We start from the raw sequence: 57,671 nt of genomic DNA on the forward strand, positions 1-57,671 counted from the left end.
CATGTAGTATTGTAATGTCGCGCATGGTGTTGTTCTAGTTTGTTTTTGGCGAAATTGATTAGATCAAACAGCACCATGCGTGTCTACTAATTGATTGTACAAGGAATTATCTGGGGATTCCCTAGATGCGGGCGTTACATGCCCTAAGCATCGGAGCCATTAGAGGGAATTATGAAAGTAATCGATAGAATTGAATTGCTAGAAAAAATAGGACTTGAGCTTCAATCGAGGATGACTTTCGATGAAATAGATATGTTCTTTGCTGCGCACGGAATTGATTGCAAAGATATTCAGCCTAGTGCAAACAGCAAGAGAATCTACGCCAAAGAGGTATTGGCACAAAAGCCCGAAGATCTAATATTCAAGATAGCTGAAGAACTCAATGTGCCTCATGGTTATTCAACAATCTCAACTAAAGAGGCTACCTTCTGGAAGGCGGGCTACTTTAGGTTGTTTTTGAGCCATCTTGCCTCATTCAAAGTTCAAACATCTCACCTTCAGTCAGTTCTAAGCAACTACGCTATTTCAGCCTTCGTGGCGCATGAAGACATTGAGCCATCTAAAGAGTGGCAATTGGAAATTGAGGCAGGGCTTCATTCAATGGATGCTCTGGCTGCAATATTGATGAATGGTTTCAAGGAAAGTAATTGGTGCGACCAAGAAGTGGGGGTTGCTGTTGGCCGAGGTGTGCTTATAATTCCGGTGCGGAGAGGCTTAGATCCATACGGATTTATAGGGAAATATCAAGGTATACAAGCTCTCAATAAAACTGTTGGTGAGGTTGCCGAGCAAATTTTCCTAACGATAGTAAAGTCACCTAAAACAAGAGAAAAAATGCTTAACTCACTTGTTAATGCAATCGCGCAGTCAACGGATATCGAAGAGGCAATTAATCGGGTTAATATTCTTAAATCTCTTGAGTCTGTGCCAGAAGAAACACTGGAAAGTCTGAAGGCTAGAGTCAGTGATAATTCTATCCTCATAGAATCGCAAGGTTTTTTGTCCGTAGCCAACGTGCTGTTATCAAAGTTTGGTGTACAGAGAATTCTTCCTCAGGCACAAGTACAACAAGAGGAATGGGATGATATACCGTTCTAAAAAGCATGTAACAAGTGACTGTGGTGTTCAGTCAAGATAACCTGCCTTCACGCAGCATGGCTCCTTGTTTTTAAATGCGGTATTGAGGAGTAGAATGGCGCTAGCGTTTTACAACCAATGGAGATGGAAATGGAGTATCCGGTGAAAGGGGCGTGTCAGTGTGGCGGTGTGACTTATGAGCTGCATTCGGCACCTTTGATGGTGGTGGCCTGTCATTGTAAGGAGTGTCAGAAGCTCTCAACCAGCGCCTTTAGTATCACGGCCGTGGTGAATGCCGACAGCATAGAATTTCAGGGCGAGATGGCCGAGTGGAGTCGCGTGGCCGATAGCGGCAATGTCAATGGTGCTAAGTTTTGTCCCACTTGCGGCAACCGCATCTATCATTTCGACCCAAAAGATCCCAGTAAAATTAAACTTAAGCCGTCGAATCTGTCAGATACCAGCCTTATTGCGCCTACCGCTCATGTCTGGGTCAGCGAGAAGCAAAGCTGGTTTACCATCCCCGAAGGCGTCGCCGTTTACGATAAGCAGCCTTAACCCAATATAACCAATAGGATTTCTCGGCATTTGCTGCACCCATGCTCTGCACCTGCCGTAGGCAGTTCAAAACAATGCGGGCTAATGCTGGCGTTCGTTACGTAATACCAATCGTAATAAATAATTGATCATTCTAGCTTGTTAAAATGCTCGATAACTGTATTAGTATTTTTAATTGTAGAATAACTACTTATCTAAAAATCCTGCTTTGTTCTCAAGCGTTTTTCCTGCGTTATTTCTGATCACATATTTACTGTGATTGGTATAAGACATTTACCGTCGAATGCGGCACCGACGCAGCATTTGTTTGCCAACAAAAAAGGCGTCTCGTTAGACGCCTTTCTCATCGATAACCTAGTTACGCTATCTATTATGCTTTTTCTGGAATACGTTCCAGCACGGCGAGGAGCAGCTTCCAGTATTGCTCGACGGTCTCGATTAACACCATCTCGTCTGGGCTGTGTGGGAAGCGGATGGTGGGGCCAATAGAGACCATATCCATCTCTGGGTAGGGCTTCTTGAACAGACCACACTCCAGACCCGCGTGGATCACCATGATAACCGGTTCCTTGTTGTAGATAGACTCGTAGGTGTCTTTCACAATCGCCATCACAGGAGAGCTGCTGTCTGGCTTCCAGCCTGGGTATGCGCCGCTGAACTCCACCTCGGCACCGGCCAGGTTGCTCAGGGCGGTGAGGTAGCCTTCGACCTCTTCGCGGCCCGAGTCGATCAGCGAGCGGATGAGGCAGAGGATGCTTACCGATTCGGCTTCTGTGGTGATCACGCCAACGTTGAGCGAGGTCTCGGTGACGCCTTGGATCTCATCGCTCATGCGCATCACGCCGTTAGGGCAAGCGTTTAGCAGGTCGATCAGTGTCTGCTGAGTGGCTTCGCTCATCACCTGGGTGGCGGCTGGGATCTCGCTGAGGGTCAGCAGCATGTCAGGGTCGGCGATGGCCAGTTCCTGACGGACCAGATCGGTATATTCCTGGATCAGGGTTTCCAGGCGTGGCAGGTTTTCGTTCGGCAGCATGAAGCTGACGCTAGCCTCACGAGGGATGGCGTTACGCAGCGAGCCGCCGCTGAAGTTGGTCAGTTCCAGTGCCAGCTCGTCGGCGTGGTTAAACAGGAAGCGGGCCAACAGCTTGTTGGCGTTGCCGCGGCCCAGGTGAATGTTCACCCCTGAGTGACCGCCTTTAAGTCCTGAGAGTGTTAGGGTGTAGGTCGACAGACTCGGCTCGGCCGCCTGCCATACCATAGGCACAGTGATCTGGGCATCGACGCCGCCGGCGCAGCCCATGTAGATCTCGCCTTCCTGCTCTGAGTCTGTGTTGATCAGGATCTCGGCGTCAAGGTAACCGGCTTCCAGACCGAAGGCACCTGTCATGCCTGCTTCCTCATCTATGGTCAGCAGCACTTCCAGCGGGCCGTGTGGGATGTCGTCACTGCCGAGGATAGCCAGCGCAGAGGCCATGCCGATACCGTTGTCTGAGCCCAGGGTGGTGCCCTTGGCCTTAACCCACTCGCCGTCTACATAGGCTTCGATAGGATCTTTCTCGAAGTCATGCACCTTGTCGGCATTTTTCTGCGGCACCATGTCGATATGCGCCTGCAGGGCCACGATCTTGCGGTTTTCCATGCCAGGGGTTGCCGGCTTCTTGATGATCAGGTTACCGACCTTATCTTCGACAACGCTGAGTTGTTTGTCTTTGGCCCAGTTTTGGATGTATTGGCTTAGTGCCTGCTCATGCTTGGAAGGGTGGGGAATGGCGCAGATCTGTTCAAACCACTGCCAAAGTACCTGAGGTTGCAATTGACTTAATGTGCTCACGGACAAACTCCTCTGTAATAAAGGTCTTTGAGGTCTAATTTGGCGATAGTCTATCATAGACTCTAGTGGTGCGGGGGCATGAAAGCGGGTAGGTATCCCTCAAGTGTCATACTAAGTTGCCACCCGCCAAAAGCCGCCTTAGGGGGCGGCATCATTATTTTCATTTGGCATTGGCGCCAGATAGGAGAATAATGCCAACACTCACGGCGATTTAACCTTGCTGGACATGGCCTTAACCCAACCCTCAAACCTTGGGTAAGCGGCCTTACAGAGATGGCAGGGGTTAGTATTGTCTTTAGTGAGAGGTTGATATTCACAATAGGCAGGCAAAGATCTGTCAAAGCTCAGGGCGCCTGTATCAGTTATATAGGCGTCAGTTGATTCGGCTAAGACCGAAAAACCGCTAGATGAAAAGGATGAGGCATGACCGGGGTTCAATTTATAGATGTAACAGATTCAGAAGCCATTTTTGACGATAACCAGTGGGATGCCGTGGTACTGGTAACCCATGGCCTAGACGCCATTGCCCAGGAGGAGCTGGCCATGCTCGCCAGCCATGGCGCCCAGGTGGATGCCAGGGTAGGGCGCTCCACCACGCTGTTGTTTGCCCCCGGGCTGGCCGGTGGTCGCCTGATTGTGGCACCGGTGGCCGATGGCGATAGCGATATTCAGGATGTGCGCGGCTATAGCGACGCCGCTCGCCAGGGCATAAAAGTGGCCTTCGATGCCGGCGCCAGACGTCCGCTGCTGATCGTCACGCCATCGACTCAGGCGAGATATGCACAGTCCATGGGAGTTGCCGCGCTGGGTTGTGCCCAGGCGTTATGGCAGTCGCTGGAGCGCCGCGAGGCACTGGGTGAGATGGACAATATCTCACAGATCGGCCTGCTGGTGGACGATAAGGCAGCTGAGCTGCTCAGCGCCATCGAGGCGGGTAAACACCTGGCGCGCGACCTTTGCGGCACAGAGCCAGAGCGCATGTCGGCGCCCGCCTTTGCCCAGTACTGTGTCGATGCGCTTAAGGGGCTGGACTTGACCATGTCGGTTGTCGAAGACAGAGACGTGCTGGAGCGTGACTATCCGCTGCTAAGCGCCGTGGGCCGCGCCTCTTTTGCGGTCTCAAGGCATCAGCCTAGAGTGGTCAAGCTGGAATATAAGGCCGAGGGGCCTATCGAGCGCAGCTACTTCTTTGCCGGTAAGGGCGTTGTGTATGACACGGGCGGGGCCGACCTTAAGGTTGGCGGTGCCATGGCCGGGATGAGCCGCGACAAGGGCGGCGCGGCCGCGGTTGCCGGCTTGATGAAGACCCTGGCCTTGCTGAAACCTAAAGGCGTTCGTGTGGTGGCCGAGCTTGGCCTGGTGCGTAACAGCATAGGCAGCGAGGCCTTCGTGACCGACGAGATCATCACCAGCCACGCAGGCGTGCGGGTGCGTATCGGTAACACTGACGCCGAGGGGCGTTTGGTGCTGGCGGATCTGCTGTCGCACCTCAGACTCAAGGCGCAGGACGCCGTGGCGCCGCAGCTCTTCTCGGTGGCGACTCTGACCGGCCATGTGGTGCGCGCTTACGGCGGCTATACGGCAGTGGTAGAAAATGCCGTGGCGCGGGAGCAGAAGGTGGGTGACAGCCTGCAGGCGATCAGCGAGGCCTGGGGCGAGCCTATAGAGGTGTCACGCATGCGACGTGACGATTATCAGAAGATAGTCGATCCTTCTGGTGCGGCGGATGTGCTGTCGTCCAACAATGCGCCTTCCTCCGTGACGGCCAGGGGACACCAGTATCCGGCGGTCTTCCTGCTGAAGGCTTCTGGCCTAGAGGCCCATGGCCTGTCGAGCGACACGCCGATGGCCTATACCCATGTGGATATTGCGGGTAGTGCGACCGAGGGTGATCCCCTGTATGGCACGCCTACCGCGGCGCCACTTGTTAGTTTGTGTCAGCTGATCCGTGGCTGAACCAAGCAGACCCTAGCCTAGCTGGGCGCAAAATTTGACCGGGGCAAGCATAGGCTTGCCCCTTTTTGTTGCCGGATCACAATAGGGTGAAAAAGCGTGATCTCGACCCGCCTCGCAACGGGCTTTTGATGTAGTAAAATTACAGTTTGAAGGGTTTTTTAAAAAAAATAGAAAAAAAGCTTGTAATAAAACTACATTTAAATATAATGGCTCTCGTTGGTTAGACACAGTGTCTTCCACCTCAAAGTCTATCCAGGATGGATAACTCTCCAAGGAACCGAGCGACAAGTTGACTGCGGCATGGCCCCGGAAATGAAAGGCCTGCCAAGTTTCACTAGAGATTATTTTTTCAACTTTGTTAGGAGTTAATGACTATGTCTTATACAGGAATTCAGCACGTTTATTGGCAGAATACTTGGTTTTGTACCGATGCCCTTCGCGGTGGTCTGTACGCTATGCCTTTTAAGGGCTAACTACCCCTGAGATCATTTGAACCTAGTTCACTCGATTAAAGTAGTTGCATCATCCATCAACCTTACCCCGTTTGGGGATTTTTAGACTCAAGTTGTCTATTGCTCATTGAGCGGTAGGCCAGTGTAACCCGCTAGCGCGGTAACTCTTTCCTTTCGGAACACTTGAAACATGTCTCGCCTGCTCTTTGAGCAGGCTTTTTTTTGCCTGAAATTTGCCATCTCTGTCTCGCATCCCCGGCGATAAATCTGGCGTAGATCACCTTTATGCAATCGTCTCGAGTCATGACTCTAATCTGGCTCGCGTTTGCGCAATTATTGCGTATATAATCCTCGCTTGTTATCAAGTCGTTAACTTGGTTTCAACTTTTACCCTACCTAAATAAACCATAATTAAATCAAGGAACCTCGTTCCATGTTAGAAAAAGTATTTAAGTTAACCGAGCACCAAACAACGTTAAAACAAGAGGTGGTGGCCGGATTGACCACCTTTTTAACCATGGCCTATATCATCTTCGTCAATCCCATGATGTTGGCCGATGCGGGCATGGACCATGGCGCCGTGTTCGTCGCCACCTGTCTGGCCGCGGCCGTGGGTTGCCTGGTGATGGGCATAGTGGCGAACTATCCTATCGCCCTGGCACCGGGTATGGGGCTCAACGCCTTCTTTACCTATACCGTAGTGGGCGAGATGGGCTACAGCTGGGAGACGGCGCTGGGGGCGGTATTCCTCTCAGGGATCTGTTTCCTCATCCTCTCTCTGGTGAAGATCCGTGAATGGATAGTTAACAGTATCCCTATGTCGCTACGTCTGGGGATCGCCGCCGGTATCGGCCTGTTTCTGGCGCTGATCGGTCTCAAGAGTGCCGGCATAGTGGTGGCCAGCCCCGCAACTCTGGTGACCATGGGGGATGTTACCGCCTTGCCAGCCGTGATGTCTGTACTGGGCTTCTTCATCATTATCGCCTTGGTACACAGAGGCTATCAGTCTGCGGTGATCATCAGCATTTTGGGGATCACCGCGCTGGGGCTTCTCTTGGGAGACGTGCAATACAACGGCATGATCTCGACGCCGCCGTCGATTGCGCCGACCTTCATGAAGATGGATCTCTCCAGCGTGCTTGAGATAAGCATGCTCTCCGTGGTGTTCGCCTTCCTGTTTGTGGACTTGTTTGACACCTCTGGCACCCTGGTGGCCGTGGCCCAGCGCGGCGGTTTCCTTGACGACAGGGGCAGACTACCGCGTCTCGGCCGCGCCCTGACCGCCGACAGCAGCGCCACCATAGCCGGGGCCATGCTAGGCACCTCGACGACTACGAGTTATATCGAGAGTACCGCCGGGGTTAGCGCCGGTGGCCGCACCGGACTCACCGCCGTGGTGGTGGGGATCATGTTCCTGCTATCGCTGTTTATCTCGCCGCTGGCGGGCATGGTTCCGGCCTACGCCACCGCAGGCACGCTCTTCTATGTCGCCATCTTGATGATGTCTGGCCTGGTGCATGTGGACTGGGAAGATCTTACCGAGGCGGCGCCTGTGGTGGTGGTCTGTATTCTGATGCCGCTGACCTTCTCCATCGCCACAGGTATCGCCATGGGCTTTATCGCCTATGCGGCTATTAAGCTCTTCAGCGGTCGCTACAGGGATCTCACTGTCGGTGTCTTGGTGTTGGCGGCGCTCTTCCTCGCCAAGTTCATCTATGGCTAGGTGAAGTTAGGGCTAAGTTCTTAGCTTAAGTCGAGTGACAGCCAGTTTAGATTAAAGGTCATACAATGTATGGCCTTTTTTTATGACTTTTATTGAAGGAAAGTTGACTGGCTCTAATCTTTTATCTTCCCAGCTACCATTTGCCCTAGGGATTGGGTATAACTTGAGGTTCGGTTTTTTTCTGTCGAAATGTCAATGAACTTAAGTGAGATAGGCTACCGCCGTGTGGTGGTAAAGTTGGGCACCAGTGTGCTCACCTCGGGCTCGCGTCAGCTGGATAAGGCGCATATGGTTGAGCTGGCCAGGCAAATGGCCAAGCTGATGAAGTCGGGTGTCGAAGTGGTGCTGTGCACCTCGGGCGCCATCGCGGCCGGGCGCGAGCACTTAGGTTATCCCACACTGCCAGATACGGTCGCCAACAAGCAGCTGCTGGCGGCCGTGGGCCAGAGTCAGCTGATCCTCGCCTGGTCGCAGCTGTTTAGCATCTACGGGCTGCATGTGGGCCAGCTGCTGCTGACCCGTGCCGATTTGCATGACAGGGAACGCTACCTCAACGCCAGGGACTCTCTTAATGCCCTGCTGGCCAACGGCATCATACCTATCATCAACGAGAACGATGCGGTGGCAACCAATGAGATCAAGGTGGGCGACAACGACAACCTGTCGGCCAGGGCGGCGCTGTTGTGTGATGCCGATCTGCTGGTCCTGCTGACGGATCAGAAGGGCCTGTTCGATGCCGACCCAAGGGCGAATCCGGATGCTAAGCTGATCAAGCAGGTGGTCAACATCGACGATAGCCTGCGCAGCCTGGCGGGCGGTGCGGTTTCCGGCCTGGGCACTGGCGGCATGGCGACTAAGCTGCAGGCGGCGGACATTGCCCGGCGCGCAGGGGTCGAGGTGGTGATCGCCTCGGGCCATCATCCTAAGGTGATCTTAGATGCCGTGTGTAAGCTGCCGGTGGGTACCCATTTCACCGCACTGGAAAATCCGCTGGAGAGCCGTAAGCAGTGGATCTTGGCGGGCCCGGCGACCAAGGGGCGCCTGATACTGGATAGCGGTGCCATCAACGCCGTGACCCTGAAGGGGCGCAGCCTGCTCTCTAAGGGGATCCTATCTGTGAGCGGTGTGTTCGACCGCGGTGCCACCCTGCAGCTGGTGGACGAACAGGGGAGGGAACATGCCAGAGGCATGAGTCGCTACAGCGCCAAAGATCTGCAGAGGATTGCCGGTAAACATTCGAATGAAATCGAGTCGCTGCTGGGTTACGACTACGGCGATGCCATAGTGCATCGCAACGACATGGTGGTCCTGTAAGGTTTTCGGCAGAGTCAATCTGTGCAGATTAAAGATGAGTGGATTAGAAACGATGGACGATAAACAGCAGTATTTAAACACACTCGGCGAGCAGGCCAAGGCCGCCAGCTACGCCATGGCGAGCCTCTCGGGTCAGCAGAAGCGCGACTTGCTTAGGGCGATCGCCGCTAAGCTGAGCGAAAAGCGTGAGCAGATAGTCGAAGCCAATCAACAGGATGTGGCTAAGGCGCGGGAAAATGGCCTGAATGATGCCATGATAGACAGGCTGCTGCTGGACGATACGCGGCTATCGGGTGTGATTGCCGACATAGAAAATGTGGTGGCCCTGGCCGATCCTATCGGCAGCGAGCTGGAGAGCCAGCTGCTGGACAATGGCCTGCGCCTGTCCCGTCGCCGCGTACCGCTGGGCGTGCTGGGGGTTATCTATGAGGCGCGCCCCAATGTGACCGTGGATATTGCCGTGCTGGCGCTGAAGACGGGCAATGCGGTGATCCTGCGCGGTGGCAAGGAGACCCTGGCGTCTAATCTGGCATTAAGTGAGGCGATCAGGGAAGCCATTAGCGAGCAGGGGCTGCCGAGCGATGCGGTGCAGCTTATTCAAGACCCAGACCGTGCCCTGGTCTCGGGTCTGCTCAAGCTCGACAAGTATGTGGACATGATAGTGCCTCGTGGCGGGCAGAACCTGCAGCGCCTGTGCGCCGAGCAGGCGACCATTCCTGTGATCTTAGGCGGTATCGGCATCTGTCATCTCTACGTCGATGGCGAGGTGGATCAGGACAAGGCCATAGAGGTGATCGCTAATGCCAAGGTGCAGCGCCCGACCGTGTGTAATGCCCTGGATACTGTGCTAATCAATCAATCTATCGCCGAGTCCTTCTTGCCTAAGCTCTACGCCCACCTAGACGCACTCGGCGTGAGTTTTCATGCCTGTGAGCAGGCCCAGACCATAGGCATAGATGCCGGCGTGACGACTCACGAGGCTAGTGATGAGACCTTTGGCACAGAGTGGCTGTCGCTGAACCTGGGCGTCAGGGTGGTGGAGGATATGGATATGGCGATCGCCCATATCCGCCGCTTCTCCAGTGGCCACTCCGAGGGGATCCTGAGCGATAATATTCATGCCACGGCCCACTTCATCAATCAGGTGGATGCGGCGGCCGTGTATGTCAACGCCAGTACACGTTTCACCGACGGTGGCCAGTTTGGCCTGGGCGCCGAGGTGGCGGTTTCGACCCAGAAGCTGCATGCCAGAGGCCCAATGGGGCTCGAGGCGCTGACCACCTATAAGTGGATCGGTGTCGGTGACTATACCGCCCGTGGTTAAAGTGACATAACAGCTATTCAGATTAAAAGGAGCCATTGGGCTCCTTTTCTTTTTTTAGCTTCTTCAAACTTTTTCTCAGTAGCTTTTTCTTAGTAGCTAAGTCTCAGTAGCTATATCTCAGTAGCTTTATCTCATGATCTCTAGTGATGAAATTGACCAGATCCCTTGGTGAGTTTCGCAACTTGTTCGGGGGAATCATCAAAGTGAGAAAACGAATTTGAATTAAAAGCGTTTAATTACAATGTCTTACGGTTTTGGCATCTTGCTTGCTATACCTTAATCAATCTCACAGGGAGTCGGTTACGGAGCATAAGATGAAAAACAACATGGTTAACAAGGCATTGGTAAGTTTGAGTCTGGTAGTAGGTTTGATGAGCGTGGGCGCACAGGCGGCCTCCAGCATCACACTCAACGATGAGTTCGACTATCGTGGCCAGAAGGTGGCGTTAGACATGGATGTGGGCCAGGCGGAGCTGATCGCCAGCGATCAAGACAAGGTGCGGGTCGAGGTGGTGGTGAAGGCCAACGATTCGAAATGGTTTGGTTTCTGGCAGAACAGTGATGTGAGCTCGGCCAAGTTCGATATCCTCGACGATGGCAATAAGCTGGTATTAAGACTGGCGGATCAGGACGATGTGAATCAGAAGTGGCGTGTCTATCTGCCTCGCAATGCCGAGCTCGAAGTGGACGCCGGTGTGGGTGAGGTGACGGTGGATGGCCTGAGTGCCAGCATCGATGTCGAGCTTGGAGTGGGCCGCGCCGAGATCACCCATGATGCCAATTTTGGTGATGTGTCGCTCGAGTCTGGTGTGGGTGAGGTGAGCATTCGTGACGGCGGTAAGCGTCTGAAGGTAAACCAGAACCTGGTGAGCCAGAGTTATCATCAGCGAGGTGTATCCGGTGACGACCATCTGTATGTGTCGGTGGGCGTAGGAGAGATCGACGTGCGCAACTAGCCACTGAAAATCAATAAGCGATAAGCGTAAAAAAACCGACCCTAGGGTCGGTTTTTTTATGCAAGGGCGTCTATCTTTGACAGCTTATGTTAGCCGATGATTTTAGTTCTCAGGCGTCAGCGCAGGGCCTGTTTTGGCTCGCAGGCGCTTAAGCTGAGGCAATAGCTGCTGCAGCGCCAGCGCGGTCAGGATAAGTCCCAGGCCGATGAAAGTCGATGGTGTAATAGTCTCTTGTAGGATCCAGGCGATGAAGCCTACCGAGAGGACCGGGGTGATAAAGACCAGGGTACTCATGCTGGCGGTGCGATCCGCCTTCTTGAGGGCGACCAGCCAGAGCACGAAGGTGACCCCCATCTCAAACAGGCCTACATAGATGCCTGCGCCAAAGGCCTTGAGATCCCAGCTCGGCAGCGACTGGGTCAGCAGCAGGGTTACCAAGATAAAGGGGAGTCCTACCATGAAGCTCAGCAGCAGGCTGACCACAGGGTCGCCCTGATCCTTGGTGTTGACTATCCAGTAGAGCGACCAAAGTAGGGTGCTGGTGAGCGCCAGTAGCACCCCTGTGGCACTCTCGAAGCGTACGCTGGTGATTTCGCCATTGGTGGCGATGACAAATACGCCGAGGTAGGCAATCAGCGCCGCGGTGAGATCGCTCTTGCGCAGTTTCTGTTTCAGTAGCGGCACAGCCAGAAGGGGTAGCAAGATTGCCCAGGTGTAGTTGAGCGACAGTGCCTGTTGGGCGGGAAGCAGGGCGTAAGCCTTAAACAGCACCAGATAGTAGAGAAACGGATTGAGTAGCCCGGTCTGCAGATAAAACCAGGGACGGCTGTTAAATTGGCGCTTAATGAGGTGCAGCTTACCGGTCGCGGCGAGTATGACGCCTAGGGCGAGGATAGAGGTCGAGACGGCGACAAACACTAGCTGTAGGGGCGTAAAATGGCTCAGGGCCAACTTGAAGGCGGTGGCGACGGTCGACCAGAGTAAGATGGCCGCTAAGGCATAGAGATAAGCTTGGTTGGATGATTTCACTGAACCTTCTCACTAAACGAGACAACTAAAAAAGTCCCACGCGCCTGGGGCACAGAGGGAGTTTTACTTCGATTGCATGCATTATACGCTTCTTGTTAGCCGCCCGGCAGCTTTTAAGATCAAAAAAATACTCAATTAAGTTAATTTTTATCTTTCTTGCCCTTGTATTCCCAATTGCTGTCCCAATATAGGGTGTTAAGGAAAGATATTGGCTCGGAAAATTAGGCTTGAAAACGAATTCGCCTATCCCCATATCTGAATCAGATAACAAAGTTAGCGTAAGTTAAAAGTTTTTTGGAGGACTCCATGGGTAAAATTATTGGTATCGATTTAGGTACAACTAACTCTTGTGTAGCTGTACTTGATGGCGATAAAGCACGCGTAATTGAAAACGCGGAAGGCGATCGCACCACACCGTCGATCATCGCATATACTGGCGAAGAAGTATTAGTTGGTCAGCCTGCGAAGCGCCAAGCTGTAACAAACCCAAAGAATACCTTCTTTGCTATTAAGCGTCTTATCGGTCGTCGTTTCAAAGATGACGAAGTACAGCGTGACGTAGACATCATGCCATTTAAGATCATCGGCGCAGACAACGGTGATGCATGGGTTGAAGCGCACGACAAGAAGATGGCACCGCCACAAGTTTCTGCAGAGATTCTGAAGAAGATGAAGAAGACTGCCGAAGACTACCTGGGCGAGCCAGTAACCGAAGCGGTAATTACCGTTCCGGCTTACTTTAACGATTCACAACGTCAGGCGACAAAAGACGCCGGTCGTATCGCTGGTCTGGAAGTTAAGCGTATCATCAACGAGCCTACCGCTGCGGCACTGGCTTACGGTATCGACAAGAAGCAAGGCGATAACATCGTTGCGGTATACGACTTAGGTGGTGGTACCTTCGATATCTCTATCATCGAGATCGATAGCGTAGAAGGCGAGCAGACCTTCGAAGTATTGGCAACCAATGGTGACACTCACCTGGGTGGTGAAGACTTCGATAACCGCCTGATCAACTACCTGGCCGACGAGTTTAAGAAAGAACAATCTCTGGATCTGCGTAACGATCCATTGGCGATGCAGCGTCTGAAAGAAGCTGCCGAGAAGGCAAAGATCGAGCTGTCTAGCACGACTCAGACTGAAGTTAACCTGCCATACATCACGGCAGATGCGACAGGTCCTAAGCACTTAGTGGTTAAGATCACTCGCGCTAAGCTTGAGTCTCTGGTTGAAGATCTGATCCAACGTTCACTCGAGCCGCTAAAGGTGGCACTGGCTGACGCAGACCTGTCTGTATCAGACATCAACGAAGTGATTCTGGTGGGTGGTCAAACCCGTATGCCTAAGGTACGTGAAGAAGTTTCTAGCTTCTTCGGTAAAGAGCTGCGTCAAGACGTTAACCCAGACGAAGCGGTTGCTATCGGTGCTGCGGTTCAGGCGGGTGTACTTGCCGGTGACGTGAAAGACGTACTGCTGCTTGACGTAACGCCTCTGTCTCTGGGTATCGAAACCATGGGCAGTGTGATGACTAAGCTTATCGAGAAGAACACCACTATCCCGACTAAGGCTAGCCAGACCTTCTCGACTGCCGATGACAACCAGAGTGCGGTAACCATTCACGTACTACAGGGTGAGCGTAAGCAATCTAGCGCCAACAAATCGCTGGGTCAGTTCAACCTGGAAGGTATCGAGCCTGCACCACGTGGCATGCCACAGATTGAAGTGGCCTTCGATATCGACGCCGATGGTATCTTGCATGTGTCTGCGACCGACAAGAAGACAGGCAAGGCACAGAACATCACCATCAAGGCCTCTTCTGGTCTGAGCGATGAAGAAGTTGAAGCTATGGTACGTGACGCCGAGGCGCACGCCGATGAAGACGCTAAGTTCGAAGAGCTCGTGACTGCACGCAACCAGGCTGATGGCATGGTTCACGCGACTAAGAAGCAGATCGAAGAAGCGGGCGAAGCACTGCCAAGCGAAGACAAAGAGAAGATCGAAGCGGCGATGGCCGAAGTTGAAACTGCCACTAAAGGCAACGACAAAGAAGCTATCGAAAAAGCAACGCAAGCCCTGATGGAAGCGTCTGCCAAGCTGATGGAGATCGCTCAGGCTAAGGCGCAAGCTGGCCAAGGCGAGCAGGCTCAGCAGTCTGACGAAGCTCCTGCTGACGATGTTGTCGATGCCGAGTTTGAAGAAGTTAAAGACGACAAAAAATAATTCAGGCCCAGCCTAAATTATTTCCAGCGGGCGTTATGGGGTAACTCTAACGCCCGTTCGTATAACTTAAGGGGCAGTTGGTCTTTTTAGATTGAACAAAAAGTAAACCTAAAAGGTCAACAGACCCTAGCGCAGAAAGTATGAGACTATGTCAAAGCGAGATTATTACGAAGTATTAGGCCTAGGTCGCGACGCCAGCGAGCGTGAGATTAAGAAGGCTTATAAGCGCCTGGCCATGAAGTTTCACCCGGATCGCAACCCAGGTGACAAGGCGGCCGAAGCCAGCTTCAAAGAGGTAAAAGAAGCCTACGAAATTCTAACCGACAGCGACAAGAAGGCGGCCTATGATCAGTTTGGTCATGCGGGCGTCGATCCTAACCGTGGTGGCGGTGGATTTGGCGGCGGTGCCGACTTCGGTGATGTATTCGGTGACGTGTTTGGCGACATCTTCGGCGGTGGACGCCGTGGTGGCCAGCGTCAGGCGGCGCGCGGCTCGGATCTGCGTTACAACCTGGAACTGTCACTGGAAGAAGCGGTTCGCGGCCTGACCAAAGAGCTGCGCATTCCTACTTTAACCACCTGTGATCTCTGTGACGGTAGCGGTGCCAAGAAAGGCAGCTCGCCAACCACATGTGGTACCTGTCATGGCCAAGGCCAGGTGCAGATGCGCCAAGGCTTCTTCGCGGTGCAGCAAGCCTGTCCTACCTGTCATGGCCGCGGCAAGATCATCAAAGATCCTTGCGGCAAGTGTCATGGCGAAGGTCGCGTAGAGAAGAGCAAGACACTGTCGGTGAAGATCCCTGCGGGTGTAGATACCGGCGATCGCATTCGTCTGTCGGGCGAAGGGGAAGCGGGCGAGTTTGGTGCACCTCCAGGAGATCTCTATGTGCAGGTCACCGTACGTGAGCATGCCATCTTCGTGCGTGACGGCAACAACCTCTACTGCGAAGTGCCTATCTCATTTAGTACGGCGGCACTGGGCGGCGAGATCGAAGTGCCGACACTCGATGGCAAGGTCAACCTGAAGATACCTTCGGAAACTCAGACGGGTCGCATGTTCCGTCTGCGTGGCAAGGGGGTCAAGTCGGTGCGCAGCCATGCGGTCGGCGACCTGCTGTGTAAGGTGGTGATGGAAACGCCGGTGAACTTGAGTGACAAGCAGAAAGAACTGCTACGTGAGTTCGATAAGACCCTGACGGGTTCATCAAAGAAGCACAGCCCTAAGGCGGAAGGTTTCTTCGATGGCGTGAAGAAGTTCTTCCAGGACTTGAACAGCTAAGCCCTGCTGATACACAATAAAAACCTCGCAATGCGAGGTTTTTTTATTGCCATATATTTTGGCTATTCTTTAATGATCACTTGTTAATAGCCAACTATTTATAACCAACTATTTATAATCAAGAATGAAGTTTCATAATGAGAAGGGATGAGAGATGAAACAGTTAACCGCTGCGCTGGTGATACTCTTATTAGCCGGCTGTGCCACCACACAATCGCCCACCGGGCGTAAGCAGACCCTGCTGTTTTCAGCGCAGCAGATGGATCAGATGGGGGCCGAATCTTTTGCCGAGATGAAGAAACAGCAGAAGGTAAGTCAGGATAAGCAGGCCAATCAGTATGTGACTTGTGTGGCCAACCGCATCACCTCAGTGTTGCCAGATCGCCAGCCAAACTGGGAGGTGGTGGTATTCGAGTCGGATCAGGTTAACGCCTTCGCCTTGCCCGGGGGGCACATAGGTGTCTATACCGGCCTCTTGAAGGTGGCCAAGAATCAGGATCAGCTGGCGACCGTTATCGGTCACGAGGTGGCCCACGTGCTGGCTAACCACAGCAACGAGCAGGTGTCACGGGCGCAGATGACGGGGGTTGGGATGCAGATTGCCGGCGCAGCCATCGACGTTAGTGGTTTGAGTAATAAGGATCTCTATATGTCGGCTCTGGGCTTAGGTGCCCAGTATGGCTTTATTCTGCCCTATGGCCGTGCCCAGGAGAGTGAGGCCGATGTCATGGGGGTCGAGCTGATGGCCAGAGCCGGGTTCGATCCCAGCCAGAGCATCAGTCTGTGGCAGAACATGGCCAAGGCGGGAGGCAGTCAGGGTCCTGAGCTATTGTCGACCCATCCGTCCCACGATCATCGTATCGCCGACCTGCAGCAGATGTTGCCTCAGGTGACGCCTCTGTACCGCAGTGCAAGTGCCAGTGGAAAAAAACGCTGTGACTAGGGTTTTTTATCACAGTCTGTGATAAAATCCGCCGCGAAATTAATTGAATAAATGAGAGTACAATCATTATGTCTGATAAGTTCACCACAATTGAACAGCACGCCAGCTATGGTGTTGGCCGCCAATTAGGCGAGCAACTCGCAGCTAACTCATTCGAAGGTCTCGATATTTCAGCTGTTCAGGTTGGTCTGTCAGATGCGTTTGAAGGTAAAGAGAGTGCTGTCTCTATGCAAGAGCTTCAAACTGCATTCACTGAGATTAGTCAGCGTATTCAAAAGGTTCAGGAAGCTGCTGCTGCGGCAGCCTCTGCAGAAGGCGAAGCCTTCCTAGCTGAAAACCAACAGCGTGACGGCGTAGTAACCCTAGAGTCTGGTCTACAATACGAGATCATCACCGAAGGTACAGGCGACAAGCCTAACTATGATTCGACCGTTCGTACTCACTATCATGGTACTTTCATCAGCGGTGACGTATTTGACAGCTCAGTTCTACGCGACCAGCCTGCCGAGTTCCCTGTTTCTGGTGTGATCGCCGGTTGGACCGAGGCACTACAACTGATGCCTGTGGGTTCTAAGTGGAAGCTGTATGTACCGCATCACCTTGCCTACGGCGAGCGTGGCGCAGGTGCCTCAATTCCTCCTTATTCGGCCCTAGTGTTCGAAGTGGAATTGCTCGACATTCTCTAATCGAAAAAGCCTAAGCGTTTGCTTAGGCTTTTTTTTGAAATGATTTGGCGTTAGCCTTGTGTCCTGTGGAAACCTTCAAGTGTTTAGGAGAATTAGATGACAGAGCAAGTAAGAGTGGCGATAACCGGTGGCAGTGGTCGCATGGGCCGAACTCTTATTGAATCGGCAAAACTCAGCAGCAATATCTATCTAGGTGCGGCGGTTGAGCGTGCGGGTTCAACATTAATTGGTGTCGATGCGGGCGAACTCGCCGGTGTGGGGGCCATGAATGTTGCCATTACTGATTCGCTAGACAACGCCGTCGACGACTTCGACATTCTTATTGACTTTACCTCACCCGAGGCCAGTGTGGTACATACCGACTGGTGTTCTCGCAACGGTAAGGCGATCGTCATCGGTACCACTGGCTTCAATCATGCCCAGAAAGAGCAGATTGCCGCCTATGGCGAGACCACGCCTATCGTGATGGCGCCTAATATGTCTGTGGGCGTCAACCTGATGTGGCGTCTGCTGGAGCTGGCCGCCGAGGTGATGGGCGACTACACAGATATCGAGATCATCGAAGGGCATCACAGATATAAGAAAGATGCACCGTCCGGCACAGCGCTCAAGATGGGCGAGGTGATTGCCGAGGTCTTGGGTCGTGACCTGGAGAAATGTGCCGTCTATGGCCGTGAGGGGATCACCGAAGAGCGTAGTCGAGAGACCATAGGCTTCTCTACCATTCGCGCCGGCGACCTGGTGGGTGAGCACACGGCTATGTTCGCCGATATCGGTGAGCGTCTGGAGATCACCCATAAGGCCTCGAGTCGTATGACCTTTGCCAACGGTGCCATGCGTGCCGCATTTTGGCTGGGCGATCAGGGCCCCGGACTATACGACATGCAACAGGTCTTAGGCCTGAAGGATTAGTATTTAAAAAAACGCCTATTTGGCGTTTTTTTTTGAAAGAAAGTACCACTTATCTATAGACGAGTTTCACAATTACCTATAAAATTGTCGGAATTTGTCAAAATTTCGCATTTAAGCGAAAGTTGGTATTTTAAATATAAAACAAAACCTTATTATTCAATGGCTTGGCTCTTTTCGGAGGTCGCGTTGACAAAGTCTGCCTTACTCGTACTCGAAGATGGAACCGTATTCTCTGGCACTGCAATTGGTGCCGATGGACTCGCAGTTGGTGAAGTGGTATTTAACACTTCCATGACGGGTTACCAAGAGATCCTGACGGATCCTTCCTATTCTCGTCAAATTGTTACTCTAACCTACCCGCACATTGGTAACACTGGTACCAATAGTGAAGATACCGAATCTGATGCTGTACATGCTTGTGGTTTGATCATTCGCGATCTGCCGCTACTGGCGAGCAACTTCAGAAATCAGCAATCCCTAAGCGATTACCTAAAAAGCAACAATGTTGTAGGCATTGCCGATATCGACACGCGTAAACTAACACGTATCCTCAGGGAAAAAGGGGCACAGGCGGGTGCCATCTTAGTGGGTGACATGGATGAAACTAAGGCGCTGGAGGCGGCTAAGGCCTTCCCAGGCTTGAAAGGCATGGACCTGGCCAAAGAGGTGACCACACAGGAGCAATACCAATGGCGCAGCGGTAGCTGGCGTCTGGTGGGCGGCCTGCCGAGTGACACTCCTGAGTCAGAACTGAAATACAAAGTCGTAGCCTATGACTACGGCGTTAAGCGCAACATCCTGCGTATGCTGGTCGATCGCGGCTGCGATGTAACCGTAGTACCGGCGCAGACCCCAGCAGCTGAAGTACTGGCGATGAATCCCGATGGTATCTTCCTGTCGAACGGCCCTGGCGACCCAGAGCCATGTGACTACGCCATCGAAGCGATTCAGACTTTCCTTGAGACAGACATTCCACTCTTCGGTATCTGCCTTGGCCATCAGCTATTGGCACTGGCCTCGGGCGCTAAGACGCTGAAGATGAAGTTTGGTCACCATGGTGCTAACCATCCGGTCAGCAACCTGGTGCAGGGCAATGTGATGATCACCAGCCAAAACCATGGTTTTGCTGCAGATGAAGCCAGCCTGCCCGCCAATGTTAAGGTGACCCATAAGTCACTGTTCGACGGCTCGCTACAGGGTATCCATTTGACCGACAAACCAGCGTTCAGTTTCCAGGGTCACCCAGAGGCGAGTCCTGGGCCCCATGATGCCGCGCCGCTGTTCGATCACTTTATCGAGTTGATCGAAGAATATCGTCATAACGCTAAGTAGTCCGGGAGAAAGTTACAGCAATGCCAAAACGTACAGACATAAAAAGTATTCTTATCCTGGGTGCTGGCCCTATCGTTATCGGTCAGGCATGTGAGTTTGACTACTCGGGGGCCCAGGCGTGTAAGGCGCTTCGTGAAGAGGGTTACCGGGTCATTCTGGTGAACTCTAATCCAGCGACCATCATGACAGATCCAGAGATGGCCGATGCCACCTATATCGAGCCGATTCATTGGGAAGTGGTACGTAACATCATCGCCAAGGAACGTCCCGACGCGATTCTGCCGACCATGGGCGGCCAGACTGCACTGAACTGTGCCCTGCGCCTCGAGTCGGAAGGCGTGCTGGCCGAGTTTAACGTCGACATGATTGGTGCCACCGCCGATGCTATCGACAAGGCCGAAGATCGTAGCCGTTTCGATGAGGCGATGAAGAAGATTGGCCTCGAGTGTCCTCGTGCCGGTATTGCCCGCAGCATGGAAGATGCCTATGAGGTACTCGAGCAGGTTGGCTTCCCTTGTATTATCCGTCCATCATTCACCATGGGTGGCTCGGGCGGTGGTATCGCCTACAACAAGGAGGAGTTCGAGGAGATCTGTTCTCAGGGTCTCGAACTGTCACCAACCAACGAACTGCTGATCGATGAGTCGCTCATCGGTTGGAAAGAATATGAGATGGAAGTGGTTCGTGACCGCAACGATAACAGCATTATCGTCTGCTCTATCGAAAACTTCGATCCTATGGGTGTGCACACAGGCGACTCTATCACTGTCGCGCCCGCGCAGACCCTGACAGACAAAGAATATCAGCTGATGCGTAATGCATCCTTGGCGGTACTGCGCGAGATCGGCGTAGAAACCGGCGGCTCGAACGTTCAGTTTGGTATCAACCCGAAAGATGGCCGCATGGTGATCATCGAGATGAACCCGCGTGTATCGCGTTCATCGGCACTGGCCTCTAAGGCGACAGGTTTCCCTATCGCCAAGATTGCCGCCAAGCTGGCGGTGGGTTTCACCCTGGATGAGCTGAGCAACGATATCACAGGTGGCGCAACACCAGCTTCATTCGAGCCTGCCATCGACTATGTGGTCACTAAGGTGCCACGCTTCAACTTCGAGAAGTTTGCCGGTTCAAATGACCGCCTGACCACTCAGATGAAGTCTGTGGGCGAGGTGATGGCTATCGGTCGTACCTTCCAGGAGTCGCTGCAGAAAGCGCTACGAGGCCTGGAAGTGGGCGTCAATGGTCTCGACTCTATCGTCGATGTGGAAGATAACGATGCCCTGTCGCGTATCCGCCACGAGTTGAAAGAGCCGGGTGCCGATCGTATCTGGTATATCGCCGATGCCTTCCGCGCCGGCCTGAGCCTGGACGCCATCTTCAAGCTGACCAATATCGACCCTTGGTTCCTGGTGCAGATCGAAGAGCTGCTGACCCTCGAAGGTCAGGTAAAAGAAGCCGGCATGTCTAGCATGGATAAGGACTTCCTTTACAAGCTTAAGCGCAAAGGCTTCTCCGATGCGCGTCTGGCTGCCCTGATGGGGGTTAGCGAGTCTGAGATGCGTAAGCTGCGCTATCGTCACGAAGTGTACCCTGTGTACAAGCGCGTCGATACCTGCGCCGCCGAGTTCTCGACCGACACCGCCTACATGTACTCGACCTATGAAGAAGAGTGTGAGGCTAATCCCTCTAACCGCGACAAGATCATGGTGCTGGGTGGTGGTCCTAACCGTATCGGCCAGGGTATCGAATTCGATTACTGCTGTGTGCATGCGGCGCTGGCGCTGCGTGAAGACGGTTATGAGACCATCATGGTTAACTGTAACCCAGAGACAGTATCTACCGACTATGATACCTCTGACCGCCTGTACTTCGAGTCTGTGACCCTGGAAGATGTGTTGGAGATCGTCCGTATCGAGCAGCCTAAAGGGGTTATCGTGCAGTACGGTGGTCAGACGCCGCTGAAACTGGCTCGCGACCTCGAGGCCGCCGGTGTGCCTATTATAGGTACCAGTCCGGATGCGATCGACCGCGCCGAAGACCGTGAGCGTTTCCAGCAGGCGATTCAACGCCTTGAGATGAAGCAGCCGGAAAACGATACCGTTACTACGGTAGAAGGCGCAGTGATCGCCGCCGAGCGTATCGGCTACCCGCTTGTGGTGCGTCCATCTTACGTGTTGGGTGGCCGCGCCATGGAGATCGTCTACGACGAGCAAGACCTGCGTCGTTACTTCAACGAAGCCGTGAGCGTTTCTAATGCCTCGCCAGTCCTGCTGGACCGCTTCCTCGATAACGCCACCGAGGTGGATATCGACGCGGTATGTGACGGCACAACTGTTGTGGTTGGCGCCATCATGGAGCATATCGAGCAGGCGGGTGTTCACTCGGGCGACTCGGGCTGCTCTCTGCCACCATACACCCTGAGCCAGGAGATCCAGGATCAGATGCGCGAGCAGGTGCGTAAGCTGGCGATGGAACTTGGGGTTGTGGGTCTGATGAACGTGCAGTTTGCGGTTCAAGATAACACCATCTACATGATCGAGGTTAACCCGCGTGCGGCTCGTACCGTGCCATTCGTCTCTAAGGCGACGGGTGTACCGCTGGCGAAGATCGCAGCGCGCGTCATGGCCGGTCAGACGCTGGAAGAGCAGGGCTTTACCAAAGAGGTGATCCCACCCTTCTACTCGGTGAAAGAAGTGGTGCTGCCGTTTAACAAGTTCCCGGGTGTTGACCCGCTACTCGGCCCCGAGATGCGCTCTACCGGTGAGGTCATGGGCGTTGGCGCCACCTTCGCCGAGGCGTATGCCAAGGCAGAGCTAGGAGCAACCTCTGAGGTGCCTAAGTCGGGCCGAGCGCTGCTCTCTGTGCGTAACAGCGACAAGAAGCGTGTTGCCGATCTGGCTGCCAAGCTGATTGAGCTGGGCTACGAGATCGATGCCACTCACGGTACAGCAGTGGTACTGGGCGAGGCGGGTATCAACCCTCGTCTGGTGAACAAGGTACACGAAGGTCGTCCACACATTCTTGACCGCATCAAGAATGATGAGTACACCTACATAGTGAACACCACCGAAGGTCGCCAGGCGATCGAAGACTCGCGTCAGCTGCGTCGTGGTGCCCTACGCTATAAGGTGAACTACACTACTACCTTGAACGCCGCCTTCGCGACCTGTATGGCACATTCTGCAGATAGTCGTACCAATGTGACCTCGGTGCAGGAGCTGCATCAGCGCATTAAAGGCTAAGGGGTAACCCTTGCTAAAAGGCCGCGCAAGCGGCCTTTTTTATGTAGATTTTAAGGTAAGAGATATTTGCAGGGGTAACCTTGACGGCGAGTTTTGCAGAGCTTTAGCTGGCGTTGGAACACACAGTTCTGAGGGCGCGCTAACAAACTCTTGGGGATCCGATAGCTTCTCCCGCCATCAGGGTATAGAATAGACGGATTCCAAGCGTTCTTTATTCCTAGTCAGTGGCCCAAGTGGTCAGGCTGACTAGGTTGCTTTTGTTTTGAGGAGACGAGTGTTCCTATGAATAAGGTTCCAATGACAGTTGTTGGTGCAAATCAACTGCGTGAAGAGTTAGATTTTTTGAAGTTTGAGAAGCGTCCAAAAATTGCCGAGGCCATTGGGGTTGCACGAGAACTGGGCGATCTGAAAGAGAACGCCGAATACCATGCTGCCCGCGAAGAGCAGGGACTGGTTGAGGCACGTGTACGTGATATCGAAGGTAAGCTGTCTCATGCACAGATCATCGACGTGTCCAAGATGGATAACACGGGGCGTGTTATTTTCGGTACCACAGTAACCATCTTGAATTTGGATACCGAAGAGGAATTTACCTATCGTATCGTGGGTGAAGATGAGGCCGACATTAAGGCGAATCTGATCTCTGTTACCTCGCCGATCGCTCGCGGCCTGGTGGGTAAATCGGAAGGGGACGAAGTCTCTATTCAGACGCCAGGTGGCATGACAGATTATGAGATCACCCTAGTAGAGTATATCTAATCTGATTTACGCTCGATTCATGCCCACAAAAAAGCCGCTATCACTAGCGGCTTTTTTGTGATTCAAACTGCCATGATGGACAAAGTTTAATTTGCCCGTCAGGGCTTGAAAAACTAGCATCCGCCCAAATATCCCTGTTTATGGATAACACCTTGCTGAGAATCATGCGCCTCTTTACCCTGCTGATCGCCATAGGTCTGCTGGGCAATGTGTATTCCGGGATTGCCATTGATGCAACCTGGAAGGCGTTTGAGCAAGCCTTACCCGAGCTCAGTCAGCAAGATGCAGGCAAAGAGCCGTCTTCTGCAGTATTGTCAGCGCCTCTTGGTCAAGCGCCCCAATCCCAGGAGTCCCTGCATCATAAGCTTGGCAAGCATGATGCTGCCGACAGAGAAAAGGTGGATGGCAAGGTTTCCCTGTCTCACTTATCCAAGTTGCTGCGCTCCGAGCAGGGGGACCAACTCTATTCGGCGCCTGGAGCCAGCCAGCGCTGCCTCAGCACGGCTGCTCCGCACGATGTGGCCGAGCCGCCCTATGAATTGGCGTTTGAAATCCCTATGCCACCGGCGCCTGTGCTCAGCATAGGTTTCGCCGAGCAATTGCCTATTGAGCAGTATTGGACCTTAAAGCACCCAGGGGCTGGTTTGCGCCTTGGGGGCTGGAAAGACGCCAACCTCCGCTATCGCTTCAGTCAGCAAGCCGCCTGACGCTCTCTCCCGGGCTTTTCTGTCCGGGTTTCACTTCATCTGTTGTCAGTCACTCCTTCATTGGATGGCTGCGAGTGTGATGTGTGGCTTAAGCCACAGTCGAAAAGAGAGCATAAATATGATAACTGACTCATTATTAAAGAGTAATGGCCGCGGGCGCCAGCCTAAAAAACTGCTTAATCACTACAGCGCCTGGAAATATCTGGTACTGGTAGTCACCCTGGTAATGATGGCGCTGAGCGCCTTGCCGACCTGGTATGGTGAAGATGCCGCGGTGCAGATTTCCCCCAAGGCCGGACTGGACTTATCTCCGACCCAGATAGTTTCTGAACTGGCCAAGGCCGATATCCAAGTCAAGCGCCTGGACAGCAAAGATCAGCAAACCCTGATTATTCTCAATGACGAAGGCCAACAGACTTTGGCCAAATCCTTGTTGGCCGGTCGTGCCAAAGATCCCGCTGAACTCACTCTGGCTTTGAGCCCGGCGGCGCCCGAGTGGTTGCTCGACATGGGGTTTGAACCCATTAAGTTGGGGCTGGATCTTCGTGGCGGGGTGCAATTCTTGTTGGATGTGGATATCACCCCTGTGTATCAAACCCAGGGAAGTTCACTGGCCGACGCCCTGCGTGCCTTTGCCAGAGAGCAGGGGATCCGAGGCTTGAGTGTGCGTCAGGGCGCTGAAGAGCAACTGACAGTGGTTATGCCCGAGACGGCTCGCGCCGGGGTGCGGCTGTTTATGGCCAGGCAATACCCACTCTGGCTGGTGAGCAGCAATAACAGTCAGCTCAAGTTGGCGCTGACTGAGGCCGAGAAAATCAACCTGCGTAACCTGACGGTGCAGCAAAACCTGCAGATCATGCGTACCCGTATCGAAGAGTTGGGGATCACCGAAGCGCTGGTGCAGCGTCAGGGCGAGAGCCGCATCCGTATCGAGCTGCCCGGTGTGCAAGACCCGGCAGCCGCTAAGAGTGTGATAGGGGCGACCGCGACTCTGGCCTTCTATGAAGTCAAGGACAGTGCCACCGGCGCCATCTTGATTAAAGACAAGTCCGGTAATTCTGTGCCCGTGGCACGCAAACCTGTGCTGACCGGCGAGCATATTGTCGATGCCCGTGCCAGCATAGGTGAAATGGGCACTGCCGAGGTCAATATTGCCCTAGACAGTGAAGGCGGCCGCCGTATGACCGACTTCTCCCGGGGTCATATCGGCAAACCTATGGCCACTGCATACAGTGAGTACAGCCGCGATGCCAACGGCAAGGCAGTACAAAGCAATGAAATTATCAGTGTCGCCACCATTCAGTCTGTGCTGCCGGAGCGTTTTCGGATAACCGGCGCCGGTAGTTATCAGGATGCGCAGCAACTGGCGCTTTTGCTGCGGGCCGGTTCTATGACTGCGCCTGTCACCATAGTTGAAGAGCGTACGATAGGCCCGACGCTGGGGGCTGAGAATATTCACAACGGCTTTGCCGCCCTGGCGCTCGGCATGGGGATCACCCTGGTGTTTATGGCGCTCTGGTATCGCAGGCTGGGCTGGGTCGCCAACCTGGCATTGCTGGCTAACATGGTGTTGCTGTTTGGCTTGCTGGCCCTGATCCCCGGCGCGGTATTGACTCTCCCCGGGATTGCCGGTTTGGTGCTGACTGTGGGGATGGCGGTGGATACCAATGTACTGATTTTCGAGCGGATCCGCGACAAGCTTCGTGAAGGGCGAGCATTGGCTCACGCCATTGATAAGGGCTTTGACAGCGCCTTCTCCACCATTTTCGATGCCAACTTCACCACTATGATCACTGCTGTAGTGCTCTACGCCATAGGTAATGGTCCTATTCAGGGGTTTGCGCTGACGCTGGGGTTGGGGTTGTTGACCAGTATGTTCAGCGGGATTTTTGCCTCAAGGGCGATTATCAATCTGGTTTATGGCAAGAACTTCAGCCGCGACGTGAGGGTTTAATATTATGATTAATATGAAAAATGCAACCAAGTGGCGTTATTTCAGCAGCGCGATTTCCGTGATTTTGATGATAGTGTCCATCAGTGTGATTGCCGTCAAGGGGCTTAACTGGGGGCTGGATTTTACCGGCGGTGTGGTCAGTGAAATCCGTATCGACAGCTCAATTAGCGCCAAATCGCTGCAACCTGTGTTGCAGCAGGCCTATGGGCAGGAAGTCAGCCTGATTGCTGCCGGTGAGCCGGGACGCTGGGTGCTGCGTTATGCCGCGCCGAGTGCCGGGCAGAGTATGCCGGAACTGCCGGAGGTACTGGCGGGTATGAACACTCATGTTGAAGTGCTCAATACCAGCATAGTCGGGCCTCAGGTCGGCCAGGAGTTGGCCGAGCAGGGCGGTTTGGCTTTGCTGGTGGCTATGTTGTGTATTCTGGGGTATCTCTCTTACCGCTTTGAGTGGCGTCTGGCATCCGGCGCAGTATTTGCTCTGGTGCATGATGTTATCTTTGTGCTGGCTTTTTTTGCCGCCACTCAGATGGAGTTCAACCTGACTGTGCTGGCGGCTGTGTTGGCCATTTTGGGATATTCGCTCAACGACTCCATCATTATTGCTGACAGGATCCGCGAATTGCTGGCTGCCAAGCCCAAGCTGGCGGTAAAAGACATCAATAACCAGGCGATTGCGGCCACTTTTGCCCGAACCATGGTGACATCCGGTACTACTCTGATGACTATTTCAGCACTGTGGATCATGGGCGGAGGCCCCTTGGAAGGATTTTCCATCGCCATGTTTATCGGGGTGTTGACCGGTACCTTCTCCTCAATATCGGTGGGTACTTCACTGCCTGAATGGCTGGGACTGTCCAGTGAGCATTATCGGGTGACGCCTGTGACCCAGACACCCTGATTGAAACCCGTCAATTAATAGTAATTTAATCCGCCGGCGCCACAATGTGTGCGCCGATGGGATTATGCCTACAAAAAAGCCACCGGTTAAGGTGGCTTTTTTGTGGGCATGAGTCCAGGAGTTATTTCGCTCTTGGTACGGCAATCTTCATCTCTGGAGATTGACGGAATAGGACCAATACGTGACCGATAAGCTGAACCTTTTCAGCTTGAGTTTCGCGTACAATGGCGTCAACGACTGCATTTTTTAGCTCTCTGTCTCCAGAGGCAACTTTCACTTTGATTAATTCATGATGAGAGAGTGCATTATCAATTTCAGCCAGTACACCTTCAGTCAGGCCATTGGCACCAAGCTGCACAACAGGCTTGAGGTTATGCGCTAAGCCTTTTAGATGCTGTTTCTGTTTGGTTGTTAAGTTCATTTCTACCAACTTTATGCTGAGTTACTGTTGAAAAACCGCTATTCTACCCTCATATAGCCTTTGTGTAACTCATATTTGTTGCGGATTTTTAATGTCAGGTAAAAAACGAACGGCCAGTTCCGCCCGATGGATGCAGGAACATTTCGATGATCATTATGTTAAGTTGTCGCAGAAACGGGGATTGCGTTCGCGCGCTGCGTTTAAAATAGAAGAGATACAACAGAAGGATAAGCTGATCCGCCCTGGCATGACTGTGGTGGATCTTGGTGCAGCCCCGGGTGGCTGGTCACAGATCGCCGTCAAGTTGGCCGGGGAGACTGGCAAGGTCATCGCCTGCGATATCCTGCCTATGGATCCGATTGTCGGCGTCGATTTTCTGCAAGGCGATTTTCGTGAAGAAAAGGTACTCGATGCCTTACTCGAACGAGTTGGCGATGCTAAAGTCGATGTTGTGTTGTCGGATATGGCACCTAATATGAGTGGTACAGGGGGCGTGGATCAGCCTCGCGCCATGTATTTGGTGGAGCTGGCACTTGATATGTGTCATCAGGTATTGGCACCAAATGGTAGTTTTGCTGTCAAAGTCTTTCAGGGGGAGGGCTTTGATGAGTATATGAAGGCGGTGAGACAGGCATTTACCACCGTCAAAACACGTAAGCCAGACTCGTCGCGACCGCGTTCGCGTGAAGTCTATCTTGTGGCGACGGGTTACAAGTTATAGTAACCTAACGTCAGTAACCGCAAGACTGTATGAGGTCTAGTAATTTTGAGTGATATGGCAAAAAATTTAATTCTCTGGGTTGTCATCGCCGTCGTGCTGATGTCAGTGTTTCAGGGCTACTCCCCCTCTTCATCGAATTCCATGAAGATGGATTATTCAACTTTCCTGGACGATGTGCGTGCCGGGCAGATTAATACTGTCGAGGTGAAGAGCGATCAACGCACCATCGAGGGTACCAAGAGAACCGGGGAAAAATTTACCACTATCATGCCTATGTATGACCAGGATCTGATCAACGATCTTGACCGTAAGGGTGTGACCATGAAAGGTCAGGAAGCAGAAGAATCTGGCTTCCTTACTCAGATTTTCATCTCTTGGTTCCCCATGCTATTACTCATCGGGGTGTGGATCTTCTTCATGCGCCAGATGCAGGGCGGTGGCGGTAAAGGCGCCATGTCTTTCGGAAAGAGTAAAGCCAAGCTGATGAGTGAAGATCAGATCAAGACTACCTTCGGTGACGTCGCCGGTTGCGACGAGGCTAAGGAGGATGTCAAAGAGCTGGTCGATTACCTCAAAGAGCCGACCAAGTTCCAGAAACTGGGTGGCCGCATTCCTACCGGTGTCCTCCTTGTAGGACCTCCAGGTACGGGTAAGACCCTGCTTGCCAAGGCGATTGCCGGCGAGGCCAAGGTGCCTTTCTTCACCATTTCAGGTTCTGATTTCGTTGAGATGTTTGTGGGTGTCGGTGCCTCTCGTGTCCGTGACATGTTCGAGCAGGCGAAGAAGTCAGCGCCTTGTATCATCTTTATCGATGAGATCGATGCCGTAGGTCGCCAGCGCGGCGCCGGTGTCGGTGGTGGTCACGATGAGCGTGAGCAGACCCTTAACCAGATGCTGGTTGAGATGGATGGCTTCGAGGGTAACGAAGGTATTATCGTTATCGCCGCGACCAACCGTCCCGACGTATTGGATGCCGCCTTGCTGCGTCCGGGTCGTTTCGACCGTCAAGTGGTGGTCGGCCTGCCAGACGTGCGTGGCCGTGAGCAGATCCTTAAGGTACATATGCGTAAAGTACCTCTGGCCGATGACGTTAAGGCGAGCGTAATTGCCCGTGGTACGCCAGGCTTCTCTGGTGCCGATCTGGCTAACCTGGTCAACGAAGCGGCGCTGTTTGCAGCCCGCGGTAATCGCCGCGTGGTGGGCATGGAAGAGTTTGAGAGCGCCAAAGACAAGATCATGATGGGCGCCGAGCGTCGCACCATGGTGATGTCGGAAGAAGAGAAAGAGATGACCGCCTATCACGAAGCGGGTCACGCTATCGTTGGCTGCCTGGTGCCTGAGCACGACCCTGTGCACAAGGTGACCATCATTCCTCGTGGCCGTGCCCTGGGTGTGACTTTCTTCCTGCCAGAGGCCGATGCCATCAGTCAGAGTCGTCGTAAGCTGGAGAGCCAGATCTCAGTGGCCTATGGTGGACGTATTGCTGAAGACCTTATCTATGGTAGCGAGAAGGTCTCTACCGGCGCCTCACAAGATATCAAATACGCCACTTCCATTGCACGTAACATGGTGACCCAGTGGGGCTTCTCCGAGAAGCTGGGCCCGGTATTGTATGCCGAAGATGAAAATGAGGTCTTCCTGGGACGTAGCATGGGTAAGACTCAGCATATGTCCGATGAAACGGCCAAGCTTATCGACGATGAGGTGAAGATCCTGATCGATAGCAACTATGGCAGGGCCTATAAATTCCTAACGGACAACATGGATATTCTTCACGCGATGAAAGAGGCGCTGATGAAGTACGAGACTATCGATGCGACTCAGATCGAAGATTTGATGGCCCGTCGAGAGGTTCGTGCCCCGGCCGATTGGAACATGGATGAAAATGGTTCGAACGGTAATGGCAATGGCGGTCATGGTGAAGCGGTAAAATCGCCTGAGTCGAGTGAAGCCCAAGGCGAGGCAGAGCCAGCGAATGAGCCCAAAGAAGGTGATGAATCACCTGTAATTAAGTAATCATCTTTACGATAGATTAACGGCATTATCTAAGAAAACCCCTTAACGGGGTTTTCTTGTTTACGACATTAGTGTGTGATTGAGGAGCCTCTCTTGCAGCAAGGGTTTCAACTAGTTAGTGGCGATAAACGCCTGGATCTTTCTCAGCCCAGAGTGATGGGAATACTAAACGTGACACCGGATTCGTTCTCTGACGGTGGTCGTTTCGCCAATATCGAGCCGGCCTGTCGCCACGCAGACGCTTTAGTTACCGAAGGGGCAAGCATTATCGATATCGGTGGCGAGTCGACTCGCCCCGGCGCGGCAGAGGTCAGTGTTCAGCATGAGCTGGACAGGGTCATCCCCCTGGTGGAGTATGTGAGTGCCCATCACGACGTGTGGATCTCGGTCGATACCAGCAAGCCTGAGGTGATGAGTGAGGCGGTAGCCGCCGGCGCCCATCTCATCAATGATGTGAGGGCACTGCAGGAGCCAGGCGCACTTACAGTTGCCGCCAAGCTAAATGTGCCTGTCTGTTTAATGCATATGCAGGGGCAGCCGAGAACCATGCAAGACGCGCCCCTTTATCACGATATCATAGCCGATATCAGCGGCTTCTTTGAGGAGCGCATCCAGGCCTGTCTGGCTGCTGGCATCGACAGAGACAACTTGCTGCTTGACCCAGGTTACGGCTTTGGCAAGACGCTGTCACATAACTATGAGTTGTTAAATCGCCAGGCCGAGCTGAAATCCTTCGGGCTGCCACTGCTTATCGGCCTGTCACGCAAGAGTATGATCGGCAACCTGCTAAACGCGCCGACAGATGAGCGCCTGGCGGGCAGCCTGAGCGCCGCGCTCTTGAGTATTCAGCAGGGGGCGCATATTATCCGTGTCCATGATGTAAAACCGACCATGGACATGATCAAGGTCATGCAGGCCAGCACCAATTATCAGGCATTATAAAAATTATATGCTGCGTTTTAGCTGGCGATGAGTAGATCAAATAAGTAAGGCCCTGGGATAGGGCAGAGGTAATAACAAGTGAGAAAATTCTTCGGAACCGACGGTATTAGAGGCAAGGTGGGCGCGGGTAAGATGACCCCGGAATTGGCGCTCAAACTTGGCTGGGCGGCAGGGCGTGTGTTATCTCGCGCCGGTACAAAGAAGGTGATCATAGGTAAGGACACGCGTATCTCGGGCTATCTGTTCGAGTCTGCGATGGAAGCCGGCCTGTCGGCCGCGGGTTTAAATGTGATGTTGATGGGGCCTATGCCGACACCAGCCGTGGCTTATCTGACCCGCACCTTCCGGGCTGAAGCCGGAGTGGTGATCAGCGCATCCCACAACCCATATTATGATAACGGTATCAAGTTCTTCTCTACCGACGGCAGCAAGCTCGATGACGAGGTTGAGCTAGAGATCGAACGTGAGCTTGAAAAGCCGCTCGAGTGTGTCGAGTCGCACCTGCTGGGTAAGGTATCGCGCATCGAAGACGCCGCCGGTCGTTACATTGAGTACTGTAAGGGCAACTTCCCTGCCGAGCATACCCTCAACGGTCTCAAGATAGTGGTCGACTGCGCCCACGGGGCAACCTATCACATCGCGCCGAGTGTGTTTCGCGAGCTAGGCGCCGAGGTGATCACCATAGGTGACAAGCCTGATGGCATCAACATCAACCATGAGGTGGGTGCCACCTCTATGGGTAAGATCCGTGAGACAGTGATCGCCGAGAAGGCGGACCTGGGTATCGCACTGGATGGTGATGGTGACCGCATCATGATGGTGAATCGTCACGGTAAGGTGATCGATGGTGATGAGATCCTCTATGTCCTGGCCTGTGATGCCCAGGATCGCGGCGTGCTAAAAGGCGGCGTGGTGGGCACCCTGATGTCGAACTTAGGGTTAGATCTTGCGCTTAAGGCCCGTGATATTCCCTTTGCCCGCTCTAAGGTGGGCGACCGTTATGTGATCGAGCTGCTTAAAGAGAAAGACTGGCGCATCGGCGGCGAGAACTCCGGGCATATCCTGAACCTGGATCATGGCACCACGGGTGACGGTATCGTCGCCGGTATCCTGGTGCTGGCGGCCATGTGTCGTAAGCAGGCGACCCTGGAGGAGCTGACCGAAGGGATCAAGATGTTGCCACAGGTGCTGGTTAACGTCAGATTCGAAGGCAGCCATAACCCATTGGAAGCCGATAGTGTATTGAGCGCCCAGGCGGAAGTGGAGGCCAAGCTTGGTGAACGTGGCCGTGTACTGCTGCGTAAGTCGGGCACAGAGCCATTGATCCGTGTCATGGTCGAAGGCGATGTGGCCAGCGATGTAAAAGCGCATGCTAACTATATTGCCGAGGCCATTAAGGCGCTAGTTTAAGGCGCTTGTACAGGATTTAGCCTTGCTGGGTTAAATCCTGTGCTATTTATCCCGCCCAAGGATAAAAAGTAATCGCTTCGACACTTTATCGCAAAAATTCGAGATTTAGGTATTGTAACTTAACAAGTGGTTCGCTATTATTCAGCCCGCTTTCAGAAGGAGACAGTGATGGCACTAAGACGCCCAATGGTCGCTGGTAACTGGAAAATGAACGGTACTGCGCAACTAGCGCAAGAGTTATTTACCAAGTTTGCTACCAAGCTTCAAAATGATTCTGCGGAAGTGGTCTTGTGTCCACCGAGTATTTTTCTTGAAAGTGTTCGTCAGCAGCTCGATGCTAACAAAGAAGCCTTAAACGGTTGTCTAGTTAGAATGGGTGCCCAAAACCTGAGTCAACATGACTTCGGTGCCTATACAGGTGAAGTATCTGGGCAGATGCTGAAAGATTCTGGATGTCGCTATGTCATCATCGGTCATTCCGAACGTCGTAGAATGTACGGCGAAACAAGCGACATCGTGGCGGAAAAATTTGCCGCCGCACAGAAGCATGGTTTGACCCCTATATTATGTGTAGGCGAGTCTGGTCCAGCACGTGAAGCAAGACGCACCTTCGAGGTGATTGCCGAAGAGTTGGATGTGGTCATCGAGAAGAATGGCACCATGGCTTTTGATAATGCGATTATCGCCTATGAGCCACTTTGGGCCGTAGGGACTGGTAAGAGCGCTACGCCAGAGCAGGCGCAAGAAGTACACGCGTTTATTCGCAAGCGTCTCTCTGAAGTGTCTCCGTATATCGGAGAGAATATCAGGATTTTGTACGGTGGTAGCGTAACGCCGAGTAATGCAGCAGATCTATTTGCTCAGCCTGATGTAGATGGTGGACTGATAGGCGGTGCTAGCTTAAACTCTACCGAGTTTTTAAGTTTATGTTCGATAGCGATGAGCGCATAATATGTACGAAGTTCTAATGGTTATTTACTTGTTGGTTGCGTTAGGCCTGATTGGTTTAATCCTTATCCAGCAAGGTAAGGGAGCTGACATGGGAGCCTCTTTTGGCGCCGGTGCATCAGCCACTCTGTTCGGTTCTTCTGGTTCGGGTAACTTTTTGACTCGTTCCACAGCGATACTGGCGATTGCCTTCTTTGCCCTGAGTCTAACGATTGGCAACTTGAGCGCAAACCACGCCAAGAGCGAAGAATCTTGGAAAGATTTAGGTGCCGATGCCGCGGCAGTAACTGAGCAAGTTACCGATGCAGTAAAAGACGCACAAAAGTCAGAAGATAAGATCCCTGACTAATCGCTCGAAAGAGCAAGGCGCGGCTTAGATTTAACCTTGATTTAATTTAGGTAGCGTGACTGGTAAAGATGAGTCTCCTCAACACTCATAGAAAGTCTTAATCAGTCGAAGTAACGATCACATGCGGATGTGGTGGAATTGGTAGACACGCCATCTTGAGGGGGTGGTGAGCCTAGCTCGTGAGGGTTCAAGTCCCTCCATCCGCACCAAATTTAGATTGAGCCTAGCTTGGTCTGAATCGATAAAGTGGCAGAGGTATCTGCCTTTATCATTGCAAATATTGTTCTCAATCAATATAATTGCAGCAGTTGACGCGGGGTGGAGCAGTTTGGTAGCTCGTCGGGCTCATAACCCGAAGGTCGTCGGTTCAAATCCGGCCCCCGCAACCAGCTTCCCAGTGATGAAGCAGCGCTTCATTTCTGTTACAGGTTCTGAATGATATGACCTCGTGATTACGGGGTTTTTTGTTATCTGGACTTTTGAAATATCGTCATTTGATGATGTCGTACTGGGGCTTTATGCCCTTTTTTGTTTTTCGGGGGGTAACCTTGGCAACTTTAGAAAGTAAGCTGGAACAGATGCTTATCGCGCCAGTTGAAGCATTGGGCCATAGTCTGTGGGGATTGGAATATGTACAGGCGGGCAAGCATTCGGTGCTGCGTGTATATATAGATAATGAAAACGGCATCTTCATCGATGATTGTGCCGATGTCAGTCGCCAGATCAGTGCCGTGCTGGATGTCGAGGACCCGATTTCGACCGAATATACACTAGAAGTTTCCTCACCAGGTGTCGATAGACCATTATTTACTGCAGAGCAGTATGCGAGATACCTAGGTGAAACCGTAAAGGTACAACTGACTATGCCTGTCGCTGGTAGTCGTAATTTAAAAGGGACCGTCGCGGGCGTTGAGGGGCAGATGCTGACTCTTACCGTAGATGGCAAAGAACTGATTATTGCCTTGGATAACATCCGCAAGGGCAACTTAATCGCTAAGTTTTGATGGATTCGAGCTGAACGAGGCAAGAGAATGAACAAAGAGATTCTGCTAGTCGCTGAGGCGGTTTCAAATGAGAAGGCCGTGCCACGCGAAAAGATTTTTGAAGCGTTGGAAATTGCGTTAGCGACGGCTACCAAGAAAAAATATGAAGGCGATATCGAAGTTCGTGTCGCTATCGATCGTAAGACAGGCGAGTACGAAACCTTCCGTCGTTGGATGGTGGTTGAGGATGATGGTCAGGCGCTGGAAAACCCTTTCCGTGAGATCACCCTGGAAGCGGCTCGTTACGAAAACCCTGAAATTCAGGTGGGTGAGTATATCGAAGATGAGATAGAGTCAGTCGTCTTCGACCGTATTACTACTCAGACCGCCAAGCAGGTGATTGTACAGAAGGTACGTGAAGCCGAGCGCGCTCAGATCGTTGACCAGTTCATCGACAAAGAAGGTGAGCTGATCACGGGTGTGGTAAAGAAGAGCAACCGTGAGAGCGTAGTTGTTGACCTGGGTAACAACGCCGACGCTGTGTTGTTTAAGGAAGACCTTATCTCACGCGAAAGCTTCCGTCCGGGCGACCGTGTTCGTGCGTTGCTATACGCCGTGCGTCCAGAGGCCCGTGGTGCACAGCTGTTCCTGACCCGTACCAAGCCAGACATGCTGATCGAGCTGTTCCGTGTAGAAGTGCCGGAAATTGCCGATGAGATGATCGAGATCATGGGCGCCGCTCGTGATCCAGGTTCTCGCGCTAAGATTGCGGTCAAGTCTAATGACCGTCGTATCGATCCTATCGGTGCTTGTGTGGGCATGCGCGGCGCGCGTGTTCAGGCAGTGTCTAACGAGTTAGGCGGTGAGCGTGTTGATATCGTGCTTTGGGATGATAACCCAGCGCAATTTGTGATCAATGCGATGGCGCCCGCCGATGTGGCATCTATCATAGTCGACGAAGATAACCACTCTATGGATATCGCCGTTGAAGCCGATTCGTTGGCACAAGCTATTGGCCGTAACGGTCAAAACGTGCGTTTGGCCACTCAGTTATCGGGCTGGGAGCTAAACGTGATGACAGTGGAAGATATGCAGGCGAAGCATCAGGCAGAGAGTGCCAAGATCGTTAACCTGTTCATTACTTCACTTGATGTCGATGAAGATTTTGCTCAGGTGCTTGCCGATGAAGGTTTCACTTCATTAGAAGAGGTCGCCTATGTACCAGAATCTGAACTGCTTGACATCGACGGCTTCGACGAAGATATCGTTGAGGCACTCAGAGAGCGCGCTAAGGCGGCGATCTCTACACGGGCTTTGGCATCCGAGGAAGCACTTGACGGTGCTGAGCCAAGCGAAGATTTACTTGCCCTAGAAGGTTTAGAGCGTCACTTGGCGTATGTATTGGCGAGTAAAGGCGTGATTACGCTTGAAGATTTAGCCGAACAAGGCATTGATGATTTGATCGAGATTGAAGAATTAACAGAAGAAAAAGCTGGTGAGCTCATCATGGCGGCCCGCAATATCTGTTGGTTTGGCGAAGAAGCTTAAGTCGATCAACAGAGGGGAGTTTACAGATGGCAGATACCACAGTAGCAAAACTGGCCGAGGAAGTAGGGAAGAGTGCTGATCGATTAGTTGAGCAGTTTTCTGAAGCCGGCATTAAGAAGAGTAAAGCTGATACTGTTTCAGAAGAAGAAAAGCAGAAGTTGCTTGAGTTTCTTAAGAAGCAACACGGCGGTGACGCAGCACCAACTAAGATGACGCTGCAACGCAAATCAATCTCGACACTGAGCGTGTCGGGTAGCGGTGGCCAGTCGAAAGATATCAAAGTCGAAGTGCGTAAGAAGCGTACCTTCGTTAAGCGTGACGTAGCGGCCGAGGCCGAGGCAGAAGCTAAGGCCAAGGCAGAAGCCGAAGCCAAGGCTGCAGCCGAAGCGGAAGCTAAGGCCAAGGCAGAAGCCGAAGCCAAGGCAAAAGCCGAAGCAGAAGCTAAGGCAAAGGCCAAGGCGAAAGCCGAGGCAGAAGCTAAGGCCAAGAAGGCGGCCGATAGCAAGCCTGTCGAGGAAGAGACTGCCGAAGAGAAGGCTGCTCGCGAAGAAGAGGCGCGTCTACTGGCTGCTAAAGAAGCTGCCGCTAAGGCGAAGGCCGACGAAGAAGCTAAGGCTGCGGCAGAAGAAGCGCGTCGTCTAGCCGAAGAGAACGAGAAGCGTTGGGCGGAAGAAGAGCGTCTGCGTAAAGAATCGGAAAACAGTGCCGATCACCATGTCACGACCTCGACCGAGGCACGTGCGGCGGAAGATACGGCCGACAGAGACGCCGAGCGTCGTGGTCGCCGTGCGCGTAAGCCTGCCGGTGGCAAGAAAGACGCTGCGAACAAGAGGCGTGGTGGCAGAGATGCTCGCGGTGGTCGTAACAACCGTAACCAGCGTAATGCGCCAGAGTCTATGGATCACGGCTTCAACAAGCCTGCAGCGGCTGTGAATCGTGATGTGAGCATCGGCGAGACCATTACTGTTGCCGAGCTGGCACAGAAGATGGCAGTTAAGGCGACCGAGATCATCAAGCAGATGATGAAGATGGGCTCTATGGTCACCATCAACCAGGTGCTGGATCAGGAAACTGCACAGCTGGTTGCCGAGGAGATGGGCCACAAGGTGGTTCTGACTCGCGAAAACGAACTTGAGCATCAAGTACTTGCAGACCGCGATGGCAACGTTAAGGTTGAGCCGCGTGCGCCTGTGGTGACCATCATGGGTCACGTTGACCACGGTAAGACATCGCTACTCGACTATATTCGTCGTGCGAAAGTGGCCTCAGGCGAGGCGGGTGGTATTACTCAGCATATCGGTGCATACCACGTCGAAACCGAGAACGGCATGATCACCTTCTTAGATACCCCTGGTCACGCCGCGTTTACCGCGATGCGTGCCCGTGGTGCCAAGGCGACCGATATCGTTATTCTGGTGGTTGCGGCCGATGACGGTGTGATGCCACAGACTATCGAAGCGATTCAGCATGCTAAGGCGGGCGGCGTACCGCTCATCGTAGCTGTGAACAAGATAGATAAGCCGGAAGCCGATCCCGATCGCGTTAAGTCAGAACTGTCTCAGCATGGCGTGATGTCAGAAGATTGGGGCGGCAACAACATGTTTGTACATGTGTCAGCTAAGTCTGGCGAAGGTATCGACGAGCTGCTGGAAGGCATCTTGCTTGAAGCCGAGGTGATGGAATTGAAGGCGGTACGTGAAGGCATGGCGGCCGGTGTGGTTGTTGAGTCTAAGCTGGACAAGGGCCGTGGCCCTGTTGCTACCGTGTTGGTTCAGGAAGGCACGCTTAAGCAGGGCGATGTCGTTCTGTGTGGTCTCGAGTACGGTAAAGTCCGTGCGATGAAGGATGAGAATGGTAAGTCGATCACCGAAGCCGGTCCATCGATTCCCGTTGAGATCTTGGGGCTCTCTGGTGTGCCATCTGCCGGTGACGAAGCGACAGTTGTTCGTGACGAGCGTAAGGCACGTGAAGTGGCGCTCTACCGTCAAGGTAAGTTCCGCGACGTTAAGCTGGCACGTCAGCAGAAGTCTAAGCTTGAGAACATGTTCGCTAACATGACCGAAGGCGAAGTCCAAGAGCTGAACATCGTCCTGAAGGCCGACGTACAAGGCTCGCTGGAAGCGATTTCCGACTCACTCAACAAGCTGTCTACCGACGAGGTGAAGGTTAACATCATCGCCAGCGGTGTAGGTGGATTGACCGAGACAGATGCGACCCTGGCGGCAGCATCAAACGCCATCATGGTTGGTTTCAACGTTCGTGCCGATGCACAGGCGCGTAAGACGATTGAGAGCGAAAGCGTTGACCTGCGTTACTACAGCGTTATCTATCATCTGATCGATGAAGTTAAGGCGGCCATGGGCGGCATGTTGGCACCTGAGTTCAAGCAAGAGATCATCGGTCTTGCTGAAGTGCGTGACGTGTTCAAATCGCCTAAGATTGGTGCTATCGCAGGTTGTATGGTTACCGAAGGTACCATCAAGCGTAGCGCGCCAATCCGCGTATTGCGTGACAACGTGGTGATCTTCGAAGGTGAGCTGGAATCACTGCGTCGCTTCAAGGATGACGTTAACGAAGTTCGTAACGGTATGGAGTGTGGTATCGGCGTGAAGAACTATAATGACGTCAAAGTTGGCGATCAGATAGAGGTCTTCGAAACGGTCGAAATCGCTCGAACCTTATAAGTTTAAAAGGGGCGGCGTAAGCCGCCCTTTTTGTTCAGGCATGACCCTAAGGCAAGACGCAACCGACAAAGCTTTGGTTGCGGCTTCACCTAGCCGGTCACCTGTTTTTGAGATGGCAAAATATTATGGCAAGAGAATTTAGTCGTACTCGTCGCATCGCACAGCAGCTGCAACAGGAGCTGGCTCAGGTGCTGCAACGGGATATCAAAGATCCGCGTATCGGTATGGTGACGGTCAACGACGTTGACGTTTCCCGTGACCTGAACTACGCCAAGGTCTACGTCACCTTCTTCGAGGAAGATAAGGCGGTTGTAGAGGAGAAGCTGGCGGCGCTGGAAGCGGCAGCGGGTTATGTTCGCTCTCTGGTAGCGGGTCGTATGAAGCTTAGGGTCATGCCCGAGATTCGCTTCGTTTACGATGCATCGTTGATCGAAGGGATGCGCATGTCTAATCTGGTGAGTCAGGTGATCACCAAGGATGAGGCCAAGGCACGCGAACACGGTCGTGATGACGAAGAGCCCGACACTCCCAAGCAGGACGATAACTAATGGCGCGTAGACCTAGAGGTCGCTTGGTCGACGGCATAGTGCTGCTGGACAAAGACACGGGAATGAGCTCCAACTTCGCCTTACAGAGAGTGAAGCGAATCTATAACGCGGCCAAGGCGGGGCACACAGGCGCGCTGGACCCCTTAGCGACCGGTATGTTACCTATCTGCCTGGGAGAGGCCACCAAGTTTTCTCAGCACCTACTCGATGCCGACAAGCGTTATCTGGTGACCGCCAAGTTGGGTGTTCGCACCGATACCAGCGACTCGGACGGTGAGGTGGTGCAGACGCGTCCGGTAAACTTCACCGAGCAGCAGCTCGAAGAGGCGCTGGAGCATTTTCGTGGTGAGACCATGCAGGTGCCCTCAATGTACTCGGCGCTCAAGTATCAGGGCCAACCTCTGTACAAGTATGCCAGAGAAGGCAAAGAGGTGCCGCGCGAGGCACGCCCAATTAACGTCTTCGAGCTTAACTTTATCAAGCTCGAGGGTGACGAGCTGACTCTGGACATCCACTGTTCTAAGGGCACCTATATTCGCACCATCACAGACGATCTCGGTGAAATGCTAGGCTGTGGTGCCCATGTGATCATGCTGCGCCGCACAGGCGTTGCCGGTTATCCCTACGATAAGATGGTGACACTGGAGCAGCTTGAGGCATTGCTTACTCAGGCGCAGGAAGAAGAACGCCCGCCTAAGGAGCTGCTGGACCCCTTGTTGCTGCCCATGGATACCGCGGTAAGCGGCCTTAAGGAGATCAACGTCTCCGATGAACTGGCCCACTACCTGATGAATGGTAATCCGGTTCAGGTGGCAAATCTGCCCGTCGATGAACTGGTGCGTATCACCCTGGGTGAGGCGAAACAGTTTGTCGGAATTGGCCAGATGAACGACGACGGCTTGCTGGCGCCTAAACGTCTGGTGGTATTGCACGACGAGCAGGCCTGAGGCTTGCTTAATGGCGCTAAAATCGGTACTATAGCGCGCTCTCTTTGGCTGAGTTAGTGATCGGCTGAAGTTTCTATCTATTTTTGGAGAAAAAAATGTCACTAAGTAAAGAAGTAAAAGCACAAATCCTGGCTGATTTCGGCCGTGGTGAGAACGATTCTGGTTCTACAGAAGTTCAGGTTGCCCTGCTAACTGCACAGATCAACCACCTACAAGGTCACTTCAAAGAGCACATCCATGATCATCACTCACGTCGTGGTTTGCTTCGCATGGTTAACTCTCGTCGTAAGCTTCTAGCTTACCTGAAGCGCACTGAAAACGAGCGCTATCAAGAGCTTATCAAGAAGTTAGGTCTACGTCGCTAATCTATCGATTAGTGCTGTAGTGAAAAAGGAGGCTTAGCCTCCTTTTTTTATGCCTGACGTTCGGTGCTGTCGTTTAAATCTGTTGCCGATGGCGACTAAATTTGGCTGATGCTGGCGGTGTTTGGGGTGATATATCTGTCTTCAAACTCGCTAATATCCAGTGGCTGGCTGTAGTAGAAGCCCTGGCCTATCTCACAGTCCATCTGTTTCAACCAATTGAGTTGTTGCTCGTTCTCTATTCCTTCGGCCACGATATGCAGATTCAGCTGCTTGCCCAGCATCAAGATGGTGGAGGCGATGGCGCTCTCATTGGGCAGATCCGTCACGAAGCAGCGGTCGATCTTCATGGTAGTGATAGGTAGGTGGCGCAGATAGGAGAGCGAGGAGTAACCTGTGCCGAAATCATCGACCGCAATACCGAATCCGGCACCCTTAAGTTGCTCCAGCTTATGGATGGCGAGCTCGATATCATTCATCAGTGAGGTCTCGGTGATCTCTATCTCGAGCAGATGAGGGTCTATCTGGTATCTCAGCGCCAGTTGCTTGATATCCGGCACCAGGCTGGCGTCGGCAAACTGTTGTGAGGCGACATTGACCGCGATGGGGATGGCGTAGTTATAGCGTTTACGCCAATGCTTTAGGGTGCGGCAGGCCTCTTCGATGACCCAGCGCCCCAGGGGAATGATGATCCCCGTCTCTTCGGCCACAGGGATGAATGACATGGGGCTGATGAGACGGCCATCTTTCTTCCAGCGTATTAACGCCTCACAGGCGATCACCTTGCCGGTCTTGATATTAAACTTAGGCTGGAAATGCAGCAGGAATTCGTTGTTCTTCAGGGCGTCATGCAGAGAGGCCTCGGTTCTGAGACGCACCGCGGCACGCTCTGTCATCTGCTGTTTGAAGAAGGCCCACTGATTCGAGCCCGCCGCCTTGGCGCTGTACATGGCGATGTCGGCGTGACGGATCAGGTCTTCTGCGCTGAGGCCATCGTCGGGATAGATGGAGATCCCTACGGAGGCGGCGGGGTGTATGGTGTGTTCGTTCAGTTGTAGCGGCACGTTGAGTTGCATTAGGAGCTTGTCGACAAAATCGGCAGCCTGATCAGGCGTTCTGGCATCTTCGGCCAAGATGACAAACTCGTCGCCACCGAGGCGGGCCACAGTGCCGCGATCGCCCACCACGCGCTCAAGCACCCTGGCGATACGCGCTAAAAACTGATCCCCCAAGGCATGACCCAGGGAGTCGTTGACGTTCTTGAAACGGTCGAGATCGATAAATAGCATGGTGAATTGGTGCTTATGCACCCTGGCACGCTGAATCGACACTGCTATGGTCTCCAGCAGCAGGGTGCGGTTGGGCAGCCCAGTTAAGGGATCTCGGGTTGCCATGCGGCGAAGCTTGCTCTGGGTCTGGCCAAACTGGATTAAGATTTGATTAAATTTTGATGTCACCAGACCCAGTTCGTCATCTTGGTGGGCGGGTGACATGGGCAGCAGATTATCGTCCGGTAGCTCAGGATCTATCTTATCTATCGCTTCGCTTATCTCGGCGATCGGCTTGGTGAGAAAGCGGTGGAAGATGATGGACAGCGCCATTGTGACCAAGAGCGCCCGGGCCAGGGTGGCCAGGAAACTAAAGCGTAACTGAGAGAAGAGTGAGTCTGTCAGCTCCTGGGTGTTATAGACTATGGTCAGTGTGCCGATAATCTGCTGCTGTTCTGTGCCCTCGAAGAAAGAGGGGCGGTAGAGGGTGCGGCTGATCTCTTTCAGATCGCCAAACAGCTTCTTACTCAGTTTACGCACCAGGGGATTGTCGCTGGACGGATTGTTCATGGAGACGAACATGCTGGCGTCGTCGAGTTCAATCACCGCCTCGCCAACGTGTTCCACCTTAAGCACCCCTTCTAGGGTCTGGGTTGCCAGGTTGTCGTCCAGTGCCCACACGGCGTTGGCGGCCGGTTGCTCTATGGAGTCGAGCAGCTCTTCCTGGGCGACGATGAGTTGTTGGCGGGCCGACACGCCGACCAGGGCAACTTCGACAATAAAGATGGCAACGGCAAAAAATAACGCTGAAAACACGACCAATGTCGTCTGTTTCCATGTTAAGGATTTAAACCGTGCGCTCATTTGCCACCCCTTGTTCCTAGTGACTCATCACATTCTATTTTTCAGAAAAAGCAGCGATAGACAGAAAATTATCTTTATCTAACCACTTTAGAGAAAAGATTCAGCTTTGTCATCTACATGTGCTCTTTATCTATTGAATAGACTTGCAGTATACTTAGCCGCGAAATTAAGGTTATTAAATTAAGGAAAGGTTCACGTGAATCCAATCGTAAAGAGTTTTGAATATGGTCAGCACACAGTCACGCTAGAGACTGGGGTTATTGCACGTCAAGCAGACGCAGCTGTTTTGGCAAGTATGGGCGATACAACGGTATTGGTTACTGTTGTAGGCAAGAAAGCTGAAGAGCCAGGTCGTGACTTTTTCCCGTTAACCGTTAATTACCAGGAAAAAACTTACGCTGCGGGTAAAATCCCTGGTGGATTCTTCAAGCGTGAAGGCCGTCCATCTGAAGGCGAGACCCTCACTGCGCGTCTGATTGACCGTCCTATTCGTCCTCTATTCCCTAACGGTTTTAAGAACGAAGTTCAGGTGATCATCACAGTGGTTTCTGTTGATCCAGAAATCAGCCCAGAAGTGATCTCTATGATAGGTACTTCTGCGGCACTGTCTATCTCAGGCATTCCATTCAACGGTCCACTGGGTTCTGCTCGTGTGGGTTATGTCGATGGCGAGTACATCCTCAACCCAACGGTTTCACAGCTAGAAAACAGCCAGCTGGAGCTGTCTGTTGCCGGTACTGAAAATGCAGTACTTATGGTTGAGTCTGAAGCCGACGCGCTGCCAGAAGAAGTAATGCTTGGCGCCGTGGTTTACGGTCACGAGCAACAGCAAGTTGTTATCCAAGCGATCAAAGAGCTGAAGGCCGAAGTTAACAAGCCAATGTGGGACTGGACTGCACCAGTACAAGATGAAGAGCTTGTTGCTAAGGTCAAAGATTTGGCCGAAGCGGGTCTAACCGAAGCTTACCAAATTGTGGTTAAGCAAGATCGTTATGCTCAAGTAGATGTTGTTAAAACGGCGGCTAAAGAAGCATTACTGGCTGAAAACCCAGATGCCGATACCCGCGAAATTGACGGTCTACTTGGCAGCCTAGAGAAGAAAGTGGTTCGTAGCCGCATCATCGCAGGTAATCCACGTATCGACGGTCGTGAACCAGATATGGTTCGTGCCCTGAGCGTCATGGCGGGCGTACTGCCACGTACTCACGGTAGTGCTCTGTTCACCCGTGGTGAGACTCAGGCGCTGGTTACTTGTACCTTAGGTACCGAGCGTGACGCACAGAAGATCGACAGCATCATGGGCGAGCAAACCAGCCGCTTCATGCTGCACTACAACTTCCCTCCATACTCAGTGGGTGAAACCGGTATGGTTGGCTCGCCTAAGCGTCGTGAAATCGGTCACGGTAAGTTGGCATGGCGTGGTATCCACGCGGTAATGCCAACGGCTGAAGAGTTCCCATACAGCATCCGTGTAGTGTCTGAGATCACCGAATCTAACGGTTCAAGCTCAATGGCTTCTGTGTGTGGTACTTCACTAGCATTGATGGATGCCGGTGTACCGATCAAGACTTCAGTTGCCGGTATCGCTATGGGTCTGGTTAAAGAAGGCGACGATTTCGTTGTACTTTCTGACATTCTGGGTGACGAAGACCACCTAGGTGACATGGACTTCAAAGTGGCTGGTACCCGTGACGGTGTTACCGCACTGCAGATGGATATCAAGATCGAAGGTATCACTAAAGAGATCATGCAGATCGCTCTGCAACAAGCCTACGGTGCACGTGTACACATACTGAATGTGATGGATCAGGCAATTTCGGGTCACCGCGAAGATATTTCTGATCACGCGCCGCGTATCACCACCCTGAAGATCAACCCTGAGAAGATCCGTGACGTGATTGGTAAGGGTGGTGCGACTATCCGTGCATTGACCGAAGAGACTGGCACTACTATCGAGCTAGAAGATGACGGTACTGTGAAGATTGCTTCGGCTAACGGCGAAGCGACCAAAGAAGCTATCCGTCGTATCCAGGAGATCACTGCCGAGGTTGAAGTCGGTACCGTATACAATGGTAAGGTTGTTCGTATCGTTGACTTTGGTGCCTTCGTGACTATCCTGCCGGGTAAAGACGGTCTGGTACATATCTCGCAGATTGCCGAGGAGCGTGTTGCCAACGTCTCTGACTACCTGGAAGTGGGTCAGGAAGTTAAGGTTAAGGTGATGGAAGTCGATCGCCAAGGCCGCGTACGCCTGTCGATGAAAGAAGCTCAGCCGAAAGAAGAAGCGGCAAGCGAATAATCGATAGCGAAAGCGAGTTAAATTTGAAAGGAGACCATTAGGTCTCCTTTTTTATTGGTTTTTTCTCATAGGTGATAGCCGTGACTAGTTGGTATTGCTATGATTGAGGCTATTGCAGCGCTGAAAAGGTTAAATGGATGACTCATAAATTTCGCTCGGTCTCGTTGGCTATGATGACCGGCTTAAGTTTGTTAATGACAGGATGTGTATCGACTCAATCGGCGGTGACGGCAGAGCAGGGTAAGTTAATGGTGGCGCCTGTGATGCCAGATTATAAGCTAGAGGTTACCCTGGCGAGGTTAAACGATATCTTGGCCTCTGCCGAACTCACTCCTGAGCAGCGTGCGCGTTTTCACTACGATCGTGGTGTCATCTATGACAGTGTTGGGCTGCGTATTCTGAGTCGCATCGATTTTCATCAGTCGCTGAAGTTGCAACCTAACTTGGCCGATGCCTATAACTTTATCGGCATCTACTACACCCAGGAAGGAGAATTCGAGAGCGCCTATGAGGCCTTCGATTCCGTGCTGGAACTGTCTCCCGACTATGACTATGCCTATCTCAATCGCGGCATCGCCCTCTATTATGGGCAGCGCGACGAGCTTGCCGTGGCCGACATGCAGTCTTTCTATCAGGCCAACGAACAAGATGGCTACCGCGCCCTGTGGCTCTATATTACCGAGTCGAAACTCAATGGCGAGCAGGCGATGCAGCATCTCGCTGAAAATAGATTAAAGCTTGATGACTCACAATGGTCGACCACGCTAGTGGACTTCTATCTGGGTAAGGTGAGTCGCGAGCAGGTGTTCGAGGTGGCTAAGCAGGGGCTGAGTCATCCCAATGAGTATGCCGAGCGCCTGTGCGAGGCTTATTTTTATATCGCTAAGATCGCCGAGAAGCAGGGCAAGTATAGCGATGCGGCGAATTACTTCCGTCTGGCTTTGGCCACCAATATCTATGATTTTGTCGAGCATAGGTATGCCAGGGTCGAGCTGGCTCAGCTCAATGATCTGATCGCTCAACCCGAGTAGCTGGTTTAGGCCGCTAATCATGGGTGCCTAGTAGTTCTTATCTGGTGAAGGCTCGTCACGCTTGGCGGGCCTTTTCGTTTCTATCCCTCGGCCCTATCCCGTCCCTCAGTTCCGGGTCGCTAAACTAGCCATGGGTCGAGCTTGGCGCTATAATTGCCCGCTTTTAACACTCCATCAAATTCGCAGGTAATCATGTCAGGCTATACAGTTGAAGTCGACAAGCGTCGTACTTTCGCCATCATCTCGCATCCGGATGCGGGTAAAACCACTATTACAGAGAAGGTATTGCTATTCGGACAGGCTTTGCAGAAGGCGGGCACGGTAAAGGGCAAGAAGTCGGGACAGCATGCCAAGTCTGACTGGATGGAGATGGAAAAGGATCGTGGTATCTCTATTACCACCTCTGTGATGCAGTTCCCCTATCGTGACGCCCTGGTCAACCTGCTCGATACCCCGGGTCACGAAGACTTCTCGGAAGATACCTATCGTACGTTGACGGCGGTAGACTCCTGTCTGATGGTGATCGACTCGGCAAAGGGTGTAGAGCAACGCACGATCAAGCTGATGGAGGTGACCCGTCTGCGTGATACGCCGATCGTGACCTTCATGAACAAACTTGACCGCGACATTCGTGATCCTATCGAGTTGATGGACGAGGTAGAGAATGTACTGAACATCGCCTGTGCGCCAATCACCTGGCCTATCGGTGCCGGTAAAGAGTTCAAGGGCGTCTACCATCTACTGCGTGACGAGGTGATTCTGTATCAGAATGGCATGGGCCATACCATTCAGGATTCACAGATCATCAAGGGCTTGGATAACCCTGAGTTGGATGAGGCGATCGGCAGCTACGCGCAAGATCTGCGTGACGAGATGGAGTTGGTGCTGGGCGCCTCCCATGAGTTTGATCTCGAGGCCTTCCTCAAGGGCGAGCTAACACCTGTCTTCTTCGGTACCGCACTGGGTAACTTCGGTGTCGATCATATCCTCGATGGCATTGTCCAGTGGGCGCCGCGCCCTCAAGCGCGTGAGTCTGATCTGCGTGACGTTGAGCCCGATGAGCCTAAGTTCAGTGGCTTCGTGTTTAAGATCCAGGCGAACATGGATCCCAAGCACAGAGACCGTGTCGCCTTCATGCGTATCTGCTCGGGTCGTTATGAGCAAGGCATGAAGATGCACCATGTCCGTATCGGTAAAGATGTGAACGTCAGTGATGCGCTCACCTTTATGGCGGGCGACCGTAACCGCGCCGATGCGGCCTATCCCGGCGATATTATCGGCCTGCATAACCACGGTACCATACGCATCGGCGATACCTTTACTCAGGGTGAGAAGTTACGCTTTACAGGCGTGCCTAACTTCGCGCCAGAGATGTTCCGTCGCATCAGGCTTAAAGATCCGCTGAAGCAGAAGCAGTTGCTTAAGGGGCTGGTACAGCTTTCGGAAGAAGGTGCGGTGCAGGTGTTCCGTCCGCTGGATACAAATGATCTCATTGTAGGCGCCGTGGGTGTGCTGCAGTTTGAGGTGGTGGTACAGCGCCTCAAGAGCGAATACAAGGTCGAGGCTATCTATGAGGCGATCAGCGTGGCCACTGCGCGCTGGGTCTACAGCAAAGACGCCAAGAAGCTGGAAGAGTTTAAGCGTAAGTGCAGCAACAACCTGGCACTCGATGGTGGCGATAACCTCACCTATGTGGCGCCGACCATGGTGAACCTCAATCTGTCGATGGAGCGTTATCCCGACATAGAGTTCGCCAAGACCCGCGAAAACTAATCAACTGAAAAAGCAGCCTAGGCTGCTTTTTTTATGCCGATTTTTCGAGCCCTTCAGTATAGTGAAACTAAGCGATTGAACTAGGCGCTATTGAAGTTGGGGGCCATTGAAGTGGGGCCAGAGAAGTGAAGAGCCATAGAATTAAGGAGCCAAGATGATAGTGAAATGGTGGCGGGCCTATACAGCCTGGTGCGACCGCATGGGGCTCACGCCCGAGAATCAGCGCTGCTGCGCGCCCAAGTTAAGTGATCCTGAGATAGGTGGACCAGAGCTAAGTGAGCCAGAGCATCGAGACTCGAAGCTAAGCACAAGCTTCCAAAAGGCGCTGCAGCCTCAGCAAGGAGCTCAAGGTCCTAAGGTGAAAGCCGATGATGCAAGTCGCTAAGAGTCCCCTTGCCGTTATCGATAGTCATGTGCATCTGGATTTCGAAGAATTCGATGCCGAGCGCGAGCGGCTCGTCGCGAGGCTTAAGAGCAATGGCCTTAAAGGTGCGGTGATTCCGGGCGTCAGTGCCAGTCAGTGGCCTAAGCTTTTGACGGTAGCAGAGCGCCATGCTTTTCATTATGGACTCGGAGTACATCCTTGGTATTGCACGGCAGATTGGGGGCAAGATATTGAAAACTTGTCTAAACTGCTTTGTGAGCGGCGCGGCGATCCTAGGTTGGTGGCCATAGGCGAGTGTGGTTTAGACGCCTTACACAAAGCGAGCTGGGAGACTCAGCTTCCTTGTTTCGAGGCGCAATTGCAGTTGGCTCAGCGATACGACTTGCCGGTTATCTTACATAGCGTCAAGGCTCACAACGAGGTCTTAGCTTTACTCAAACGTTATCCGTTAGAGAGAGGAGGTGTCATTCATGGCTTTTATGGCTCGATGCAGTTGGCTCAGCGCTATGTGGATGCGGGCTGTTACATAGGAATAGGTCATCTGTTACTGGAGGAAAAAGCGAAAAAGCTGCAAGAAACCCTTGTCAAGTTACCGTTAGAACATCTAGTGATTGAGACTGATTTAGCCCTGGTTTCCCTAGTAAAAAAGTCGGGTTTTGCCGATAAAACCGGCGGATCCAGCTTAATTTTGCATTTGCTAATTGAGAAAATCGCAAAATTGCAAAAAAAATCTAACGTTCTGGTATCAGAACAAGTGTTCCAAAATACACTGCAACTCTTTGACCTCTAGTTTATTTTTGGAGAAACAGATGTTAATCGCACCAAGTTTTTTTTGTAACACCTTGAAATAAAACTTCAAAAACTTGATCAAAACGACGATTTTAACCAACCGGTCGGGTATAATCTGACGGTGAAAAAGGTTGGTTAACAACATAATTAAAAAGTATTAACAATAGGGTGATGGTTAATGGATATTTTAATGAGTTTAGTAGGGGTGGTCGTCCTACTCGCGATAGGTTTTTTGCTATCTAACAACAAAAAAGCTATCAACATGCGTACCGTATTTGGCGCTCTTGCGATTCAGGCATTCTTTGCTGGTTTCGTACTATATGTGCCAATCGGTAAAGACATTCTAAAAAGTGTTTCAGATGGCGTTTCTAGCGTTATCGGTTACGCACAAAACGGTATCGGCTTCTTGTTCGGCGATCTGGCTAACTTCAAAGTAGGCTTCATCTTCGCCATCAACGTACTGCCTGTTATCGTCTTCTTCTCATCGCTGATCGCGGTACTTTACTATCTAGGTATCATGCAGTGGATCATCCGTATCATCGGTGGTGGCCTGCAGAAAGCTCTGGGTACTAGCCGTACTGAGTCTATGTCAGCGACTGCTAACATCTTCGTTGGTCAGACTGAAGCACCACTGGTTGTTCGTCCATTTATCGCGACTATGACTCAATCTGAGCTGTTCGCTATCATGGTGGGTGGTCTAGCCTCTATCGCGGGTTCAGTATTGGCTGGTTACGCGCAGATGGGTGTACCTATCGAGTACCTAGTTGCTGCATCATTCATGGCTGCACCAGGTGGTCTATTGATGGCTAAGCTGATGCATCCTGAAACAGAGAAAACTGTTAACGAAATGGATGAGCTGCCAGAAGATCCTGACAAGCCAGCTAACGTACTTGACGCTGCGGCTGCCGGTGCTTCATCTGGTATGCACCTAGCCCTGAACGTTGGTGCAATGCTGCTTGCCTTCGTTGGTTTGATCGCAATGTTGAACGGTATCATCGGTGGTGTTACTGGCCTATTCGGCGCTGAAGGCATCACGCTTGAGCTGATTCTTGGTTACATCTTCATGCCACTTGCATTCCTAATCGGTGTACCTTGGAATGAAGCACTTGTTGCGGGTTCTTTCATCGGTCAGAAGATTGTTGTTAACGAATTTGTTGCTTACCTAAACTTTGCTCCATACCTAAAAGATGTTGCAGACGGCGGTATCCTAGTTGAAGCGACTAACGCGGTAATGACTGATAGAACTAAGGCTATCATCTCATTCGCACTGTGTGGATTCGCTAACCTGTCTTCAATCGCGATTCTACTAGGTGGTCTAGGTGCAATGGCTCCTACCCGTCGTCATGACCTTGCTAAGTTGGGTCTACGTGCGGTAGTGGCTGGTTCACTGGCTAACCTAATGAGTGCAACGCTAGCCGGTCTATTCCTAGCGTTATAAGTCTCAGGAAATTCCTTGGGGGGATGCCCCTGAACGACGACTCTGCCCAGCAGGGCAGAGTCAGCGTTAACTCAACCATTTTTCAACATGTTAGTAACAAGATGGCTATTTATCACAGCTGTTGATGGATAGCCGTGGGTGAACGAACTTCGACCCGCAAGGCGAAAAAACGCCAATATCGGTGATAAATCAGAAGTTTGTTTTAATGTTAGAATATTGTGTTCGCATTTTTACATTAATTGTATTGTGATTTAGTACAGTTTGAGTAAAATGCGGCGCCAACAAAGAAAGAAACGCTGACTCGTAAAGAGCAGTAAAACCATAAAATAATGGGGTTGATGATGAAAAACGTTAAAACTTTAGCTTTAGCCGCTACAGCCGTAGCAGCAATGTCTAGCAACGCTTTCGCAGCTGATCGTTCAGATCTATACGCTACCGACTATAAGTGGATGCAGTTCAACGCAATGTACTCTATTGACGAGCTACCAAGTGCTGGTGAAAGCGGACACAACTACCTAGAGATGGAATTCGGCGGCCGTAAGGGTATCGTTGATCTATACGGTTATGTTGACGTGTTTAACCTAGGTAACGAAAGCTCAGGCGACAAGGCTTCTGGCTCTGGCGCTAGCAAGATGTTCATGAAGTTCAACCCACGCTTCTCTCTAGATGCTATCACTGGTAAAGATCTATCTTTCGGTCCAGTTCAAGAGCTGTACTTCTCTACTCTGTTCAACTGGGGTGGCGGTGCTGTTGGTGAAGACGTTAACGCGACTTTCTGGGGTATCGGTGCTGACGTAAACGTGCCTTGGTTAGGTAAGACTGGCATGAACCTGTACGCTCACTATGACCTGAACAAGAAAGAGTGGAACGGTTACCAGTTCTCTGCAAACTGGTTCAAGCCTTTCTACTTCTTCGAAAACAAGAGCTTCCTATCTTTCCAAGGTTATGTTGATTGGCAGTTCGGTGGTGACGAAGATTTCGGTAACGAATTCGTACCTATGTCTTCTAACGGTGGTGCGGCCTTCTTCGGTCTGTACTGGCACTCAGACAAGTATGCACTTGGCTATGGCCTGAAAGGCTACAAAGACGTTTACCTGCTGAAAGATGGCGCTGGTATCGTTGGCCTAGACACTACTGGTTGGGGTCACTACTTGACCGCGACTTACAAGTTCTAAATTCAGAATTTGTAGTCTTGGGAGCCGCCAGCAGGCGGCTCCTCATTCCTCGCCTAGGTTTGTCATGATTGTTTAACCCTAAGTGAGTAATTTTTATCTAAGCATGGACTATATTAATAGAGCTTGTTTACATAAAGGTTAGTAGTTTTACGCGCTAAAAAGGATTTTTCGCGGAAAGGCTGGAACACTACTCTACAAAGTATAATTACTTAGTTCCCCCTTCCCGGTCTTCAAGGATTCAAGTCGTGACCCTTGTGTCAGGATCGCCGCTGGTATCGCCAGGGCATTGAATACCTGAATTAGTAAACTTGTTGTGTCGTACCGATAAAACAAATTTACGGCAACGCCTGAAGGCCCGGCCATAAATATAATCAGAAGATGCCAACTCTAGGTGCTGTCATACGTCGATTTCTTGTTTCTGAATTAATAATTTACGTTTCGGAGAGCTAATATGAGTGATTTAAAAAAAGCAGCACAGAAAGCCATTGAGTTGATGGATCTGACGACCCTGAACGATGACGACACAGATCAAAAGGTGATTGAGTTATGTCATAAGGCTAAGACCCCTGCGGGTAACACGGCTGCAATCTGTATCTATCCTCGTTTTATTCCTATCGCCCGTAAGACCCTGAACGAAATGGGTTGTGAGACGATCAAAATCGCTACAGTCACTAACTTCCCCCATGGTAACGACGATATCGCGATCGCCGTGCTAGAGACGCGTGCCGCCGTTGCCTATGGTGCCGATGAGGTTGACGTAGTATTCCCATACCGTGCCCTGATGGAAGGCAATGAAACCGTCGGTTATGAGCTGGTTAAAGCTTGTAAAGAAGCCTGTGGTGACGACGTACTGCTGAAGGTGATCATCGAGTCTGGTGTACTGCAAGACCCTGCGCTTATCCGCAAGGCTTCTGAGCTGTCAATCGATGCCGGCGCCGACTTCATCAAGACCTCTACCGGTAAAGTGGAAGTAAACGCCACCTTGGAAGCTGCCGAGATCATGATGACAGTTATTGCTGAGAAGAACCCTAAAGTTGGTTTTAAGCCAGCAGGTGGCGTGCGTGATGCTGCAGCCGCAGAAGAGTTCTTAGGCGTCGCAGAGCGTCTGCTAGGCAAAGGCTGGGCAACGCCACGTACTTTCCGTTTCGGTGCCTCTAGCCTGTTGAACAACCTGCTACACACCCTAGGATTGGCCGAAGCGCCTAAGGGTCCTCAAGGTTACTAAGCGACGCGGTTAGCTTTATTAGTTAAGTGTGATCTAAATCTATTTGATAACGCCAAAACTCGTATATATTGTTCGTAATTAAATTACGTTTTTGGCGTTAAACAAGAGAATTTGTCACTCAAATACGATTTTTTGTGACAAATTTGGAGGCAGTACCATGTTTCTAGCACAAGAGATTATTCGTAAAAAACGTAATGGCGAAGTGTTGTCTACCCAAGAGATCCAATTTTTCGTTCAGGGAATTACCAACAACACAGTTTCTGAAGGCCAAATCGCTGCACTGGGGATGGCGGTCTATTTCAAAGACATGAACATGGATGAGCGTATTGCGCTGACTACAGCCATGCGTGACTCCGGCACCGTCCTTAACTGGAAAAACCTTGGCCTAGATGGCCCAATCATAGACAAGCACAGTACTGGCGGTGTTGGCGATGTGATCAGCCTGATGCTTGGCCCCATGGCCGCCGCCTGTGGCGGGTATGTACCCATGATCTCCGGCCGTGGCCTGGGTCATACAGGCGGCACTCTGGATAAGTTTGACGCTATTCCGGGTTACCAGACAGAACCCGACAGCGAGCTGTTCAGAAAAGTCGTTAAAGAAGCCGGTGTCGCCATCATAGGTCAAACTGGTGACCTGGTTCCCGCCGATAAGCGCTTCTATTCTATTCGCGATAATACAGCAACCGTTGAATCCATCTCTCTCATCACAGCTTCTATTCTTTCTAAGAAACTTGCCGCCGGTCTCGATGCATTAGCCATGGACGTTAAGGTAGGTAGCGGCGCATTCATGCCGACCTATGAAGCCTCTGAAGAGCTGGCACGCAGCATTACCGCCGTGGCAAATGGCGCCGGTACCAAGACAACTGCGCTGCTGACCGACATGAACCAGGTTCTGGCCTCTTGTGCCGGTAACGCGGTAGAAGTGAAGGAAGCGGTTGATTTCCTAACCGGTGCATATCGTAATCCACGCCTGTATGAAGTGACTATGGGGCTGTGTGCCGAGATGTTGCAGTTAGGTGGCCTGGCCGCCAACGAAGCCGAGGCCCGTGACAAGCTTAACCGCGTGCTGGACAACGGTAAGGCTGCCGATATCTTTGGTCGCATGATTTCTGGCCTTGGTGGCCCAGCAGACTTTATCGAAAACTATGCTAAGTATCTGCCACAGTCGCAGATCATTCGTCCTGTCTACGCCGACCGTAGCGGTTTTGCGACCTCTATGGATACCCGAGAGCTAGGCCTTGCGGTAGTGACTCTGGGCGGTGGACGTCGTAAGCCAGGTGATGCCCTAGACTACAGCGTGGGTCTAACCCAAGTTTGTGCACTAGGCGATGAGGTCACCTCAGATAAGCCGATTGCCATGGTACATGCGCAATCTGAAAGCGCCTTCGAAGAAGCGGCGGCAGCCGTGAAGAAAGCGATTCACATTGGCGATGAAGCGCCAGAGAAAACACCAGAGATCTATCGTTACATTCGTCAGTCAGATCTCTAGGAGAGTAAAAGATGAAAAGAACTGTCATTATGATGCTCGACTCCTTCGGGGTCGGTGCAGCAAAAGATGCTGAAGCCTTTGGCGACACAGGTTCAAACACCTTCGGTCATATTGCTAAGGCGTGTGCCGAAGGCAAGGCAAACGAAGGTCGCGAAGGCCCGCTTAAGCTGCCTAACCTGGCCAAGCTTGGTCTGGCTATGGCTGCCAAAGAGAGCACAGGCAGCTTTGCCGCAGGCTTCGGTGACGATGTCGAAGTGATCGGTGCCTATGGTCATGCCGATGAGCTGAGCTCGGGTAAAGATACGCCGAGTGGTCACTGGGAGATGGCGGGAGTTCCCGTGCTGTATGAGTGGGGCTACTTTAGCGACCTGAAAAACTCTTTCCCTAAAGAGTTGACCGACAAGATCCTTGAGCGTGCCGGTCTGTCAGGTTTCCTGGGTAACTGCCATGCCTCAGGTACGGCAATCCTCGAAGAGCTGGGCGAAGAACATATGCGTTCTGGTCTGCCTATCTTCTACACCTCGGCGGATTCGGTATTCCAGATCGCCTGTCACGAAGAGACATTTGGTTTGGATAACCTCTACACTTTGTGTCAGATCGCCCGTGAAGAGCTAGAGCCTTACAATATCGGCCGTGTTATCGCCCGTCCATTCGTTGGTACAGGCCCAAGCGATTTTGCCCGTACAGGTAACCGTAAAGACTACGCGGTCGAGCCACCATCAAAGACAGTTCTGGACAAGTTGAAAGACGCCGGTGGTGAAGTGGTGAGTGTGGGTAAGATTGCCGATATCTATGCTCACTGTGGTATCACCAAGAAGGTGAAGGCCACAGGTTTGGAAGCCCTGTTCGATGCGACGCTGGAGCAGGTAAAACAGGCCGGTGACCGTACTATCGTCTTCACTAACTTCGTCGATTTTGACTCTCACTACGGCCACCGCCGTGACATCGCAGGTTATGCCCGTGCGCTGGAGTACTTCGATAGCCGTCTGCTTGAGATGTTGGCGCTGCTGGGTGAAGACGATCTCCTGCTGCTGACCGCAGACCATGGTTGTGACCCAACCTGGCAGGGTACAGACCATACCCGTGAGCGTGTGCCTGTATTGGCCTATGGTGCTGGTTTAGCGCCAGGTTCACTGGGTCGTCGCAACAGCTTCGCCGATATCGGCCAGAGCATTGCGAGCTATTTCGGCCTTGAGCCTATGGAGTACGGCGAGTCATTCGTCGCCTAGGCAATAAGGATGATTTAAGGTCATCCTGCTACAATATTATGATTTGGTGGCTTAAATTGGGCCACCGCTACTAGAAAAAGACTTAAGTCTAAAAATAGGGGTTATATAGATGGCTACACCACACATTAATGCAGTCGACGGTGCATTCGCTGATACAGTGTTATTCCCAGGCGACCCGCTACGTGCTAAATACATTGCAGAAACTTTCCTTGAGAACGTTGAGCAAGTCACTGACGTACGTAACATGCTAGGTTTCACTGGTACTTACAAAGGTGTTCGTATCTCTGTTATGGGTTCTGGCATGGGCATCCCTTCTTGCTCTATCTATGCGACTGAGCTAGTCAAAGACTACGGCGTGAAAAACCTGATCCGCGTGGGTACTTGTGGTGCGATCAGCACCGACGTTAAGGTACGTGACGTGATCATCGGTATGGGCGCTTGTACTGACTCTCAAGTTAACCGTCTACGCTTCAAGGGCCAAGACTTCGCCGCTATCTGTGACTACGGTCTATTGAGCGCAGTGGTTAAGGCTGCCGAAGAGAAGGGTACTAAGTACCGCGTAGGTAACGTATTCTCTGCCGACCTGTTCTACACGCCTGATCCAGAAATGTTCGACGTGATGGAGAAGATGGACGTACTAGGCGTTGAGATGGAAGCTGCCGGTCTATACGGCGTTGCTAAAGAGTTTGGTGCTAAGGCGCTATGTGTGGTGACAGTATCTGACCATATCCGTACTGGTGAGAAGACCTCTTCTGACGAGCGTCAAACCACCTTCAACGAAATGATCGAAATGACACTGGAAGCGGCAATTACTCTGTAATTATTACGCGAGTGTTGAATAAAAACGGGCCTGTTGGCCCGTTTTTTTATGTCTGCTCTAAGCTTTTTCTCTGACCAGGGCTTTACTCTGTCTAAATCTCGACTATGTTGAGCGCGAGTATCATCTGTGTCCTTAGTCGGGGGATGGCTTCCTACTGGCCTCGCTCTTTGTCACCAGCTGTATCTGGCGCAGAATCGTCATTCTCCTGCGCGTCATCCGCCTCCAGCGTGGCGGCGAGCTTCTTACTCAGTCGGCTCTTGGTCTTGCGGCGCTCGAAGTCGGCGCGTTTAAAGGAGAGTGCACGGGAGAGCAGCATGCCAATGAGCCCAGCGATGAGCAGCATCATCTGCTGCTGCTCCATGTTGAGCTGGTGCGCCTCCTTGATCTCATTAAAGAAGCGCTGGGGCATCAGGCGTACCTCGATAAAACCGAGATTCTTATCATCCTGCAGCACGGCCTCAACATAGGGGGGGTAGGGGGCCAGTAGTGCCTTAAGCTCCTCCGATTCGGGCTCGAGCTGTTCGTCGGTGACGCTCTGGGCGAAAGCCAGGCGTTGTCCCTTCTCGCTGAAGATGGTGGCCGACATCACCTTAGGATCTTGTACCAGCGCGCTGGTGAGCCATTGTAATTGCTCGTCATTTTGCAGTTGCAGTGCCGGGGCCGCGCCATAGGCAGTCTGCTGCACGAATAATCGTGCCATCTTTTGGGTTTGGGACTTTAGAAGCTGCTGCCCTTGTAGTAGGCTAGTTTCCCATAATTGGAACAGGCCCACCATGAGGGCGACCGCTACAGCTATCTGCAGCAGTCGCGTCAGCCTTTGGGTCTTTTTGAGTCCTTTAAGAAAAAACACTT

The 57,671-nt window shown here is 52.2% G+C and carries 46 protein-coding genes and 2 tRNA genes (1 of these 48 running past the window's edge); 43 read left to right on the plus strand and 5 right to left on the minus strand.

Annotation, left to right across the window (positions count from 1 at the left end; translation table 11 throughout):
• Positions 1 to 171 precede the first annotated feature (171 nt).
• Positions 172 to 1,098, plus strand: a complete 927-nt coding sequence (locus tag GNT65_RS08155) for a toll/interleukin-1 receptor domain-containing protein (RefSeq protein ID WP_160795128.1) — start codon at positions 172 to 174, stop codon at positions 1,096 to 1,098.
• 129 nt (positions 1,099 to 1,227) lie between these two features.
• Positions 1,228 to 1,635 (plus strand): GFA family protein, encoded by a 408-nt coding sequence (locus GNT65_RS08160; RefSeq protein ID WP_160795454.1) that lies wholly within the window; start codon positions 1,228 to 1,230, stop codon positions 1,633 to 1,635.
• Between the two features lie 370 nt (positions 1,636 to 2,005).
• On the opposite strand, the gene GNT65_RS08165 is transcribed toward GNT65_RS08160, so the two are convergent.
• Positions 2,006 to 3,466, minus strand: a complete 1,461-nt coding sequence (locus tag GNT65_RS08165) for a beta-Ala-His dipeptidase (protein WP_160795130.1) — start codon at positions 3,464 to 3,466, stop codon at positions 2,006 to 2,008.
• 423 nt (positions 3,467 to 3,889) lie between these two features.
• Here GNT65_RS08165 and GNT65_RS08170 point away from each other — a divergent pair, with 423 nt between their 5' ends.
• The 5 genes from GNT65_RS08170 (at position 3,890) to GNT65_RS08190 (ending at position 11,191) form a co-directional block, all read left to right on the plus strand.
• Positions 3,890 to 5,422: a M17 family metallopeptidase gene (locus GNT65_RS08170; RefSeq protein WP_160795132.1), complete on the plus strand. Its 1,533-nt coding sequence runs from the start codon at positions 3,890 to 3,892 to the stop codon at positions 5,420 to 5,422.
• Positions 5,423 to 6,307: 885 nt separating this feature from the next.
• Positions 6,308 to 7,597: an NCS2 family permease gene (locus GNT65_RS08175; protein ID WP_160795134.1), complete on the plus strand. Its 1,290-nt coding sequence runs from the start codon at positions 6,308 to 6,310 to the stop codon at positions 7,595 to 7,597.
• Positions 7,598 to 7,792: 195 nt separating this feature from the next.
• Complete coding sequence (gene proB, locus GNT65_RS08180; RefSeq protein ID WP_160795136.1) at positions 7,793 to 8,911, plus strand: glutamate 5-kinase; 1,119 nt, start codon at positions 7,793 to 7,795, stop codon at positions 8,909 to 8,911.
• A 34-nt stretch (positions 8,912 to 8,945) separates the two neighbouring features.
• On the plus strand, positions 8,946 to 10,235 hold the full coding sequence (locus tag GNT65_RS08185; protein ID WP_160795138.1) for a glutamate-5-semialdehyde dehydrogenase: 1,290 nt from the start codon (positions 8,946 to 8,948) through the stop codon (positions 10,233 to 10,235).
• Positions 10,236 to 10,549: 314 nt separating this feature from the next.
• Positions 10,550 to 11,191, plus strand: coding sequence for a hypothetical protein (locus tag GNT65_RS08190; RefSeq protein WP_160795140.1), 642 nt, complete (start codon positions 10,550 to 10,552; stop codon positions 11,189 to 11,191).
• A 102-nt stretch (positions 11,192 to 11,293) separates the two neighbouring features.
• Here GNT65_RS08190 and GNT65_RS08195 read toward each other — a convergent pair whose 3' ends face one another.
• Positions 11,294 to 12,220, minus strand: a complete 927-nt coding sequence (locus GNT65_RS08195) for an EamA family transporter (RefSeq protein WP_160795142.1) — start codon at positions 12,218 to 12,220, stop codon at positions 11,294 to 11,296.
• 306 nt (positions 12,221 to 12,526) lie between these two features.
• Here GNT65_RS08195 and dnaK point away from each other — a divergent pair, with 306 nt between their 5' ends.
• The 11 genes from dnaK to secF all read left to right on the plus strand — a co-directional run bounded on the left by dnaK (position 12,527) and on the right by secF (position 27,155).
• Positions 12,527 to 14,440, plus strand: a complete 1,914-nt coding sequence (gene dnaK / locus GNT65_RS08200; protein WP_160795144.1) for a molecular chaperone DnaK — start codon at positions 12,527 to 12,529, stop codon at positions 14,438 to 14,440.
• Positions 14,441 to 14,588: 148 nt separating this feature from the next.
• Positions 14,589 to 15,719, plus strand: coding sequence for a molecular chaperone DnaJ (dnaJ, locus tag GNT65_RS08205; protein ID WP_160795146.1), 1,131 nt, complete (start codon positions 14,589 to 14,591; stop codon positions 15,717 to 15,719).
• Between the two features lie 154 nt (positions 15,720 to 15,873).
• Complete coding sequence (locus GNT65_RS08210) at positions 15,874 to 16,662, plus strand: M48 family metallopeptidase (RefSeq protein ID WP_160795148.1); 789 nt, start codon at positions 15,874 to 15,876, stop codon at positions 16,660 to 16,662.
• A 68-nt stretch (positions 16,663 to 16,730) separates the two neighbouring features.
• Complete coding sequence (locus tag GNT65_RS08215) at positions 16,731 to 17,348, plus strand: BamJ family beta-barrel-assembly machinery protein (RefSeq protein ID WP_160795150.1); 618 nt, start codon at positions 16,731 to 16,733, stop codon at positions 17,346 to 17,348.
• A gap of 96 nt (positions 17,349 to 17,444) precedes the next feature.
• A complete protein-coding gene (dapB, locus tag GNT65_RS08220) occupies positions 17,445 to 18,260 on the plus strand; it encodes a 4-hydroxy-tetrahydrodipicolinate reductase (protein WP_160795152.1) in 816 nt (271 codons plus the stop codon).
• A gap of 159 nt (positions 18,261 to 18,419) precedes the next feature.
• Positions 18,420 to 19,592, plus strand: coding sequence for a glutamine-hydrolyzing carbamoyl-phosphate synthase small subunit (gene carA, locus GNT65_RS08225; protein ID WP_181006213.1), 1,173 nt, complete (start codon positions 18,420 to 18,422; stop codon positions 19,590 to 19,592).
• Positions 19,593 to 19,612: 20 nt separating this feature from the next.
• Entirely contained in the window at positions 19,613 to 22,834 is a 3,222-nt protein-coding gene (carB, locus tag GNT65_RS08230) for a carbamoyl-phosphate synthase large subunit (protein ID WP_160795156.1), read from the plus strand.
• 282 nt (positions 22,835 to 23,116) lie between these two features.
• On the plus strand, positions 23,117 to 23,593 hold the full coding sequence (gene greA, locus GNT65_RS08235; protein WP_160795158.1) for a transcription elongation factor GreA: 477 nt from the start codon (positions 23,117 to 23,119) through the stop codon (positions 23,591 to 23,593).
• A 152-nt stretch (positions 23,594 to 23,745) separates the two neighbouring features.
• Positions 23,746 to 24,300 (plus strand): hypothetical protein, encoded by a 555-nt coding sequence (locus GNT65_RS08240; RefSeq protein WP_160795160.1) that lies wholly within the window; start codon positions 23,746 to 23,748, stop codon positions 24,298 to 24,300.
• A gap of 118 nt (positions 24,301 to 24,418) precedes the next feature.
• Positions 24,419 to 26,254, plus strand: a complete 1,836-nt coding sequence (gene secD, locus GNT65_RS08245; RefSeq protein ID WP_160795162.1) for a protein translocase subunit SecD — start codon at positions 24,419 to 24,421, stop codon at positions 26,252 to 26,254.
• A gap of 4 nt (positions 26,255 to 26,258) precedes the next feature.
• Positions 26,259 to 27,155 (plus strand): protein translocase subunit SecF, encoded by an 897-nt coding sequence (secF, locus tag GNT65_RS08250; RefSeq protein ID WP_420853511.1) that lies wholly within the window; start codon positions 26,259 to 26,261, stop codon positions 27,153 to 27,155.
• Positions 27,156 to 27,276: 121 nt separating this feature from the next.
• Here secF and yhbY read toward each other — a convergent pair whose 3' ends face one another.
• Entirely contained in the window at positions 27,277 to 27,576 is a 300-nt protein-coding gene (gene yhbY, locus GNT65_RS08255) for a ribosome assembly RNA-binding protein YhbY (protein WP_033537396.1), read from the minus strand.
• 91 nt (positions 27,577 to 27,667) lie between these two features.
• On the opposite strand from yhbY, the gene rlmE reads away from it, so the two are divergent.
• From rlmE to rpsO, 14 genes are all read left to right on the plus strand, one after another.
• Positions 27,668 to 28,297 carry a 23S rRNA (uridine(2552)-2'-O)-methyltransferase RlmE gene (gene rlmE / locus GNT65_RS08260; RefSeq protein ID WP_041509097.1) on the plus strand — a complete coding sequence of 210 codons (630 nt, stop codon included), beginning with the start codon at positions 27,668 to 27,670 and terminating at the stop codon, positions 28,295 to 28,297.
• Between the two features lie 45 nt (positions 28,298 to 28,342).
• Positions 28,343 to 30,313, plus strand: coding sequence for an ATP-dependent zinc metalloprotease FtsH (gene ftsH / locus GNT65_RS08265; RefSeq protein ID WP_160795164.1), 1,971 nt, complete (start codon positions 28,343 to 28,345; stop codon positions 30,311 to 30,313).
• A gap of 156 nt (positions 30,314 to 30,469) precedes the next feature.
• Positions 30,470 to 31,255, plus strand: coding sequence for a dihydropteroate synthase (gene folP / locus GNT65_RS08270; protein ID WP_160795458.1), 786 nt, complete (start codon positions 30,470 to 30,472; stop codon positions 31,253 to 31,255).
• A gap of 78 nt (positions 31,256 to 31,333) precedes the next feature.
• Positions 31,334 to 32,665 (plus strand): phosphoglucosamine mutase, encoded by a 1,332-nt coding sequence (gene glmM / locus GNT65_RS08275; protein ID WP_160795166.1) that lies wholly within the window; start codon positions 31,334 to 31,336, stop codon positions 32,663 to 32,665.
• A 168-nt stretch (positions 32,666 to 32,833) separates the two neighbouring features.
• Positions 32,834 to 33,616, plus strand: a complete 783-nt coding sequence (tpiA, locus tag GNT65_RS08280) for a triose-phosphate isomerase (protein WP_011866628.1) — start codon at positions 32,834 to 32,836, stop codon at positions 33,614 to 33,616.
• Position 33,617: 1 nt separating this feature from the next.
• Positions 33,618 to 33,962, plus strand: coding sequence for a preprotein translocase subunit SecG (gene secG, locus GNT65_RS08285; protein ID WP_160795168.1), 345 nt, complete (start codon positions 33,618 to 33,620; stop codon positions 33,960 to 33,962).
• Between the two features lie 123 nt (positions 33,963 to 34,085).
• Positions 34,086 to 34,171: transfer RNA gene (locus GNT65_RS08290), tRNA-Leu, on the plus strand.
• A 103-nt stretch (positions 34,172 to 34,274) separates the two neighbouring features.
• A tRNA-Met gene (locus GNT65_RS08295) sits at positions 34,275 to 34,351 on the plus strand.
• 159 nt (positions 34,352 to 34,510) lie between these two features.
• Complete coding sequence (rimP, locus tag GNT65_RS08300) at positions 34,511 to 34,966, plus strand: ribosome maturation factor RimP (protein ID WP_160795170.1); 456 nt, start codon at positions 34,511 to 34,513, stop codon at positions 34,964 to 34,966.
• A 27-nt stretch (positions 34,967 to 34,993) separates the two neighbouring features.
• A complete protein-coding gene (nusA, locus tag GNT65_RS08305; RefSeq protein WP_160795172.1) occupies positions 34,994 to 36,493 on the plus strand; it encodes a transcription termination factor NusA in 1,500 nt (499 codons plus the stop codon).
• 26 nt (positions 36,494 to 36,519) lie between these two features.
• Positions 36,520 to 39,177, plus strand: a complete 2,658-nt coding sequence (gene infB / locus GNT65_RS08310; RefSeq protein ID WP_160795174.1) for a translation initiation factor IF-2 — start codon at positions 36,520 to 36,522, stop codon at positions 39,175 to 39,177.
• Positions 39,178 to 39,302: 125 nt separating this feature from the next.
• The gene (gene rbfA / locus GNT65_RS08315) at positions 39,303 to 39,725 is read left to right on the plus strand and encodes a 30S ribosome-binding factor RbfA (RefSeq protein ID WP_160795176.1); all 423 of its coding nucleotides are present in this window, start codon (positions 39,303 to 39,305) and stop codon (positions 39,723 to 39,725) included.
• Positions 39,725 to 40,672, plus strand: coding sequence for a tRNA pseudouridine(55) synthase TruB (truB, locus tag GNT65_RS08320; protein WP_160795178.1), 948 nt, complete (start codon positions 39,725 to 39,727; stop codon positions 40,670 to 40,672). The genes rbfA and truB overlap by 1 nt, the downstream gene beginning before the upstream one ends.
• Positions 40,673 to 40,767: 95 nt before the next feature.
• On the plus strand, positions 40,768 to 41,037 hold the full coding sequence (rpsO, locus tag GNT65_RS08325) for a 30S ribosomal protein S15 (RefSeq protein WP_033537407.1): 270 nt from the start codon (positions 40,768 to 40,770) through the stop codon (positions 41,035 to 41,037).
• Positions 41,038 to 41,132: 95 nt separating this feature from the next.
• Here rpsO and GNT65_RS08330 read toward each other — a convergent pair whose 3' ends face one another.
• On the minus strand, positions 41,133 to 43,166 hold the full coding sequence (locus GNT65_RS08330) for a putative bifunctional diguanylate cyclase/phosphodiesterase (protein ID WP_160795180.1): 2,034 nt from the start codon (positions 43,164 to 43,166) through the stop codon (positions 41,133 to 41,135).
• A gap of 196 nt (positions 43,167 to 43,362) precedes the next feature.
• On the opposite strand from GNT65_RS08330, the gene pnp reads away from it, so the two are divergent.
• From pnp to deoD, 11 genes are all read left to right on the plus strand, one after another.
• The gene (gene pnp / locus GNT65_RS08335; RefSeq protein ID WP_160795182.1) at positions 43,363 to 45,465 is read left to right on the plus strand and encodes a polyribonucleotide nucleotidyltransferase; all 2,103 of its coding nucleotides are present in this window, start codon (positions 43,363 to 43,365) and stop codon (positions 45,463 to 45,465) included.
• 137 nt (positions 45,466 to 45,602) lie between these two features.
• Positions 45,603 to 46,496, plus strand: coding sequence for a lipoprotein NlpI (nlpI, locus tag GNT65_RS08340; RefSeq protein WP_160795184.1), 894 nt, complete (start codon positions 45,603 to 45,605; stop codon positions 46,494 to 46,496).
• Positions 46,497 to 46,688: 192 nt separating this feature from the next.
• Positions 46,689 to 48,269 (plus strand): peptide chain release factor 3, encoded by a 1,581-nt coding sequence (gene prfC / locus GNT65_RS08345; protein ID WP_160795186.1) that lies wholly within the window; start codon positions 46,689 to 46,691, stop codon positions 48,267 to 48,269.
• 154 nt (positions 48,270 to 48,423) lie between these two features.
• Positions 48,424 to 48,654 (plus strand): hypothetical protein, encoded by a 231-nt coding sequence (locus tag GNT65_RS08350; protein WP_160795188.1) that lies wholly within the window; start codon positions 48,424 to 48,426, stop codon positions 48,652 to 48,654.
• Positions 48,638 to 49,444 carry a TatD family hydrolase gene (locus GNT65_RS08355; protein WP_244952132.1) on the plus strand — a complete coding sequence of 269 codons (807 nt, stop codon included), beginning with the start codon at positions 48,638 to 48,640 and terminating at the stop codon, positions 49,442 to 49,444. The genes GNT65_RS08350 and GNT65_RS08355 overlap by 17 nt, the downstream gene beginning before the upstream one ends.
• A 177-nt stretch (positions 49,445 to 49,621) precedes the next feature.
• Positions 49,622 to 50,881, plus strand: a complete 1,260-nt coding sequence (locus GNT65_RS08360; protein ID WP_160795190.1) for a NupC/NupG family nucleoside CNT transporter — start codon at positions 49,622 to 49,624, stop codon at positions 50,879 to 50,881.
• A 341-nt stretch (positions 50,882 to 51,222) separates the two neighbouring features.
• On the plus strand, positions 51,223 to 52,056 hold the full coding sequence (locus tag GNT65_RS08365; RefSeq protein WP_160795192.1) for a nucleoside-specific channel-forming Tsx family protein: 834 nt from the start codon (positions 51,223 to 51,225) through the stop codon (positions 52,054 to 52,056).
• Positions 52,057 to 52,507: 451 nt separating this feature from the next.
• Complete coding sequence (deoC, locus tag GNT65_RS08370) at positions 52,508 to 53,281, plus strand: deoxyribose-phosphate aldolase (RefSeq protein WP_160795193.1); 774 nt, start codon at positions 52,508 to 52,510, stop codon at positions 53,279 to 53,281.
• Between the two features lie 157 nt (positions 53,282 to 53,438).
• Positions 53,439 to 54,770 carry a thymidine phosphorylase gene (deoA, locus tag GNT65_RS08375; protein ID WP_160795195.1) on the plus strand — a complete coding sequence of 444 codons (1,332 nt, stop codon included), beginning with the start codon at positions 53,439 to 53,441 and terminating at the stop codon, positions 54,768 to 54,770.
• Positions 54,771 to 54,781: 11 nt separating this feature from the next.
• Positions 54,782 to 55,999, plus strand: coding sequence for a phosphopentomutase (locus tag GNT65_RS08380; RefSeq protein WP_160795197.1), 1,218 nt, complete (start codon positions 54,782 to 54,784; stop codon positions 55,997 to 55,999).
• Between the two features lie 109 nt (positions 56,000 to 56,108).
• The gene (deoD, locus tag GNT65_RS08385; protein WP_160795199.1) at positions 56,109 to 56,819 is read left to right on the plus strand and encodes a purine-nucleoside phosphorylase; all 711 of its coding nucleotides are present in this window, start codon (positions 56,109 to 56,111) and stop codon (positions 56,817 to 56,819) included.
• Between the two features lie 151 nt (positions 56,820 to 56,970).
• Here the strand turns inward: deoD and GNT65_RS08390 are convergent, their stop codons facing one another.
• Positions 56,971 to 57,671 carry the 3' portion of a YtjB family periplasmic protein gene (locus GNT65_RS08390; protein ID WP_181006214.1) on the minus strand. It continues 34 nt past the right edge of the window, so the window shows 701 of its 735 coding nt (coding positions 35–735); its start codon lies beyond the right edge, outside the window — the gene reads right to left on this strand; the stop codon is at positions 56,971 to 56,973.

It is taken from the genome of Shewanella insulae (genome assembly GCF_009831655.1).
Lineage (GTDB): Bacteria > Pseudomonadota > Gammaproteobacteria > Enterobacterales > Shewanellaceae > Shewanella > Shewanella insulae.

Coding starts and splice junctions, on each gene's coding strand:
- GNT65_RS08155 (WP_160795128.1), top strand. CDS start 172: ATGAAAGTAATCGATAGAATTGAATTGCTAGAAAAAATAGGACTTGAG.
- GNT65_RS08160 (WP_160795454.1), top strand. CDS start 1,228: ATGGAGTATCCGGTGAAAGGGGCGTGTCAGTGTGGCGGTGTGACTTAT.
- GNT65_RS08170 (WP_160795132.1), top strand. CDS start 3,890: ATGACCGGGGTTCAATTTATAGATGTAACAGATTCAGAAGCCATTTTT.
- GNT65_RS08175 (WP_160795134.1), top strand. CDS start 6,308: ATGTTAGAAAAAGTATTTAAGTTAACCGAGCACCAAACAACGTTAAAA.
- proB (WP_160795136.1), top strand. CDS start 7,793: ATGAACTTAAGTGAGATAGGCTACCGCCGTGTGGTGGTAAAGTTGGGC.
- GNT65_RS08185 (WP_160795138.1), top strand. CDS start 8,946: ATGAGTGGATTAGAAACGATGGACGATAAACAGCAGTATTTAAACACA.
- GNT65_RS08190 (WP_160795140.1), top strand. CDS start 10,550: ATGAAAAACAACATGGTTAACAAGGCATTGGTAAGTTTGAGTCTGGTA.
- dnaK (WP_160795144.1), top strand. CDS start 12,527: ATGGGTAAAATTATTGGTATCGATTTAGGTACAACTAACTCTTGTGTA.
- dnaJ (WP_160795146.1), top strand. CDS start 14,589: ATGTCAAAGCGAGATTATTACGAAGTATTAGGCCTAGGTCGCGACGCC.
- GNT65_RS08210 (WP_160795148.1), top strand. CDS start 15,874: ATGAAACAGTTAACCGCTGCGCTGGTGATACTCTTATTAGCCGGCTGT.
- GNT65_RS08215 (WP_160795150.1), top strand. CDS start 16,731: ATGTCTGATAAGTTCACCACAATTGAACAGCACGCCAGCTATGGTGTT.
- dapB (WP_160795152.1), top strand. CDS start 17,445: ATGACAGAGCAAGTAAGAGTGGCGATAACCGGTGGCAGTGGTCGCATG.
- carA (WP_181006213.1), top strand. CDS start 18,420: ATGGCTTGGCTCTTTTCGGAGGTCGCGTTGACAAAGTCTGCCTTACTC.
- carB (WP_160795156.1), top strand. CDS start 19,613: ATGCCAAAACGTACAGACATAAAAAGTATTCTTATCCTGGGTGCTGGC.
- greA (WP_160795158.1), top strand. CDS start 23,117: ATGAATAAGGTTCCAATGACAGTTGTTGGTGCAAATCAACTGCGTGAA.
- secD (WP_160795162.1), top strand. CDS start 24,419: ATGATAACTGACTCATTATTAAAGAGTAATGGCCGCGGGCGCCAGCCT.
- secF (WP_420853511.1), top strand. CDS start 26,259: ATGATTAATATGAAAAATGCAACCAAGTGGCGTTATTTCAGCAGCGCG.
- yhbY (WP_033537396.1), bottom strand. CDS start 27,576: ATGAACTTAACAACCAAACAGAAACAGCATCTAAAAGGCTTAGCGCAT.
- rlmE (WP_041509097.1), top strand. CDS start 27,668: ATGTCAGGTAAAAAACGAACGGCCAGTTCCGCCCGATGGATGCAGGAA.
- folP (WP_160795458.1), top strand. CDS start 30,470: ATGGGAATACTAAACGTGACACCGGATTCGTTCTCTGACGGTGGTCGT.
- tpiA (WP_011866628.1), top strand. CDS start 32,834: ATGGCACTAAGACGCCCAATGGTCGCTGGTAACTGGAAAATGAACGGT.
- secG (WP_160795168.1), top strand. CDS start 33,618: ATGTACGAAGTTCTAATGGTTATTTACTTGTTGGTTGCGTTAGGCCTG.
- nusA (WP_160795172.1), top strand. CDS start 34,994: ATGAACAAAGAGATTCTGCTAGTCGCTGAGGCGGTTTCAAATGAGAAG.
- infB (WP_160795174.1), top strand. CDS start 36,520: ATGGCAGATACCACAGTAGCAAAACTGGCCGAGGAAGTAGGGAAGAGT.
- rbfA (WP_160795176.1), top strand. CDS start 39,303: ATGGCAAGAGAATTTAGTCGTACTCGTCGCATCGCACAGCAGCTGCAA.
- truB (WP_160795178.1), top strand. CDS start 39,725: ATGGCGCGTAGACCTAGAGGTCGCTTGGTCGACGGCATAGTGCTGCTG.
- rpsO (WP_033537407.1), top strand. CDS start 40,768: ATGTCACTAAGTAAAGAAGTAAAAGCACAAATCCTGGCTGATTTCGGC.
- GNT65_RS08330 (WP_160795180.1), bottom strand. CDS start 43,166: ATGAGCGCACGGTTTAAATCCTTAACATGGAAACAGACGACATTGGTC.
- nlpI (WP_160795184.1), top strand. CDS start 45,603: ATGACTCATAAATTTCGCTCGGTCTCGTTGGCTATGATGACCGGCTTA.
- prfC (WP_160795186.1), top strand. CDS start 46,689: ATGTCAGGCTATACAGTTGAAGTCGACAAGCGTCGTACTTTCGCCATC.
- GNT65_RS08350 (WP_160795188.1), top strand. CDS start 48,424: ATGATAGTGAAATGGTGGCGGGCCTATACAGCCTGGTGCGACCGCATG.
- GNT65_RS08355 (WP_244952132.1), top strand. CDS start 48,638: ATGATGCAAGTCGCTAAGAGTCCCCTTGCCGTTATCGATAGTCATGTG.
- GNT65_RS08360 (WP_160795190.1), top strand. CDS start 49,622: ATGGATATTTTAATGAGTTTAGTAGGGGTGGTCGTCCTACTCGCGATA.
- GNT65_RS08365 (WP_160795192.1), top strand. CDS start 51,223: ATGAAAAACGTTAAAACTTTAGCTTTAGCCGCTACAGCCGTAGCAGCA.
- deoC (WP_160795193.1), top strand. CDS start 52,508: ATGAGTGATTTAAAAAAAGCAGCACAGAAAGCCATTGAGTTGATGGAT.
- deoA (WP_160795195.1), top strand. CDS start 53,439: ATGTTTCTAGCACAAGAGATTATTCGTAAAAAACGTAATGGCGAAGTG.
- GNT65_RS08380 (WP_160795197.1), top strand. CDS start 54,782: ATGAAAAGAACTGTCATTATGATGCTCGACTCCTTCGGGGTCGGTGCA.
- deoD (WP_160795199.1), top strand. CDS start 56,109: ATGGCTACACCACACATTAATGCAGTCGACGGTGCATTCGCTGATACA.